At 57.8% G+C, this 57,671-nt stretch carries 46 protein-coding genes, 1 tRNA gene, 1 pseudogene and 1 riboswitch (1 of these 49 running past the window's edge); of the genes and pseudogenes, 25 read left to right on the top strand and 23 right to left on the bottom strand.

From position 1 onward, the window contains the following. Together HNQ38_RS14105 and HNQ38_RS12845 are read left to right on the top strand one after the other, a co-directional pair. A pseudogene (locus HNQ38_RS14105) lies at positions 1-268 on the top strand (VWA domain-containing protein); the annotation flags it as partial. 252 nt (positions 269-520) lie between these two features. After that, complete coding sequence (locus HNQ38_RS12845; protein WP_096152788.1) at positions 521-682, top strand: hypothetical protein; 162 nt, start codon at positions 521-523, stop codon at positions 680-682. A 440-nt stretch (positions 683-1,122) separates the two neighbouring features. On the opposite strand, the gene HNQ38_RS12850 is transcribed toward HNQ38_RS12845, so the two are convergent. Then, positions 1,123-1,199 (bottom strand) — tRNA-Arg (locus HNQ38_RS12850). Between the two features lie 224 nt (positions 1,200-1,423). On the opposite strand from HNQ38_RS12850, the gene HNQ38_RS12855 reads away from it, so the two are divergent. Together HNQ38_RS12855 and HNQ38_RS12860 are read left to right on the top strand one after the other, a co-directional pair. After that, positions 1,424-2,083, top strand: a complete 660-nt coding sequence (locus tag HNQ38_RS12855) for a UbiX family flavin prenyltransferase (RefSeq protein WP_183721813.1) — start codon at positions 1,424-1,426, stop codon at positions 2,081-2,083. Positions 2,084-2,118: 35 nt separating this feature from the next. Further along, complete coding sequence (locus tag HNQ38_RS12860) at positions 2,119-2,805, top strand: metal-dependent hydrolase (RefSeq protein WP_183721816.1); 687 nt, start codon at positions 2,119-2,121, stop codon at positions 2,803-2,805. A 331-nt stretch (positions 2,806-3,136) separates the two neighbouring features. On the opposite strand, the gene HNQ38_RS12865 is transcribed toward HNQ38_RS12860, so the two are convergent. Further along, positions 3,137-4,039, bottom strand: coding sequence for a flagellin N-terminal helical domain-containing protein (locus tag HNQ38_RS12865; protein WP_183721819.1), 903 nt, complete (start codon positions 4,037-4,039; stop codon positions 3,137-3,139). A 1,240-nt stretch (positions 4,040-5,279) separates the two neighbouring features. On the opposite strand from HNQ38_RS12865, the gene HNQ38_RS12870 reads away from it, so the two are divergent. Further along, entirely contained in the window at positions 5,280-6,182 is a 903-nt protein-coding gene (locus HNQ38_RS12870) for a flagellin N-terminal helical domain-containing protein (protein WP_183721822.1), read from the top strand. A gap of 122 nt (positions 6,183-6,304) precedes the next feature. Here the strand turns inward: HNQ38_RS12870 and rimO are convergent, their stop codons facing one another. Further along, positions 6,305-7,633 carry a 30S ribosomal protein S12 methylthiotransferase RimO gene (gene rimO / locus HNQ38_RS12875; RefSeq protein ID WP_183721837.1) on the bottom strand — a complete coding sequence of 443 codons (1,329 nt, stop codon included), beginning with the start codon at positions 7,631-7,633 and terminating at the stop codon, positions 6,305-6,307. 134 nt (positions 7,634-7,767) lie between these two features. On the opposite strand from rimO, the gene HNQ38_RS12880 reads away from it, so the two are divergent. Beyond that, complete coding sequence (locus tag HNQ38_RS12880; RefSeq protein WP_183721841.1) at positions 7,768-10,020, top strand: sensor domain-containing protein; 2,253 nt, start codon at positions 7,768-7,770, stop codon at positions 10,018-10,020. A 440-nt stretch (positions 10,021-10,460) separates the two neighbouring features. On the opposite strand, the gene HNQ38_RS12885 is transcribed toward HNQ38_RS12880, so the two are convergent. Beyond that, complete coding sequence (locus HNQ38_RS12885) at positions 10,461-11,030, bottom strand: hypothetical protein (RefSeq protein WP_183721845.1); 570 nt, start codon at positions 11,028-11,030, stop codon at positions 10,461-10,463. Here HNQ38_RS12885 and HNQ38_RS12890 point away from each other — a divergent pair. The 6 genes from HNQ38_RS12890 (at position 11,029) to recD2 (ending at position 18,112) form a co-directional block, all read left to right on the top strand. Continuing rightward, the gene (locus HNQ38_RS12890; RefSeq protein WP_183721848.1) at positions 11,029-11,184 is read left to right on the top strand and encodes a hypothetical protein; all 156 of its coding nucleotides are present in this window, start codon (positions 11,029-11,031) and stop codon (positions 11,182-11,184) included. The genes HNQ38_RS12885 and HNQ38_RS12890 overlap by 2 nt on opposite strands. A 31-nt stretch (positions 11,185-11,215) precedes the next feature. After that, positions 11,216-12,061 carry a pantoate--beta-alanine ligase gene (panC, locus tag HNQ38_RS12895; protein WP_183721851.1) on the top strand — a complete coding sequence of 282 codons (846 nt, stop codon included), beginning with the start codon at positions 11,216-11,218 and terminating at the stop codon, positions 12,059-12,061. A 195-nt stretch (positions 12,062-12,256) separates the two neighbouring features. Further along, positions 12,257-13,429 carry a methionine adenosyltransferase gene (gene metK, locus HNQ38_RS12900; protein ID WP_183721854.1) on the top strand — a complete coding sequence of 391 codons (1,173 nt, stop codon included), beginning with the start codon at positions 12,257-12,259 and terminating at the stop codon, positions 13,427-13,429. A gap of 1,031 nt (positions 13,430-14,460) precedes the next feature. Further along, the gene (gene aroC / locus HNQ38_RS12905) at positions 14,461-15,555 is read left to right on the top strand and encodes a chorismate synthase (RefSeq protein ID WP_183722020.1); all 1,095 of its coding nucleotides are present in this window, start codon (positions 14,461-14,463) and stop codon (positions 15,553-15,555) included. After that, on the top strand, positions 15,552-15,857 hold the full coding sequence (locus HNQ38_RS12910; RefSeq protein WP_183721857.1) for a helix-hairpin-helix domain-containing protein: 306 nt from the start codon (positions 15,552-15,554) through the stop codon (positions 15,855-15,857). Before aroC ends, HNQ38_RS12910 begins: the two co-directional genes overlap by 4 nt. Further along, a complete protein-coding gene (gene recD2 / locus HNQ38_RS12915) occupies positions 15,854-18,112 on the top strand; it encodes an SF1B family DNA helicase RecD2 (RefSeq protein ID WP_183721859.1) in 2,259 nt (752 codons plus the stop codon). Before HNQ38_RS12910 ends, recD2 begins: the two co-directional genes overlap by 4 nt. 983 nt (positions 18,113-19,095) lie before the next feature. Here recD2 and ribB read toward each other — a convergent pair. The 5 genes from ribB to dsrA all read right to left on the bottom strand — a co-directional run bounded on the left by ribB (position 19,096) and on the right by dsrA (position 24,691). After that, positions 19,096-19,767: a 3,4-dihydroxy-2-butanone-4-phosphate synthase gene (gene ribB / locus HNQ38_RS12920; protein WP_183721862.1), complete on the bottom strand. Its 672-nt coding sequence runs from the start codon at positions 19,765-19,767 to the stop codon at positions 19,096-19,098. Between the two features lie 159 nt (positions 19,768-19,926). Then, positions 19,927-20,074: riboswitch (FMN riboswitch) on the bottom strand. Positions 20,075-20,407: 333 nt separating this feature from the next. Continuing rightward, complete coding sequence (gene amrA / locus HNQ38_RS12925) at positions 20,408-20,986, bottom strand: AmmeMemoRadiSam system protein A (protein WP_183721865.1); 579 nt, start codon at positions 20,984-20,986, stop codon at positions 20,408-20,410. A gap of 933 nt (positions 20,987-21,919) precedes the next feature. Next, positions 21,920-22,156: a dissimilatory sulfite reductase D family protein gene (locus HNQ38_RS14295; RefSeq protein WP_246388154.1), complete on the bottom strand. Its 237-nt coding sequence runs from the start codon at positions 22,154-22,156 to the stop codon at positions 21,920-21,922. A 57-nt stretch (positions 22,157-22,213) separates the two neighbouring features. After that, positions 22,214-23,359, bottom strand: coding sequence for a dissimilatory-type sulfite reductase subunit beta (gene dsrB / locus HNQ38_RS12930; protein WP_246388155.1), 1,146 nt, complete (start codon positions 23,357-23,359; stop codon positions 22,214-22,216). Positions 23,360-23,377: 18 nt separating this feature from the next. Next, entirely contained in the window at positions 23,378-24,691 is a 1,314-nt protein-coding gene (dsrA, locus tag HNQ38_RS12935; protein ID WP_183721868.1) for a dissimilatory-type sulfite reductase subunit alpha, read from the bottom strand. Between the two features lie 550 nt (positions 24,692-25,241). Between dsrA and HNQ38_RS12940 the strand changes: the two genes are divergently transcribed. The 4 genes from HNQ38_RS12940 (at position 25,242) to HNQ38_RS12955 (ending at position 28,258) form a co-directional block, all read left to right on the top strand. Then, positions 25,242-25,511: a hypothetical protein gene (locus tag HNQ38_RS12940; RefSeq protein ID WP_183721871.1), complete on the top strand. Its 270-nt coding sequence runs from the start codon at positions 25,242-25,244 to the stop codon at positions 25,509-25,511. Then, the gene (locus HNQ38_RS12945; RefSeq protein WP_183721874.1) at positions 25,508-26,530 is read left to right on the top strand and encodes a hypothetical protein; all 1,023 of its coding nucleotides are present in this window, start codon (positions 25,508-25,510) and stop codon (positions 26,528-26,530) included. The genes HNQ38_RS12940 and HNQ38_RS12945 overlap by 4 nt, the downstream gene beginning before the upstream one ends. Beyond that, positions 26,531-27,247, top strand: coding sequence for a septal ring lytic transglycosylase RlpA family protein (locus tag HNQ38_RS12950; RefSeq protein WP_183721877.1), 717 nt, complete (start codon positions 26,531-26,533; stop codon positions 27,245-27,247). 411 nt (positions 27,248-27,658) lie between these two features. Next, positions 27,659-28,258: a hypothetical protein gene (locus tag HNQ38_RS12955; protein WP_183721880.1), complete on the top strand. Its 600-nt coding sequence runs from the start codon at positions 27,659-27,661 to the stop codon at positions 28,256-28,258. 340 nt (positions 28,259-28,598) lie between these two features. On the opposite strand, the gene prfA is transcribed toward HNQ38_RS12955, so the two are convergent. From prfA to rpmE, 3 genes are all read right to left on the bottom strand, one after another. After that, positions 28,599-29,669 (bottom strand): peptide chain release factor 1, encoded by a 1,071-nt coding sequence (prfA, locus tag HNQ38_RS12960; protein WP_183721883.1) that lies wholly within the window; start codon positions 29,667-29,669, stop codon positions 28,599-28,601. An 80-nt stretch (positions 29,670-29,749) separates the two neighbouring features. After that, a complete protein-coding gene (locus HNQ38_RS12965; RefSeq protein WP_183722023.1) occupies positions 29,750-30,664 on the bottom strand; it encodes a DUF1385 domain-containing protein in 915 nt (304 codons plus the stop codon). A gap of 142 nt (positions 30,665-30,806) precedes the next feature. Beyond that, positions 30,807-31,019 (bottom strand): 50S ribosomal protein L31, encoded by a 213-nt coding sequence (gene rpmE / locus HNQ38_RS12970; RefSeq protein ID WP_183721897.1) that lies wholly within the window; start codon positions 31,017-31,019, stop codon positions 30,807-30,809. Between the two features lie 223 nt (positions 31,020-31,242). Between rpmE and HNQ38_RS12975 the strand changes: the two genes are divergently transcribed. Then, a complete protein-coding gene (locus HNQ38_RS12975; protein WP_183721900.1) occupies positions 31,243-32,013 on the top strand; it encodes a TlyA family RNA methyltransferase in 771 nt (256 codons plus the stop codon). Between the two features lie 226 nt (positions 32,014-32,239). Here the strand turns inward: HNQ38_RS12975 and HNQ38_RS12980 are convergent, their stop codons facing one another. From HNQ38_RS12980 to HNQ38_RS12990, 3 genes are read right to left on the bottom strand one after another with little or no spacing between them, the layout of a single operon-like run. Further along, on the bottom strand, positions 32,240-32,584 hold the full coding sequence (locus tag HNQ38_RS12980) for a hypothetical protein (RefSeq protein WP_183721903.1): 345 nt from the start codon (positions 32,582-32,584) through the stop codon (positions 32,240-32,242). Beyond that, positions 32,581-34,131, bottom strand: coding sequence for a tetratricopeptide repeat protein (locus tag HNQ38_RS12985; RefSeq protein WP_183721906.1), 1,551 nt, complete (start codon positions 34,129-34,131; stop codon positions 32,581-32,583). The genes HNQ38_RS12980 and HNQ38_RS12985 overlap by 4 nt, the downstream gene beginning before the upstream one ends. Positions 34,132-34,177: 46 nt before the next feature. Then, entirely contained in the window at positions 34,178-34,765 is a 588-nt protein-coding gene (locus tag HNQ38_RS12990; RefSeq protein WP_183721909.1) for a YajG family lipoprotein, read from the bottom strand. Between the two features lie 177 nt (positions 34,766-34,942). On the opposite strand from HNQ38_RS12990, the gene serS reads away from it, so the two are divergent. After that, a complete protein-coding gene (gene serS / locus HNQ38_RS12995) occupies positions 34,943-36,217 on the top strand; it encodes a serine--tRNA ligase (RefSeq protein WP_183721912.1) in 1,275 nt (424 codons plus the stop codon). A gap of 184 nt (positions 36,218-36,401) precedes the next feature. Here serS and HNQ38_RS13000 read toward each other — a convergent pair whose 3' ends face one another. From HNQ38_RS13000 to mtnA, 5 genes are all read right to left on the bottom strand, one after another. Further along, complete coding sequence (locus tag HNQ38_RS13000) at positions 36,402-36,692, bottom strand: putative quinol monooxygenase (RefSeq protein WP_183721915.1); 291 nt, start codon at positions 36,690-36,692, stop codon at positions 36,402-36,404. Between the two features lie 25 nt (positions 36,693-36,717). Further along, a complete protein-coding gene (locus tag HNQ38_RS13005; RefSeq protein WP_183721918.1) occupies positions 36,718-38,112 on the bottom strand; it encodes an L-serine ammonia-lyase in 1,395 nt (464 codons plus the stop codon). 138 nt (positions 38,113-38,250) lie between these two features. Then, positions 38,251-38,676, bottom strand: a complete 426-nt coding sequence (locus HNQ38_RS13010; protein WP_183721921.1) for a C-GCAxxG-C-C family protein — start codon at positions 38,674-38,676, stop codon at positions 38,251-38,253. 2 nt (positions 38,677-38,678) lie between these two features. After that, on the bottom strand, positions 38,679-40,694 hold the full coding sequence (locus HNQ38_RS13015) for a TIGR04326 family surface carbohydrate biosynthesis protein (protein ID WP_183721923.1): 2,016 nt from the start codon (positions 40,692-40,694) through the stop codon (positions 38,679-38,681). Further along, positions 40,691-41,818 carry an S-methyl-5-thioribose-1-phosphate isomerase gene (mtnA, locus tag HNQ38_RS13020; RefSeq protein WP_183721927.1) on the bottom strand — a complete coding sequence of 376 codons (1,128 nt, stop codon included), beginning with the start codon at positions 41,816-41,818 and terminating at the stop codon, positions 40,691-40,693. Before mtnA ends, HNQ38_RS13015 begins: the two co-directional genes overlap by 4 nt. A 359-nt stretch (positions 41,819-42,177) precedes the next feature. Between mtnA and HNQ38_RS13025 the strand changes: the two genes are divergently transcribed. The 6 genes from HNQ38_RS13025 to HNQ38_RS13050 all read left to right on the top strand — a co-directional run bounded on the left by HNQ38_RS13025 (position 42,178) and on the right by HNQ38_RS13050 (position 49,994). Beyond that, positions 42,178-43,359 carry an aminotransferase class I/II-fold pyridoxal phosphate-dependent enzyme gene (locus tag HNQ38_RS13025; RefSeq protein WP_183721930.1) on the top strand — a complete coding sequence of 394 codons (1,182 nt, stop codon included), beginning with the start codon at positions 42,178-42,180 and terminating at the stop codon, positions 43,357-43,359. A gap of 362 nt (positions 43,360-43,721) precedes the next feature. Then, positions 43,722-45,071 carry a homoserine dehydrogenase gene (locus HNQ38_RS13030; RefSeq protein ID WP_183721933.1) on the top strand — a complete coding sequence of 450 codons (1,350 nt, stop codon included), beginning with the start codon at positions 43,722-43,724 and terminating at the stop codon, positions 45,069-45,071. Then, entirely contained in the window at positions 45,068-46,267 is a 1,200-nt protein-coding gene (locus tag HNQ38_RS13035) for an ATP-grasp domain-containing protein (protein WP_183721936.1), read from the top strand. Before HNQ38_RS13030 ends, HNQ38_RS13035 begins: the two co-directional genes overlap by 4 nt. Before the next feature lie 15 nt (positions 46,268-46,282). After that, positions 46,283-46,699: a secondary thiamine-phosphate synthase enzyme YjbQ gene (locus HNQ38_RS13040; RefSeq protein WP_183721939.1), complete on the top strand. Its 417-nt coding sequence runs from the start codon at positions 46,283-46,285 to the stop codon at positions 46,697-46,699. Positions 46,700-46,701: 2 nt separating this feature from the next. Continuing rightward, complete coding sequence (locus HNQ38_RS13045; protein WP_183721941.1) at positions 46,702-48,390, top strand: cation:proton antiporter; 1,689 nt, start codon at positions 46,702-46,704, stop codon at positions 48,388-48,390. Positions 48,391-48,728: 338 nt separating this feature from the next. After that, a complete protein-coding gene (locus HNQ38_RS13050; protein ID WP_183721944.1) occupies positions 48,729-49,994 on the top strand; it encodes a DNA polymerase IV in 1,266 nt (421 codons plus the stop codon). Between the two features lie 787 nt (positions 49,995-50,781). On the opposite strand, the gene HNQ38_RS13055 is transcribed toward HNQ38_RS13050, so the two are convergent. Further along, entirely contained in the window at positions 50,782-51,258 is a 477-nt protein-coding gene (locus HNQ38_RS13055; RefSeq protein ID WP_183721947.1) for an EVE domain-containing protein, read from the bottom strand. Between the two features lie 242 nt (positions 51,259-51,500). Continuing rightward, a complete protein-coding gene (mutL, locus tag HNQ38_RS13060; protein WP_183722026.1) occupies positions 51,501-53,663 on the bottom strand; it encodes a DNA mismatch repair endonuclease MutL in 2,163 nt (720 codons plus the stop codon). A 192-nt stretch (positions 53,664-53,855) separates the two neighbouring features. On the opposite strand from mutL, the gene HNQ38_RS13065 reads away from it, so the two are divergent. Beyond that, positions 53,856-54,161, top strand: a complete 306-nt coding sequence (locus HNQ38_RS13065) for a hypothetical protein (RefSeq protein ID WP_183721950.1) — start codon at positions 53,856-53,858, stop codon at positions 54,159-54,161. 442 nt (positions 54,162-54,603) lie between these two features. Here HNQ38_RS13065 and HNQ38_RS13070 read toward each other — a convergent pair whose 3' ends face one another. Continuing rightward, a protein-coding gene (locus HNQ38_RS13070) for a S8 family serine peptidase (RefSeq protein WP_183721953.1) crosses the window boundary here: on the bottom strand, positions 54,604-57,671 show its 3' portion. 172 nt of this gene lie beyond the right edge of the window; only the last 3,068 of its 3,240 coding nucleotides appear in the window; its start codon lies off the right edge, out of view; it ends in the stop codon at positions 54,604-54,606.

Here is a 57,671-nt window from a genome sequence, read left to right on the forward strand (position 1 = left end):
GGTTATGCAGACGATGTTGTTCCTTAAGGAGCAAAGGAAAATCATCCTCATCATTACAGACGGAATACCTGATAGCACACACGCAGCAACCCATGCCGTGAACGTAGCGCAAAAGCTTGGCTTTGAGGTGTATGGCCTTGGCATCCGTGATGAGCATATAGCCCACCTGCTGCCACAGACCAGCCGAGTTATCAACGATCTGTCCGACCTGGCCCCCGTCATGTTTGACATGCTTCAGACCGCGCTGCTGAAAGGATGGGCATCATGATGGTACCACTGGACTATTGCCGCTGGAATCCGGCACGATCCAATCCAACATTCTTCACCCACAACCGGCTGCGTATTCCGCGCTGCTGACACTCAAGGAGGCTGTATGAACCCACTGGCATGGATACCTGTTGCTATTGCTGTGTTGCAGGTCATCAAGGAAAATTGGGACGATTAAGCTATTCAAAAACGGCAACAGTGGGCGGGAGTGATCCCGCCTTCTGCATTTACGCAACTGAAAAGGAGAATAACCATGAGCAGTAAATGGACATTTATTGGCGGCATACTGGCCGGAGTCGCAGGGGTATTCACTGCGGCTGCGATTTCTGTGGAACTGGAGGGTCGGAAAAGCGGCAGCCGCAATGCCTTGGATGAACCTGAAAAGCTGGCCTTGCCTAAAAGTGAAGGTCGGTAGAGGGCTAAAAGCTGATTGTAGGGTGGGAAGCAGGGGTTATTCCCGCTTCCCCCTTGCCGATGACAGTATTTTTTTGACTGAAAAGTGATATGTGTAATCAAGACGCTAGGGATGGTTGGTGCAACCACAGCAGGCAAATCGATAAATATCGTGGGTTCTTCCATCTGGCCTTGAGGTTTCAAGCCGAGGCATTTTTCCGCACTTGATACATGGCCGCATGGAAAAGAGGTATTCTTAGCTACCATGAACGAAAATAGCCGCTATCTGCCGTGGCAAACATCAGAGTAGTTTGCGCATGAGATATCTAAGTCTATCAAAAATGTGCTACGGAGGTACATGTAGTAATATCCATTTTCCGCACAAAGGTTGGAAATAGGGTTGGAAAATTTTTTGATCAAAAAAGGCCCTTACGATTTTTTATCGTAAGGGCTTAATTTTTATGGTGCGCCCGGCGAGATTCGAACTCACGACCTTTGGCTCCGGAGGCCAACGCTCTATCCGGCTGAGCTACGGGCGCATAAGACTTGTCTTGATATGCCGACTCGCCGCTGCTGTCAAGGGCGCGGCCAGCGTCCTGGCGTTGCCTCCCGGCATTGGTGCAGTGCCTACACGAACCAGAACAGCTCTGGCAGCATAACAGATCAGCGGCCTCCCGCTATTTGCATGGCGCATTTTTGTCAGGTATGCATAACTGAGGTAGCCCAGCGAGTTTCATCGGCTGGGCCGACAGGGAGAAGAACAATGCCAGACACCACGCCACCATCAACGCCTTCATCAACAATGCCCCCGCAGCCCTCCAATAAGCCACCCCAGGCTTCCGATTCCGCTGTGCGCGACATTCTCATAGGCGTCAGCGGTGCTAGTGGCATGCCTCTGGCGGCTTGCCTGCTGCGCTGCCTTTCGGCCATGCCCTCAGTGCAGGTTCATTGCGTAATTTCACAGGGTGCGCACGCCGTGCTGCATACAGAATGCGGAGCCGGGCCAGAACTGCTGACACCATACGCCAGCCGAGTGTATGACGCTGCCGACCTTGGAGCCGGACCGTCCAGCGGTTCATGGTGGCGGCGAAGGGGCACACCTGCAGCCATGATTTTGGTGCCTTGCTCTATGGGCACCTTGGGGGCCATAGCCTCGGGAGCCACACGCAACCTTGTGCAACGGTCCGCAGACGTGGCTCTTAAGGAACGGCTGCCTTTGGTGCTGGTCACGCGTGAAAGCCCGCTCTCGGCCATCCACTTGCGCAACATGCTCACGCTGCGTGAAGCCGGAGCCGTCATCATGCCGCTTTCGCCGGGTTTTTACCTGAATCCACAAACTCTGGAAGACATGCTGCTGCACATGTGCGGCCGCATACTTGATCAGGTGGCTCTGCCGCACAACCTGGGCCGCTGGCCCGGCTAGCGGCCGCCGCTGACCACAGCCTCGAGGAGATACACATGAGCACGATTACATGGTTTGGACACTCCGCTTTCAAAATCAGCGACAATGACGCCCATGTGGTCATTGATCCTTTTCTGGCGCCACAGTACGGCCTTACCGTGGACAATGTGGGCCATGCCGATATTGTTTTACTGACGCACGACCACGGCGATCATGTGGGTGAAGCCGTAACCATTTGCCGCAAAACCGGGGCCATGCTGGGGGCTGTGGTCGGCACCGCCCACAAGGCCGCAGCCGAACTGCCCGACAACCAGATACTCAACGGCATTGGCTTCAATATTGGCGGCACCATCACGCATAAAGGCGTCAGCGTCACTATGACCCAGGCCTTCCATACCAGCGACTCTGGTTGCCCAACGGGCTATATCGTGCGCATGTCCGACGGCCTCACGGTTTATCACTCTGGCGATACCTGTGTTTTTGGCGACATGGCGCTTTGGGGGCAATTATATCAGATTGACGTTGCCCTGCTGCCCATAGGCGGCGTTTTCACTATGGACGCGGCGCAGGCCGCTCTGGCCTGCAAACTGCTCAAATGTAAAGCTGTCGTGCCCATGCACTGGGGGACCTTTCCCGTACTGGCCCAGGACACAAAGGCTTTTGAAGCGGAACTGGCGAAGCTTGACCTGCCCTGCACCTGCGCCGTCATGGCACCCGGCCAGTCGCGTACCTTCCCGGTCTAGAGCAGATTAACTTTGAAATGCATTACATTTCAAAGTTGTCATTATGCCGAGGATCGGACTTTTCCGGCAGAATCCACGCCGTTCTGTGTTGCAAAGCGCTTACCCCCGTACGGCTTTGGTGCGTTTAAACTTTTTCGAAGCTAACATGCGCTAAGCTGGCCAGAACCAACAAGGCGTACCCTCAAGACGGCCTGGCCTCCACAAATGGACAAAATAAAACTACCGACCTGCCAATGACAGATCGGTAGTTTTTAATTTTTATTGCCGTGCAGCACTCCCCTGCCACAAGGCTATCAAGGGCATATGCCCTCCACCACCTGGTTAGCCAGCCCTAGCCAGAGATGAGCGAAAGCGCCATCCTGGGCATGCTGTTGGCCTGCGAAAGCATGGCTACAGCCGACTGGGTGAGGATCTGGTTGCGAACGAATGACGTCATTTCCGTGGCCACGTCCACGTCGGAAATGCGGGATTCGGCCGACTGCAGGTTTTCGGACTGGGTGGTGAGGTTGGAGATGGTGTTCTCCAGCCTGTTCTGCAATGCGCCAAGGTGGGCACGGATCTTGTCCTTGGAGACTACGGCATTGTTAATACCCACCAGAGCCTTCTGCGCGGCTGCCTGCGTGGAAACCGTGTAGGCGTCTGAAGAGCTTGCAGCCTGATTGCCCACACCCAGAGCAGAGGCGGTGCTCGTGCCGATCTGGATGTAGTAGTAGTCTTCCGCGGAGTCGTTCATGGTGCCGAAGTGGACCTTCAGCTTGCCAGTGGACTCAAGGCCGCTGTCGCCGCCGCCAGACCCCGTGTGTGTTTCACTGGACAGACTACCGTCCAGCAGCTTGATGCCGTTGAAGTCCGTGGCATTGGCGATTCGGGTAATTTCCGAAGCCATTGCCTGGTACTCCGACTCGATCATCAAACGCTGCGTGGAGTCATAGGTGCCAGTGGCAGCCTGTTCGGCCAGTTCCTTCATGCGGACGAGCTTTTCGTCGATAACAGCCAGAGCGCCGTCGGCGGTCTGGATGAGGGAAATGGCGTCGTTGGCGTTACGCACACCCTGCTGCAAGGCAGCGATGTCGGTACGCATCAGTTCGCGAATGGCGAGGCCAGCGGCGTCGTCAGCCGCGGAGTTGATGCGCAGACCCGTGGACAGGCGCTGTACTGAAGTTTGCAGGTTGCCGTAGTGCGAGGTCAGCGTGTTAGCCACCTGAGTGGCCATCTGGTTGTGATTGATATACATACATTCCTCCATGAATGTGCTGTACGTCCCAGGCGGCGCGAAATGCCAACGCGTCCTTGCGTATTACCGCCTCTGACTATCCTATCGGACAAAATGCACAGCACATTAGGGGAAGAGAAAAAAATTCAGTCCCAGCCATGTCTCCACCCAGGTGGCAGGCATTGCTGCATAAAAATGACCCGCCACAATGGTAACACCTTTTACAGGCCAGGAACCGAACTAGTTTTTAAACATAAAACCTAGTTTTGGGGTAAACACAAAGCACCCGCAGACGGTCTCGCTCTAAGGCTTAAAACCCGAAGTTTTTCGCTCTAAACTCCAGAGGGCTCGCCGAATCAAATTTTGGCAATCTCTATCCCTTTCACTCCAGACAGAGCTTCAGGCCTGCGTAGCATAGAAATGCCAGTCCACCGGTTTGTAGCTGGCGGCGATTCCGTTCATGCTCATTTGGTTGGCAGCTCCACGCCTTTCGGAAAAAGCCGGGCGCTCGCTCCGCCACACAGCAGCTTTCATTCTCGCCGGACGTTTCACGTTTTTTTCCGCCGCCGGTAGCAAGTTCACAGTCTTTCACGCGGACGTCCACGTTTTCGCGGTCACTCCTGCAACTCAGTATTCAAAAACATAAAAACACTCACCGCAGGCCGCGCCCATACTGGGTGTGAGGTCTCATCTCCTTTTAACTGTGTACATTCACTTTGAATACAGCCCGGGGCGTCCGCCCCCCTGAAGCAATTCTTTCAAACCGGCCAGCATCATCGGCTCTAGGGATTGTTCCCTCGCAGCGACGTAGAGCTTCGCGGCACAAGCCAACGGCAGGAACAAGGCGCAGCTTGTTACGCACCGAGTTGGTATAACTTGCGCAACACTTTATATTTACAAGATAAATATATCTATACATACACCTGCACCCTGCGGGTAAAAAATTTTCAGAATCTGAAAATTGCCATGCTGACGGAGAAATATGGCAGCAATTTGACACTTTCGAGTTTCCGATAATGGCATGATTCCTGCTGGAATGCTGCCACAGGTTTTAGGGGTAGTTTTTGCCTTGCGGCAGCCACGCAATCCGCGAGCAGCAAAAACTCATATGATTTGGGGGCTCCGCCTTGGCTTTGCCATTGCGGAGTAGCTTGACAACCATCATACGTTCGTAAAGACGAACATTGTGCGGCGGTAGCCCGCATGGAAGCGGGTGTGCGCAAGCACCGTCGGGCATGCAGAACATTCAGGGAGGAATGTCATGTATATCAATCACAACCAGATGGCCACTCAAACGGCCAACACGCTGACATCGCATTACAGCAATCTGTCAAATTCGGTGCAGCGTCTGTCCACGGGTCTGCGCATCAACTCCGCGGCTGACGACGCCGCTGGCCTCGCCATTCGCGAACTGATGCGTACCGACATCGCTGCCTTGCAGCAGGGTGTGCGTAACGCCAACGATGCAGTTTCCCTCATCCAGACCGCCGACGGCGCTCTGGCTGTTATCGACGAAAAGCTCGTCCGCATGAAGGAACTGGCCGAACAGGCTGCCACGGGCACCTATGACTCCACGCAGCGTTTGATGATCGAGTCGGAGTACCAGGCAATGGCTTCGGAAATTACCCGAATCGCCAATGCCACGGACTTCAACGGCCTCAAGCTGCTGGACGGCAGCCTGTCCGGTGCCACCCACACGGGCTCTGGCGGCGGCGACAGCGGCCTTGAGTCTACTGGTAAGATGAAGATCCACTTTGGTACCATGAACGACTCCGCGGAAGACTACTACTACATCCAGATCGGTACGAGCACCGCCTCGGCCCTGGGTGTGGGCAATCAGGCCGATACCAACGCTGCTGCCTACACGGTTTCCACGCAGGAAGCCGCGCAGAAGGCTCTGGTGGGTCTTAACGATGCCGTAGTCTCCAAGGACAAGATTCGTGCTCACCTTGGCGCACTGCAAAACAGGCTGGAGAACACCATCTCCAACCTCACCACCCAGTCCGAAAACCTGCAGGCGGCCGAATCCCGCATTTCCGACGTGGACGTGGCCACGGAAATGACGTCGTTCGTTCGCAACCAGATCCTCACTCAGTCGGCTGTAGCCATGCTTTCGCAGGCCAACAGCATGCCCAAGATGGCTATGCAGCTCATTGGTGGCTAGCAGGCCAGCCCTGGGCTGGACATGATTGAGGGCGTGCCTCGGCGCGCACACGAAATATCCCCGGAGGGTACGCCTTCCGGGGATATTTACATGCGGAACAAACCGCCAGTTTATTCAAGGGCCTAAGCCAGAGCTGTCAGATCGTATTCGGTATTTTCAACAATATCGCATTCCACCAGGGCTCCGGGCGTAACGCCCGGCCCGCTTACGTAGGTGATGCCGTCCACCTCTGGAGCTTGCAACCACACGCGGCCGCTGTGCAGCCCCGGCCATTCGGGATGCGGCGCATCCACAAGCACCTGCATGCGGGTGCCCACGTGGGCCGCAAGCAGGCGTTCGCTTATGTCGGCCTGTATGTCCATAAGAGTATCGCGCCGCCACTGCTTCACCTCATCCGGCACCTGATCGGGCAGGGTGGCCGCCACAGTGCCTTCTTCCGCGTGGTAGGCAAAAACTCCCACATGCTGGAAAGAGCTTTCTTCAACAAAGCGGCACAGACTTTCAAAATGTTCTTCCGTTTCACCGGGATACCCCACAATAAACGTGGTGCGCAAAGCCGCATGCGGCAAAATTTGCCGCACGGTGTCGAGCACTCGCCGTGGATTGCCCGCAAAGGGTCGCCCCATGCGGGAAAGAACGTCGGGATGAGCGTGCTGGAGGGGAATATCCAGGTAGGGCAACAAAGGCGGCCCGGTATCGCGGATGAGCTGCAACAGCTCCGGGGTCACTCCGGTAGGATACAGATAGAGCAGGCGCAGCCAGGCCAGCCCTTCCAGATCTGTCAGCTTTTCCAGCAGGGAGGGGAGGCCGTTTTTGAGCCCCATATCCGCACCCCAGGCGGTGAGATCCTGGGCCACCAGGGCCAGCTCGCGCACGCCCTGCCCAAGCAGGGCTTTGGCTTCATCCACAATATGTTCAGCGGTGAGAGATTTGAGCCCGCCCCGGATGGAAGGGATAGTGCAAAAAGCGCAGTTGTGCCTGCACCCTTCGCCCACCTTGAGCCATGCGTAGGACGGCCCGGTAGAGAGCAAACGGCCGCCGCCGGGCATGTGTTCCGGCGGCAATGGCAGGCCCAGCTTTTGCGTCACCAGGGCTGCCCAGCGCGGCAGGTCTGCCGTTGGCAGCCACAAATCCACTTCCGGCAGGTCCTGAGCCAGACCCTCTGCGCCGTAGCGCCCCACCATGCAGCCGCCTACAGCCAACAAGGGCTTCTTTTTACAGCTTCCAAGGCGGTTCCCTGCGTCCAGAACGGCGCGTACAGATTCACGGACGGCAGGATCAATAAATCCGCAGGTATTGATGAACACAAGGTCGGCGCGGCCCATATGCTCCACATGGCTCACGGGCACCCCCAGAGAACCCAGCAGACGTTCGCTGTCTACCCTGTTCTTGGGACACCCGAGACTCAATGACCAGACCTTGAGCTTCTTTTTACTGTTTGCGTTTGTCATGAGGCGCATCCTACAGATGAGCTCGCGCCTTGTCACCATGCCCGTCATTTGCAAAACAATAGGTCAAGTGATAAGATATACCTTTAGTAATCCTGTCACCCGTAGATCAGACCACGCAAAGAAAAACGCGTATTATGAAAACTAATTCCCTTCAACGCTCTTCCGAATTAACCGATAACGACGCTGCCATGCAGTGCCTTTCTACCGGAATGGTGGAAGCGCAGTGCTACTCCGGCGTGCTGCGCAACGTCTACGACGAAATATATCTGCTTGATTTTGAAAAAGATGAGGCTCGTGAACTGTACCGGGGCAGCGACATATTCATACCGCCCTCGGGTACCAGATCGCTGGCAAATCTCTTTTCCGAGGCTGAAAAAGATCTCGTGCATCCCGACGACACCGAGGCCATGCTGCGTTTCTGGCACCCTATGGTCCGGCACGAATTTGAAGAGCATGGCCAGCCCTTTACCACGCTTGATCTGCGCAGAAAAGGCCGCAATATGCAGTACCGCTGGGTGCGCATTACGGCTTTTCCCATCCGGCAGCCCGGCATGGATCATAGCGTGTATCTCGTCTGCGTGCAGGACGTGGATGACCTGAAACGTGCGGCCAGCATCGTGCAGGAAAATGATCTGCTCCAGCGGCAAAAGCTGGACAACCTGCGCTACAAGGCAGTGGTGGACCACACCCGAACCCTTGTATTCGAGTGGCGGGACAACGAGCTCAACTACATCAGCCCCCGCATCGGCGAACTGCTGGCTGGCAACTACGATGGCCGCATTCCCTTTGATGTCTGGCGTGAAGATAATGTGCTCTACACCGGAGACAGTGTAGCTTTTGACACCTGCCTTTCACGCCTTGCCCTGGGTATTCGCTCCGGCGAAATGACCATACGCCTGCGCCGCCGCGACGGACAATTCATCTGGTGCAAGATCACCTATACCTACCTGGCTGACGACGACCCAGGCGACCGCTACATCGGCACCATCAACGACGTGGACGCCGCTACCCGTACAGAACAGGCCCTGCGCCTGCGCGCCGAACTCGACCCCCTTACCGGCGCATACAATACGCAGACATTTTTTGAAAAGGTTGAAGCCGTCCTGCGCGACCACCCTTCCGACCCCTACGCCATAGTGCGGTTCGACGTCGCGGGCTTCAAGGCCATCAACGAGGCATTCGGCCTGGAGGAAGGCAACCGCCTGTTACGGGCCATCGCGCGCTTGGTGCGCCAACGCCTCAACACTGATAATGAAGCTTTCGCCCGCCTGAATGCCGACGTGTTCGCCGTGTGCATCACTGGCGACATGGCCAGGATACTGCACTTCATTCACTCGCTTTCACGCAGGCTTGAACATTATTCCGACACTTTCCGGGTCAAGATTTTCTTCGGCGTCTGCCAGGTGGAAAACCGCCGCACCCCGGCCCATGTGCTGTGCGACTGGGCCTACCTGGCGCAAAAGACCATCAAGGGCAGCGACCTTGCGAACTACGCATTTTATGACGATGCCCTGCGTCAGCGCCTGCACGGCGAAAGCTACATCACCGACCAGATGTACAGCGCGCTGGAGCAAAAGCAGTTCAAGCTCTACCTGCAGCCCAAGGTGGAAATGTCGAGCGGGCGCATAGTCGGAGCAGAATCCCTCGTGCGCTGGCAGCATCCCCAGGACGGTCTCATCCTTCCCGGCCGCTTTGTGCCGCTTTTCGAGCGCAACGGCTTTATCGTGAGAATGGACGAATACGTCTGGGATCTCACCTGCCAGAACCTGCGCATGTGGATCGACAAGGGCTACAAGCCCATGCCGGTTTCGGTTAACGTATCCCGCCTGCACTTCAATGACGGTACGCTGACAGAAAAACTGGTGCAGCTCACAGACAAATACCGTCTGCCCCGCCACCTGCTGGAGCTGGAACTGACCGAGAGCGCTTTTTTTGATAACGAAAAAGCCCTTATCCAGAACATGTACGGGCTTCAGGCCGAAGGCTTTATCTTCTCGATGGACGACTTCGGCACAGGCTATTCCTCACTAAGCTCCCTGCGCGACCTGCCCTTCAATATCGTCAAGCTCGACCGCACGTTCATCAGCAACGGCACAGACAATACGCGCGGGCAGATCGTGGCCCGCAACACCATTGCCCTTGCCAAAGACCTGAACATGAAAATCGTGGCCGAAGGCGTTGAAACCCTTGACCACGCTCGCTTCCTGCTATCTTGCGGCTGCAACTGCGCTCAGGGCTTCTACTATTCGCAGCCGCTGGACGAAGCCGCCTTTGAGGTCTTGTCCTTTATTCAGGAAAAAGCTTTCTGGGTTGACCCCCAGCTGGAAGAAGACGCCCGCCGCATGAACTTGCCGCTCAGCGATGAAAGCCCGTTTTACGACTTTTAAGCAGATTGCCTTTGAAGTATTATATTCTTTAAAGCTGCCAGTCAGTCGAAAATACTATTTTCTGCTGACTCCACGCTGGGTTACGCCGCGCTGCACGCTTGTGCAGTGTTAGAGCACTTAAATTCTTTCAAAGCTACAATGCTCTGAACAACCCCGGTTCCCCGCCCGGCCCGTTCCCAACCTGGCATCAGAGTAAGCAAAGAACGCGCGATGAAACGCGCCAGGCCGTTTTCTGCAATTTTCGAGCGGCCTTGTTGTTCACTCAAACCCGCCTATCGCCTGCCAGGTCAGGTTCCCTCCAATCAATGCAAGTAAGTGCAGCAGGATTACTGCACACAACGTCCGCCGTTTCAGCTGCAATGCCAGAACGTCGAGAACAAAGAACACACGCGTTTCTACTGCATGCCGTGCTGCATGCCGGTATAAAAAACGGTCTGCGGCTACATGGGCAGCCGTAGCAAACGGATGGTTTCAGGCTGTATGTAAAGCAGTTTTTCCCGGCTTACTTCCTGTGCACGGGTCACAAAACTGTCTTTACGCACATTGAGGATGGCTTCTGCCTCATGGCTGCAGTCAAAGAGGTGCAGCACGTTATCCTTGAGGCTGTCCGCAGTTGTCCAGTGGCGGTTCACAGCCGGGCCCTCGGGCGTGATGTGGCGCAAAAAACGGAACACAAGCGCCCGGTTGCTGCCGCCATTAAGCCAATTGTCGCAGCAGTCCCACACCTGCGCCGCAGAAGGGTCCTGATCCGTGCCGAACGGCTGGCGGACATCAAGAGGAAACACACGCCCCTGTGCGCGCAACATGCCGTCTACAAGGGCACAGTAGTCCGTTTCCTGTTCCAGTACGGCCCTGAACATCTCAGGCGAAGCCGCCAGAGCCATCAGGGTTTCGTTGAGAATATCGCGCGCCTTGAGCACCCGAATACTGTGAGTAAGGCGCAGGGCGTTCAGCACGGCATAAATCGCACAAAATGTGTCCAGTTTGCCCTGATAGAAAGGTTTCAGCATGAGGCCTCCCGTCCCCCTTATGCCCATTGCCGACGGGTGGGTCAAGGCCGGAGCCCTGCCTGCCCCGTGGGCAGCCGATGCAGTGCGGGAGCCCACAGGGCGCACAGAGAAGGGACTTTTTCTTTACAAGGCTTCTCAGGGCGTGTATAAATGAACTCTCTTAAACTATATCACAATACCTTGATATGCAGATATTAACAACGCCTCAGCAATTAGCGGCCCAGTGCCGCACATGGCACAAGGCCGGGGATGACATAGCCCTCGTCCCCACCATGGGCTACTACCACGCCGGGCATGAAGACCTCATGGCCCACGCTCGCTCGCTGGGCAAGCGGCTTGTGGTAAGCCTTTTTGTTAACCCCACACAGTTTGGCCCCGATGAAGACCTGGCCGCATACCCGCGTGACTCTGAACGTGACGCGGCCATTGCCGCCAGCCACGGGGCAGACGTGCTTTTCATGCCCGAACCCGGCTCCATGTATGAGCCGGACCACGCCACCTGGGTTGAAGTGCCCGATCTTGCCAAGGGTTTGTGCGGGCAGAGCCGTCCCGTGCATTTTCGCGGCGTGTGCACTGTCGTGCTCAAGCTTTTTATGTTGAGCGCGGCGGATGTTGCCGTTTTCGGCCAGAAAGACTGGCAGCAGCAGGCCATCATCCGGCGTATGGTGCGGGATCTGAACCTGCCCGTTCGCATTGAAACGCGCCCCACCGTGCGGGAAGGCGACGGCTTGGCCCTGTCCTCACGCAATGTGTACCTTACCCCCGAAGAGCGCGCCCAGGCTCCTGAAATCAGGCAGGCTCTGCTTCACGCGCAAAGTCTGGTGGAGGAAGGCGAGACCAGTGCGTCACTGCTGCGCGAGGCTGTGCTGCGCCGATGGGCGGAGCGCCTGCCTGTAGGCCGTCTTGATTACCTCAGCATCGTGCATCCCGAATCAATGGTCCCCCTCGACAAGGTGGACGGCCCGGCCCTCATGGCCTGTGCTGTCCGTATGGGCAAGGCCCGCCTTATCGACAACATTGTTTTACGTTAGGGAAACGCTGATTTATTCCGTTTGGCGGCGTTGCTTCACTTTTTTTGAAACGGTCGAGGACGGAAGAGTCCACTCTTGCTTCAAAAAAGATCGCGCCTTGCCAAACGAAATAACTGCGCGTTTCCAGAAGCTCTTTAATCAGTGCTACGTTAGCAACTCACCGCGCCTGCGGCGCGATCCATAAAGGAGAACAGCATGCAGACCAAGGGCAAATACTTCTTTACCTCCGAATCCGTCACCGAAGGGCATCCCGACAAGGTGGCAGACCAGATTTCTGACGCCGTTCTGGACACCCTGCTTGCTCAGGACGCCGACGCCCATGTGGCCTGCGAAACGCTGGTAACCACAGGTATGGCCATTATCGCTGGCGAAATCAGCACCTCCGGTTATGCCGACCTGCCCACCGTGGTGCGCAACACCATCAAAAACATCGGCTACAGCAATTCCGACATGGGCTTTGACTGGAAGACTTGCGCCGTCATTTCCACCATCGGGCACCAGTCTCCCGACATCGCCCAGGGCGTTGTGCGCTCGAAACCCGAAGATCAGGGTGCGGGCGACCAGGGCATGATGTTCGGCTTTGCCTGCGACGAAACTGCCACCCTGATGCCTGCTCCCATTTACTGGGCGCATCAGCTTTCGCAGCAGCTCACCAAGGTGCGTAAAGACGGCATGGTGGACTTTTTCCGCCCGGACGGCAAGACCCAGGTTTCTTTTGAGTATCAGGACGGCAGGCCCGTGCGCATCAACAACGTGGTGGTTTCAACCCAGCACGCGGAGAGCGCCAGCCAGGCAGATGTGGCCGAAGCCGTGAAAAAGCACGTCATTCGCCCCATTCTTGAGCCTTCCGGCTACTTCACCGAAAAAGATTGCGAGATCTTCATCAATACCACCGGACGCTTTGTTGTGGGCGGCCCCATGGGTGACTGCGGCCTGACTGGCCGCAAAATCATTCAGGACACCTACGGCGGCAGCGGCCACCACGGCGGCGGCGCTTTCTCCGGCAAGGACCCCTCCAAGGTTGACCGTTCCGGCGCATACATGGGCCGCTACATCGCCAAAAACGTTGTGGCTGCTGGCCTTGCCCCGGTGTGCGAAGTGCAGATTGCCTATTGCATCGGCGTGGCCCAGCCCGTCAGCGTGCTTGTGTCCTCGCAGGGCACCAGCGAAGTTCCTGACGAAATCCTGACCAAGGCCGTGCGCGAAGTCTTTGACCTGCGCCCCTACTTCATCAGCAAGCGCCTTGATCTCAAGCGCCCCATTTACCAGAAGACCTCCTGCTACGGCCACTTTGGCCGCGAGCTGCCCGAGTTCACCTGGGAAGCCACCGACGCTGTGGCTGATCTGCGTACCGCCGCCAAAGTGTAGTAGCGCTGCGCGCGTTAGCATATCTGGAGTGGAGAGGTGTCATGCCTCTCCACTCCTTTTTTATTCAAAAAATGGTGAAGAATGGTGTCGCTTTTATAAAACCATTTGTACCCTGCGGGTACGGCAGCTTTTCTTCTCTTTAGTTCTGCCGCCTGCGCGGCGCACGGCAAGGCGGGAATGCCTGCGGGCGCAGTAGAAGAATGGGGCCGCTTTTATAAAACCATTTGTACCCTGCGGGTACGACAGTTTTTCTTTTCTTGAGTTCTGCCGCCTGCGCGGCGCGCGGCAAGGCGGGGCCGGTTATGGGGCTTCGCCCCCTTCTCGGCCCCCCTTGCATCCCCCCCGAAGCACCCCCTGTTCTACCCTGACCACCAAGTATCTTTTTCGAGGGCGGCTACGCACGAACCTCGCCGACGTGTCGGCTTCAGTTCTTTATAACGCCGCCCCCGGCAATGACCAGTGCTTTGCCTGAAACACTGTAACATTCCAATTACATTGATTATGCAGGTGCAGTTGTTGCCTTTGAAGTATTGTGATTACGATGGGAGAGTGCTTCTCTGTTCACCGTAGCTCGACTGAAAATCATCAGAATTTCTTTTGTATCCGGCAATGGATGATGGCATTACGCGGCACAATTTTTTACATAAATGGGCTGCTCTCATTCCCGCCTCACTGACCCGCCTTAAAACAACCATTCGCCTCCGCCATATCCGTGCCTCAAAACGCACTCCCCTCACGACATATTCCGAGCTTTCGCGACTACCAAACCCTAAGCTCCAGACAGCCCCAAAGCTGACACCCAACGCAAAAGCGCCCTACGACATTCTGCGGTGGCAGGGAGATCACCGATCGAAGCGAGGAAGCCCCTGAAACACCTACTGCGTAAATCCCCCCACCTGCCGCGCAGGCACCCCACAACGCCCCAAAACCCCACGGCTTGCCAGCCGCCCCGCCCTTACCTATACTAGCAGGATTATGGCTGCCCTTGTGGCTGGCCCGAACCATATCTTCTGTCCAGCGAGAGGTGCATGATGGCCGGAAACACCTTTGGGCGCGCCTTGCGCCTGACCACTTTTGGCGAGTCCCATGGCCCCGGCCTTGGCGGCATCATTGACGGCTGCCCCGCTGGGCTGGAGCTTACCGAAGCCCAAATTCAGGCCGAACTGGACCGCCGCAAACCCGGTCAGGGGCCTACAGCCACCAAGCGTAAGGAATCTGACACCGTTCGTCTGCTCTCCGGCGTGCACGAAGGGCTTACTACGGGAACGGCCATTGCCTTCTTTATCGCCAATGAAGATCAGCGTTCCCACGACTACGGCAACCTTGCGGAAATCTTCCGCCCCGGCCATGCGGACTGGGGCTATTTTCAAAAATACAATGGCCTGCGCGATCACCGTGGCGGCGGCCGCTCGTCCGGACGCGAAACTGCGGCTCGTGTGGCAGGCGGCGTTATAGCCAAAAAAATTCTGGCCCGGCGCGGCGTAAAAATTCTTGGCGGCTGTGTGGAGCTGGGCGGCGTTGCCATTCCCCATTGGGGGCTGGATATGGAAGGAGCTGCCTTACGCCCGTATTGCGCGGCTGCGCCCTCTGTGGTCAGCCAGTGGGACACCCTTGTGGCCGAGGCCCGCAAGGCTGGCGAAACCCTTGGGGGCATCGTGCGCATTGAAGCGCGTAACGTACCCGCAGGACTTGGCGAACCCGTTTTTGACAAGCTTGAGGGCACCTTGGCCCATGCCATTATGAGCGTGGGAGCCGTTAAAGGGATAGAAATCGGTGACGGTTTTGCCGCAGCAGCCCTTCGCGGTTCGCAAAACAACGATCCTCTGCTTCCCGCCGACGAGCCCGGTCCCGGTAAGGCCCGCTTTGCCTCAAACCACGCGGGCGGCATCCTTGGCGGTATTTCCAGCGGACAGGACATCATCCTGCGGGCGGCTGTCAAACCCATTGCCTCCATTGCCATCACGCAGAACACCGTGGACAAAGAAGGCAATGCCGCTACTGTGCTTATTGGCGGACGGCACGACCTTGCCGCCATCCCGCGCGTAGTGCCAGTGCTGGAGGCCATGACGGCCCTTGCCCTCGCAGACGCTCTGCTTCTGCAACAACGCATGGGACTCGGCGCATGAAAAAGCATCCCCTGTACGGGCTGCGGTCTGTGGGGCCTGCTGCGCTGAAAGATTTTGACCTGCTGGGCGTGACCGACAAGGGCGACCTTGCCAGCCGCGACCCGCAGAAACTGTATGAAGCCTTGTGCCGCCTCAAGGGGCAGAAGGTGGATATCTGCTGCCTGGACGTCATGCACTGCGCCGTTGCGCAGGCCCGCGATCCGCATCTGCCCTCTGAACAGCGTGACTGGTTCTGGTGGTCACGCAGCCGTAAGGCATCCCCTGACGGTAAAAGCCAAGGTTCTGGAAACACGCTGTCATGAAGGAAATGTCTCTGCTGCAAGACCCGGATGCCGTCGAACTCACCGGCACCATTGAACGCGTGATTTTTCACAACGAGGAAAACGGCTATACCGTCCTGCGTCTTATGCCCGCCAGCGTCAACAGCTCCGGCGGCGATGGCGGCCTTACCCGCCCGCGAGATTCCGTGGGTTGCGTGGGGCATATGGTCAATCCGCAGGCAGGGGTGCAAATGAAGCTTGCTGGCCGCTGGGTCAACAATGCCCGGTTTGGCCGTCAGGTTGAGTTCAGCCACTCTGAAGAAATGATGCCCGCCACCAGCGAGGGCATACGTCTTTATCTTGCCTCCGGCCTTATCAAGGGCGTCGGCGATGAAATGGCCACGCGCATCGTCAAGGCATTTGGCACCGACACCATCCGCGTGCTGGACGAAGAGCCGGAACGCCTGCTCAAGGTGCGTGGTGTGGGCAAAAAGAGTCTGGACCGCATCCGCACGTCCTGGGCCGAGCACCGGGGCATACGCGATCTGCTGCTTTTTTTGCAACCCCACGGCATTACCCCGGCCTACGCCGTGCGCATCTACCGTGCCTACGGGGCAGACGCCCTGAACATCGTGCGCGAAAATCCGTACCGTCTGGCAATGGATATTCACGGCATCGGCTTTGTCACGGCTGACGCTGCGGCGCGCAAACTGGGCTTTGAGCACGACCACCCCCTGCGCATTCAGGCGGGCACCCTCTATGTGCTGCAAAAAGCTACGGACGACGGCAACGTGTACCTGCCGGAAGCAGCCCTCATGCAGGCCGTGTGCGCCCAGTTGGGTGTGGATGAAGACCTTGTGAGCGATGCCCTGACCACTCTTGAGTCTGACGAACGCATCGTGCGCGAAGATATGGATATGCCCGGCGCCGACGGAGACGCTGCGTCCTGCCAGCCGGAAACCGGCGTGTATTTGCGGCGCTATTTTCACTGCGAATCCAAGACGGCCTTTTACCTGCAACGCCTGCTGAACTCACCCAAGTCCATACGCTTTGAAAACGCCGACGCCACTGTGAACAAGGTGGTGGAACAACTGGACATCGGCCTTGCGCCCGAGCAGCTTGAAGCCGTACGCATGGCCGCCCGCAGCAAGGTTATGGTGCTCACTGGCGGGCCGGGTACGGGCAAAACCACCATTATCAATGCCATCATAAAACTGTTCGCCGAAGTGCGCGCCCGCATTCTGCTGGCGGCCCCCACGGGGCGCGCCGCCAAGCGCATGGCCGAAACCTCTGGGCGCGAGGCCTGCACTATCCACCGCCTGCTGGAATACAGCCCCAAGGAAGACGGCTTCGCCCGCAATGAAGACAGCCCCCTGGCCTGCGGTCTGCTGGTGGTGGACGAAGCGTCCATGATGGACACCCTGCTCTTCTATCATCTGCTCAAAGCCGTACCTCTGGGCGCGACCCTTGTGCTTGTGGGCGACGTGCATCAGCTGCCCTCTGTAGGGCCGGGCAACGTGCTGGGCGACGTTATTTCCTCTGGCGTGGTGCCCGTGGTGGAGCTGACAGAAATCTTCCGACAGTCTGCGGAAAGCGAAATCATCTGCAACGCCCACCTTATCAACAGGGGCGAAGTGCCCTCGCTGGAATCCAGCAAGGACCGTCTTTCAGATTTTTATTTTATCCATCAAAACGATCCTGAAAAAGCCGCCGATCTTATGGTGGACCTTGTGCGCAACCACATTCCGCGCCGCTTTGGCTTTGATGCCGTAAACGACATTCAGGTGCTCACCCCCATGCACAAAGGGGCTGTGGGTGCGGGCCAGATGAATGCCCGCCTTCAGGAAGCCCTGAATCCCAACGGTCTTGAAGTGCGGCGGGGAGACCGTGCCTTTCGCCTGCATGACAAGGTCATGCAGATTCGCAACAACTACGACAAGGACGTTTTTAACGGAGACATGGGACGCATCAGCTTTCTGGATCTTACTGACCGCACCCTCAGCGTCACCTTTGACGACCGCGTTGTGCCCTACGAATTTGACGAACTGGACGAGCTGGCCCCGGCCTATGCCATATCCATCCACAAGTCTCAGGGGTCGGAGTATCCCGCCGTGGTTATTCCCATCATGATGCAGCACTATATGCTGCTCCAGCGCAATCTCATCTATACGGGTGCTACACGCGGGAAAAAACTGGTCATTTTGGTGGGCGAATCCCGCGCTCTGCACATGGCCGTCAAGAACAACAAAACCCGCAAGCGCTATACACGGCTGGCGGAGCGCCTGCGCCCCTGCTAAACAGCATTGGTACAAGCAAAATTCGATTGAAATACTTTGTGGGGGAGGGACCCTTTTGTAAAAGGGTCTCCTCCCCCACGCCCCCACCCCCTAAAACTTCTATTCTTGTTCAGCCTGTTACAAAAATTTCCTGCCCCAAACAAAGCTTTCCAAAGTAGTCCTTCTGGGTATTACGCCAGAAGGTCCACTTGTCGCCGCACTATCATCATAAGCTACTACCGCCCCTGCATTCCTGTTGCCCCACAGTACCCAATCCTCGATGGCACTGCGCGGCGGCAGGGAGATCACCCGACCAAGGGGAGGGAAGCTCCCGAAGCAGATGCCGCGCAGGCAACCAAAATAAAAGAAATTAGAAAGCCTCCGTGCCCGCAGGGCACGACACCCTTTTCTTAGAGATCTAACCTCAATTTTAGCGGCAACCCAGCCCCCACACCCAGACGCCCCCTCCCCCATGCAACGTGAAAGCACACGATGGCATTGCGTGGCGCGCAGGGAGATCTCCCGACCAAAGGGAGGGAAGCTCCCGAAGCTAAAGCCGCGCAGCCCTCGTGAAATGACGGTATCTGAAAAGCCTTTGTGGGCTATCCCGTGGGAGTGGAGATATACGAAAACCCAGCGGGGTCGTCCGGGGGGAGTGCAGAGGGGGCCTCGGAGGGGCGGCAGCCCCTAACAGGCCCCCTCGCCGCTCGCCGCGCAGGCGGCCCAAGTAAAGGTAATCAACCCAGCCTACCAGCTAAAATGACTTGAGAAAGCAGAAGGCGGAGCCCGCTTGCAAGATGCGGCCAGTCTCCCCGTCGAAATATCTCTGCAAGCCACTACCAATAACATTACTTCTCACCGCTGATTATTTCTAATTCAAAGATGTTATAATGAGTACAAAAAGCGGCCCTTTTCATTCCGGTCGAGTATATAAGAATACTCTTCCTTCATAAAAAGGGCCGCTTGACGCAATAATCGTCAAAAACCGTAGCTAGAAACGGATATTAGGCTGATATAGCCATTTTCTCATCCGCCAGGCTCAACCGCCAGGCCACAAGATCTTCCACGCTGCACAGAGGCATGTTATGGGCCATAGCAAAGGCCGCCACCTGTGGCAGGCGGGCCATGCTGCCGTCATCCATTGTCAGCTCGCACAGTACGCCGCAGGGGGCATGCCCGGCCATACGCATAAGGTCTACGGTAGCTTCCGTATGCCCGCGCCGTTCCAATACCCCTCCGGGTTTCGCCCGTAAGGGGAACACATGGCCGGGACGGCGCAGGTCTGCGGGGCAGGCATTGTCGGCCACTGCCGCCCGTATGGTGGCAACTCGGTCAGCGGCGGAAACCCCGGTGGTCACGCCAGTGGCGGCCTCGATAGTAATGGTGAAGGCCGTCTGCTGGGTGTTGGTGTTGTTGTCTGTCATCATAGGCAGATCAAGGCGGCGCGTGTGCTCGTCAGTAAGACACAGGCAGACAATCCCGCTGCAATGGCGGATAAGCATGGCCATTTGCGGCTCGGTGATGGTCTGGGCCGGAAAAATAAGGTCCCCCTCATTCTCGCGGTCTTCGTCATCCACCACAAGAACGCCGCCGCCTGCACGCAAGGACGCCAAAGCCCTATGCACGCGTTCTTCGGAATTGCCAAAAGAATTGAGGGAAAGTGTAGACTGATGCATGCCATTCTCCATTTCCGGTTTCAGTACCGGGAGAGGGTGCATCAGGGCGCGGACGGACTGCGCAGACGGTGCGACTTCGGCATGAACCGAGTAACAAAGCCATTGCGCAGGCGACGTCAGAAATCATGCGCACGGCGCACGGAATTTCCGCGTGGCTGTAGCCGTTCTCTTCCATCCGGACTGTTACCGTCGGCTTCGGATTCTCACCGAATCTGCTGACCCCAACATGGGCGCTCGCGGGCTGGCGGAGCTTGAAAGCTGCCGCATCACCGCCGGTGGGGACTTGCACCCCGCCCTGAGAAACATGAGCACTTTACGCTCAGGCTTGCGTCAAGGCAAGTACTCATGCGCATATGGAACGAGCTTCACACCAGTGCCAGGCTAAAGCGTCAAGGCCAGTGTTTTAGATTTCGTCCGGCAATGTGCCACAGCAACAAGCGTCATCAACGTGCGCACAGCAGCATGTGCAAGGCAGGCGCGCTTTGAAACTGTCTGCAATTTCACGGTTGCAATGCCCAAATATCAACGCCTCGTCCATCTGCAATAATACCAATGAGCTGCCCGAAGGAAGTGTCCCGCGTGCATACAAAAATCGCGGAGACAGACCGGGCAGGCATTCCCTTCAAAGCGAGGGTAAGCGTTATGCCGGAAAAACCAGAGCTTCAAACCAGAACAGGCGCGCGCCGGCTTGCTGCCAGCTGCCCTTGGGCAGCCCTGTCTTGAAGCAGAGATTCTCAAGATAGGCCTCGCGGTTCCAGCCTTGCTCAACAGGAACCTGTGGCAAGAAGACACCGCTTCGATTCTGATATTGGAGCACAAGGCCATGCCGTCCCACTTCCACAGCCTCGGGGTCTGGGCAGACCGTCAACTCATCAAGCACGGAGATAGCCAGCTCTACGTTATTACGCCACTCGTCAATCGTCAGTGGCGGGAATCGCGGATCACTGAACGCGGCAGAGGCGGCCATGCGCCAGATATTCAAATACAGCGGCTCCTGCCCCACAATGCTGCCAATGCAGCCGCGCAATGCACCCTCAATTGAAATGGTTACGAAAGCTCCCAAATGCCGCCGCAGTGGACTTTGCGGCCTGACCATTGCTTCTGGCGGGGCGGGAACGACGTCCACCATCTTGCCCACAAGACCCGCCTCAATGGACATGCGAGCCAAACGGCTCAGATAATTTTTTTCTCCATCCGTGAGATTAAATGAAATTCCCATGCCAGCTCCTGTCGGATTTTGCGGCATACAGCCGTGGATAATCAGAACATGAGGACCATTGCCTGCAATGTCAGGCCATACGCAGACAAGCTGCGCTGCAATACCTGACCAGCAATTTTTTTCAGGCCAATGCACATCCCCCACAAAATGCTTTGGTCTATGGGAGAGCCAATGCCTGGTGAACCAACTTTCACATCGCATCAGCCTATGCCCGCTGGCCCGTGCCTGAACTGTGGCGAAATCGACTTAGAGCGCTTGCCTTGAACCCGCTGATTTACGGCGAGCAAAGTCCTCCTATGCCTATTGGTCTGCAAGGATTTATACGCGCCCCCTTCACAACAATTGAATCATTTCATGCGTGATTTGCTCTAGAGCTGATTACTTTTGCAATGCAGAACATTTCAACGTTGTCATCCTGCCGGAAAATATAGCCTTCGGGTGAATCCACGCTCGTTGCGGCGTGCTGCAGGCTTGTGCAGCAGGGCTGTTTCTAAATGCGTCAAAAGGCTATTTTTACTCTCGTCATGTACCGGAAAAGTACATTCCTCTCGTAAAAAAGCCTTTTTCCTTGCCCTTGGCGCAAAACTATTTATTCAGAAACAGCCCCTGGAGCATGTAAATTTTTTCAAGTTTTAAATACCCCAAGGGCAGAATAGCGGCGCCCGGATGTTCCAGAACGTGAAATGAACGTACCTGCAAGCCCGGCTAAAATGCAAGAAATGCCACAACGATTGTTGCGGCATTTCTTGCATGAGGCTTTCACGCAAAGGCTGACGAGCCCTGCGAAGGCCATAATGAGGTCAATCTCAGCGAGTGATATTTTCTAGCCGTGAACAGAAGGCTCAGTTTTCTCTTGGCTGACACGGGCAAGCCGCCCCAAACCCCGAACAAAAAAACTGATCCGCCATTGCGCCCGGCTAAAAAGAATAATCGCTAGTCTTCGCCCTCAGCGTGGGACTGCTTGCCCGCACCCTTGAGGCCGTACATGGTGGTGGAACCGGAAGACCAGAATTCCAGCACTTCTTCGTTGACCAGCTTGGTGAGGATTTTCTTCACGTCGCGGGGGCCTTTGTCGGGGAACAGGTCGGTGAAGTCCTTGAAATAGAACTTCGACTTGGAGGCGGATTTGCTGTTCAGAAATTCAACAACAATGTCTTTGTCGTCAGCCATGGTGGTTCTCCTGTCCCGGCGACGCCGAATGCGCCGCCGGGGTTAAGCAAGATAATCCTAGAACTTGAACTGCGTGCTCTGGCGCCAGGTGTAGTAGGCGGGATCACGGAAGTCGTCGATAAGGTGGTGGGTGAACTCAAGGCCGGTCAGCTTGAAGAAGCTTTCCCAACCGATGCGTTCAGCCCAGTCGCCCAGGCGTTCATACTTGTTGGCGTTGGCCGCGTACACTTCAACGATGTGCTTCACGGTCTTGGTCAGCGAAGGCCAGCGGGGCGGTTCGTTGGGGATGTAACCCACAACGACCTTGGAGAACTTGGGCATGCTGATGCGGTTGGAAACCTTGCCGCCAACCATGATGGCAACGCCGTCGCCTTCGCCGTCCGAAATGGGCAGCGCAGGGCACATGGTGTAGCAGTTACCGCAGTACATGCAGCGGTCTTCCTTGATGGCGATGGAGTTCACCTTCTGCCCGTTGAGTTCCACCTTGGTGGGACGCACGGCGGCAGTGGGGCAAGCAGACACGGCCAGGGGAATTTCGCACAGCTGGTCAGCCCATTCGTGGTCGATCATGGGGGGCTTGCGGTGGATACCCACAAGGCCGATGTCGGAGCAGTGCACGGCACCGCACATGTTGATGCAGCAAGCCAGGGCGATGCGCACAGGAGCGGGCATACGCATGGACTTGAAGTCTTCAAACACGGCGTCCATCACAGCCTTGACCGGGCCGGAGGCGTCGGTGGCGGGCGTGTGGCAGTGCACCCAACCCTGGGTGTGCACCATGTTGCTGATGCCAGCGCCGGTGCCGCCCACAGGGAACTTGAACGAACCGCCGTCAAACTTGCGGCTGTTCAGGTCGTCGCGCAGGGCTTTCATGCCTTCTTCGCTGTCGACCATGAATTCAATGTTGTTACGGGTGGTCCAGCGAAGGCTGCCTTCGCAATACTTGTCGGCGATGTCGCACAGTTCACGAATCAGCGTGATGGACATGGTACGAGTACCACCCACGCGGACGGTGTAGCACTTGTCGCCGCTTTCGGCCACGTGCATGAGCACGCCGGGCTCAAGAATTTCATGATAGAGCCACTTGCCGAAGTTCTTTTTAATAACCGAGGGGAAGTATTCATCATACTTGTGGGGGCCGATGTCAGTAATACGGCCTTCCATCGGTTTGGCGGGATTGTACCCGGAAGAAATAAAAGCCATGTTTTTCTCCCCCTTTGACTAGCGTTGATGGCGTTTGCGGTAAGCGGCGAGGTCGCGGTTCCAACCACCGGTGACTTCTTCTTCCTTGAAGAAGATGTACGGATTGGAACGGGGTTCCTTGACGTGGTAAGCGGCAGCAGGAGTGTCGGTGACTTCCAGCAGCTTCTGGAAGGACAGACGCTTCATGGTTTCGCCCACGCGTTCGCGGTTCTTGCCTTCTTCCATCCACCAGTCCCAAATCTTTTCGATGACTTCTTTGACGTCGTCGTAGGGAGCTTCACAGGAGACGAAGGGCACGAGCAGCGAACCCATCTGCGCGCCGTCAACCACGGGAGCCTTGGCGCCCACGAGGATGCTGGCGCCGCGTTCGTCACCAATGTGCAGAGCGCGGGGCATGGTGTTGATGCAGTGCATGCAGCGCACGCAGTCAGCGGTCTTGATGGAGAGCTTGGAGCCGTCCCACTTCATGCACTGGGAGGGGCAGCGGTCCACCACTTCTTTCTGCAGGTCGAACTTGCCCCAGTCACGACCGGAGTGAGCACCGGCGTTGGGAGCGAATTCACCGGCCACGTAAGCCTTCACGGCTTCCTGGTCGATTTTGATGTCGTCCTTCCAGGTACCGACAACGGCGAAGTCGGAACGCGCCATGGCGCACACGCAACCGTTGGGGCAGCCGTCGAACTTGAACTTGAACTTGTAGGGGAAGGCGGGACGGTGCAGTTCGTCCTGATAGTCCATGGTCAGCTGGTAGCACATGTCCTGCGTGTTGTAGCAGGCATATTCGCAGCGGGACTGGCCAAGACAGGCTTCAGGAGTACGCAGGTTGGAGCCGGAGCCACCAAGGTCCACGTTCATGTTGTGGGTCAGTTCGAAGAAGATTTCTTCGAGCTGGGCGGTCTGGGTGCCAAGAAGCACGATGTCGCCAGTGGAGCCGTGCATGTTGGTCAGACCGGAACCGCGCATGTCCCAAATGTCGCACAGGTCGCGCAGGAACTTGCTGTTGTAGAACTTGCCCGCAGGCTGGGCCACACGCATGGTGTGGAAGTGAGCAACGCCGGGGAACATTTCGGGCTGGTCGCAGTAACGGCCGATAACGCCGCCGCCGTAACCGAACACGCCAACGATACCGCCGTGCTTCCAGTGGGTTTCCTTATCATTATAGGAAAGTTCAAGCACACCCAGCAGGTCTTCAGGGCAATCCACAGGGATCTGATAATCGATACCCCTAGGATTCTTGGCCCTAACAGCCGCTTCCTGCTTGATGTCGGACACAAAGCTCGGCCAGGGGCCGCTTTCCAGCTGGTCCAACAGGGGGGTTGCATGTTTCGCCATTGCCATACCTCCACATGGTTTGTTTGTATCACGCAGTGCGTGATGTGCCGGTCAAGTGCGACGATCCGGGGCTGGCAAATGCCATGCTTCACCGGGCGTGCGGACAAGAACCGAAAGGTTCTTCCGCCGACGGGTATTGCCCCCCGCCGAAACGCGCCCGCCCCGTGAAATTCGGGACGCCCCAAAGGATCGCGTGAGACGGGCGAGTCAAAGCCTCGGCCCCTCAGGCCGCAACGCGGTCAAATCATTGCATACCGCATTTTCATGCCAATGACAACCGGGGCGGGAATATATGTACAAATACAGACCCCGCGCCCGCCAAGCATGTATTTGCGCCAGAATGCGCAGTCCATCAGCCATGCTTGTCCCGTCTTTATATTGGTTAGTAATACCCACTTTTTTGTCAATTGTGCAACTTTTTTTCGTATTATGTACATTTTTTCACATATCGAATGCGCGCACCCTTTGCAAACAGCCCTGTTTGACGTAGACTGATGCTGTATAGTGACTCGCCGCGCTTATCCGGCGCTACTTCCAAGGAATGCACATAATGAAAGACGAACTCGGTTTGTACTACCATCCCCAGGCAGGCAACACCCTTTCCCGTGTTTATGTTCGCCGAGGCGAACACGGCGAGGTGGAATTCCGCCTTTGGCGATCCGATATGCCTGACGTATGGGAGCGCCACCCCTGGCTCAGCATGAGCGTGGTGCAGGACGCCTCGGAACTTTACCGGCTGGAACGCAATGCCGACGCTGATCCCCTCCGGCTTTACGACCTGGCCGTGGCCAGGGCCCTTCTTAAGGAGGACGAAGCGTGAAAGGACGCTGGCTGCTGGCAAACCGCGATTTTCTTGTGCGCGACCTTGTTCGTGACTACTGCACGGTTTTTCAGTCTCTTTCGGCCCAGCGCCAGCGTTTTGAACAGGCTGGCGCTGTCTCCTACTCTGCCCTGCGCGACCTTTTGGGCGAGGCCATGCGCAAGGGCGTATTCTGGCGTCTGAAAGACACGTCCCACCTGTTGTTTCGCAATGCCCCCGCCCACAGCGACATAGCCCCGGTCGACACGCCCGGCCCCATCTCCCAGGCCGACACCCTGGGCCTGACACCGCAGGGCAACGGCGAGTATTCGCCCGCATCCGCAACAGATCCTGCGGAATCCAAGCAGATTGAAGCCCTGCTTCGTCATGCGAACAATCTGCTGCCTGGCGGCACCGCTGGGCAGCATGCGCTTGAAGCGCTTATCGACTGGAGCATCGGTTACGCTTTTCATGAATGCGTCAAACTGAGAGAAGACGCCTTTCAGAATCAGCACTACGCCAACCGCCTCGCCCAGATTGCGCGGCACGATGCTGTTACAGCAGACATGTACAATCCCCTGCGCGGGCTTGTGGGGCAAACCGCTGAAAGCTCTTCACGCGAATTGTCCCGCATAAGCCATGTGCTGTCGCACGGCCTGCGCATGCTGGCCCAGTACCTGGCTGTTGAAAAGCACAACACCCATCTCGCACGCTGGCTTGCCAGCGAGGAACATCTGGCGCGGCAGGCATTTGGCGCAAACTATGTGACTCTGCTGGACGCACTGTACGGGCCGGAACACGAACTGCTGTACCTGCTTGCTGCCCGTGATTTTCTTGAAGCAGGCCGCCGCGAACCCGCAGTGGCCTTGCTTGAAGGCGCCAACGAGCGCGGCCTGCTGCGCTGTGAAGGACACGACCTTTTGCTCCGCCTGCATGCTGAAGCCGGCGCGCAAGGCACTGGAGCCGACATCTGCGCGGCCTGCGGCAAACGCGAAGGCTTCCCCTGCCTGCCCTATCTTCATCCGCTGGAGACGCATTAAGTGACCCCCGCCCTCCGCTTGCTGCGGAACTGCCTTTTACTCGCACTCTGTACCCTGCTGCTGGTCGGGTGCGGCTCCCGAGGGGGCGGCTCATGGCGCAAAGGCGGCGTCACCGGCACCAAACCTTACACGGTACGCGGTAAAACCTACTATCCGCTCAAATCTGCCCACGGCTTTGTTGAAGTGGGCGAAGCCTCCTGGTATGGACCGGGCTTTCACGGCAAAACCACTGCCAATGGCGAACGTTACAACCAGTACGCTATGACGGCGGCCCACAAGCTGTTGCCCCTGGGCACCAAGGTACGCGTCACCCATATGAGCAACGGCCGCAGCATCATTGTGCGCATCAACGACCGAGGTCCCTTTGTGGGCGACCGCATTATCGACCTTTCACGCGCTGCCGCCACCCAGTTGAATATTATCGGGCCAGGCACGGGCCGGGTGCGCGTGCAAAGCCTCGGTGGCGTGCCACAGATGCGCAACGATGGCGACATTGCCGGGTCCTACTATGTTCAGGTAGGCGCTTTCGCCAACAAGGACAATGCCGACAGACTCGCGCGCGATCTGGACAGGGCCGGACACAAGAGCCGCATGCACTTTGGCAGCAACAATATGTGGAACGTTCAGGCGGGGCCATGGCCTGATTCCTTTGGAGCTCAAAAACAGCTTGAGATCTTCTCCATTCTTTACCCCGGAGCCTTTGTGGTGGGTGACTAGAGGCTGCCTCTAAATAAATGACTTTGCGCCAAGGGCAAGGAACAAGGCCTTTTTTACGCAAGAAGTGTACTCTCACGGTACATGACTGGAGTAAAAAGGGCCTTTTGACGCAGCCCGTTGGACAAAAGAATTATTTGGAGACAGCCCCTGGGGCATTGTAGCTTGCACTGCCCACCGGGAATCTTCGTGCCGCACCCTTCCTTCAATACTATGCCTCTTCGCTCAATGCCGGGACCTGCCCTCAATACCCTATCCTATTGCCCGGCATAATTTTCCTTCTGATCGTGGAATAAATTTTGCTACGTCTTCAACTGTGAGCACAGCAATATTCTGCTCTTTTGCAAAGTGCTATGCCAAAGCCAAAGAGGCCGCTTCTGCGGCACAGCGGCTCACAGGAAATGGAGCGAAGCAATGTCACTCATACCCACAAGTAAAAAAACGTCTTCTGTTCCTGTTACGGCCTGTATGAATGTGGTTGCCGCGTCTTCTGCTGCGCCTGCGCCCAAAACACCCCTGCGGGAAACATTTGCCCTTAAAGCACCTGCATCCACAGTATTTTTACCGCAAGCATCTGAACAGATAGAACAAAAAACCGCACAAGCGGTTATGCCCAGTGGCGCTGTGATGGTTGTGAGCACATCCGGCAAAGGGGTGGCGGGCGTGGTCAGTATTGTTCTTGCCAATGGCAGAAGCATCCTGGTCAACTCAGGCAATGTGCGCATCACGGGCATGCCCGGCGGCGGCTTCAGCGTCATAACGCCCAAGGCCACGGTCATATATGATTCCGGCGGCAACGAGCTTTCCGTAATTCCCGGCGCTACTCCCCCGGCAGATGCTGCGCAAGGAAGCGTCATTTTTTCAACAGCAACACCAGATGATGCCGATCCTGCGCCCAGTATTTCTTCTACGGCGGCGGCATTTGAACCGGATAGCCCCGCTCCCGCTCAAGAAACCAAAATTCTGTCGTCAAAAAAAATCACGTTTCCTGCCTCGCTCTTTGCCTTGCCGTAATCCTTCATGCCTTTTGACGTTAAAAAAGGATAAAGGTTCTATCGCTGCACAAGAGAGCAGCACGCTGCTACGCTGTGTGGATTTTTCGATAAAATGCACCTTCCGGTGGGATGACAACTCTGAGGTGTAAGGCATTTCAAAGAGACGCGGCTCTTGCCCCGGAGCACTTCTGTAGAGAGCAGGTTCTGCCGTGACCTCCGGTTGAAGCAGCCTGCACAAATAAAAAATCCCCGCAAGCTGATGGCTTACGGGGATTTGACATTTCTTGTCATACTTTCAAACAGTCCGGCCGTGCGGTGAACACGCGACACTGATACGAAAATACGGATATGAACGTGCGTTAGTCTGTGTTCTGCGCCCTGAGTGCTTCGGCCTGAGCGGCCGTGCCCAACGCTTCCACCAAAGACTGAATTTCGCCTTCCATAATCCTGTCCAGAGAATACAGGGTAAGGTTGATGCGATGGTCTGTGCAGCGCCCCTGCGGAAAGTTGTAGGTGCGGATGCGTTCCGAACGGTCACCTGAACCAACCTGCGCCTTGCGGTCTGCCGACAGTTCCGAGTTCTGGCGTTCACGCTCGGCGGCCAGAATACGCGAGGCAAGCACCTTCATGGCGCGGGCCTTGTTCTTGTGCTGCGAGCGTTCGTCCTGGCAGGTAACCACGGTGTTGGTGGGCAGGTGGGTAATGCGCACGGCCGATTCCGTCTTGTTGACGTGCTGGCCGCCTGCTCCCGAGGCGCGGTAAATATCTATTCGCAGGTCGTCGGGGCGGATTTCAACGTCCACTTCTTCAGCTTCGGGCATGACGGCCACAGTGGCGGCAGAGGTATGGATGCGCCCCTGCGTCTCGGTGGCGGGCACGCGCTGCACGCGGTGGGTTCCGGCCTCGTACTTGAGGTGACTGTATACGCGGTCGCCAGCGATAAGGCAGATGACTTCCTTGAAGCCCCCGGATTCCGAGAGGGATTCACTCATCAATTCCACTTTCCAGCCCTTGAGCTCGGCAAAACGCGTATACATGCGGAAGAGATCGGCGGCAAAAAGGGCAGCTTCTTCGCCGCCAGTGCCAGCCCGGATTTCCAGAATGGTGTTCTTTTCGTCAAGCGGGTCGGAAGGCAACAGCATGACCTTGAGCTCAAGCTCAAGCTCCGGCAGTTTTTCCTCGGCCTTCTGCACTTCTTCCTGTGCCATAGCGCGCATTTCGGGGTCGTCGTCATGCAGCAGCAGCTTGTTTTCGGCCAGCTCTTCACTCACGGAACGGTAACGGCGAAAAAGATCCACCACGTCGCGCAGATCGGCGTGGGCCTTGGTCAGCTTGCGGTAATGATCCTGGTCGTTGAAAACATCGGGCTGGGCGAGGGCATCCTCAAGCTCCAGATACTTTTTTTCCAGGCCTTCTAATTTGGCGAACATAGGGATCTCCGGCTGGCAGTGGACAAAAACGGAAACAGCGGACGGCGGGCCTCAGCCCAACCGTACAGAGGCAAAGGGCGTTACTGCGCGGTGTAGGGCACCGTGCGTACATTTTCTCCGGCCTCGGGCCCCAAAGCTTCACGCAGGGCCACTACCGCCACTTCAAGCTGGCTTTCGTCCGGCTCATAGGTGGTCAGCTTTTGCAGGGCCAGGCCTGGCGCGCGCAGAATGCTGGCAAGCGGCCCCTGGGGCAGGCGCGCCGCATAGCGGATAAGCTCGTAAGCCAAAGCACTGATGGGCACCATAAGCAGCAGCTTGAAAAAGATGGTCAGGGCGTGCTTTGCCACAGCGCCTTGCGGCGTGTGCAGGGCCAGCAGCGCAGGCACCAGCACCGCGTGCAAAATAATGGATATGCAGATGACAAAGAGCAAAAACGTGGTGCCGCAACGCGGATGCAGGCGGCTCATGCGCGCAGCGCTTGCCGCAGTTACCTCGTCGCCGGACTCGAAAGCGTGAATGGTCTTGTGCTCTGCCCCGTGGTACTGAAAAACCCTGCGGATGTCAGGAACATAAGAGATGGCTTTTATGTACCCCATAAAGATGCAGCACTTGAAAAAGCCGTCCCACAGATGAAAGGTCAGCCCTTCCACGTCGCCGCCCAGGTTCAGCCACAGCATACCCAGGGACAACAGGTGCGGCACCACCACGAAAAGGCCGATGGCCATAAGCAGGGCTGCCAGCATGGTTACTACCAGATGCCAGCCAGAGATTTCCTCTTCCTGCCCTTGAGCCACCACCTCTACCGAGCGGTTAAGCGCCTTGATGCCGTTGACGAGCGTTTCCAGCAGAATAGGAAAGCCCCGCAGGAAAGGCTTTTTCAGCCAGTCATAACGCAACAGAGAAAACCAGGGCAGACGACGGGCAATAATCTCCCCGTCGGCCTGGCGTACGGCAAGACCGTAGGTATCGCCGTTGCGCATCATCACGCCTTCCATAACGGCCTGACCACCCACTGTGGGGCAGGCAGACGTCAAAGCATAAAGCGCCATCATGGCCCACCGGGATTTTCCCCCTGCGGCCTTGCCTGGCGCTCCCTGCCGTGCGTCATCCTTGTGCGGCATATCCTGCCGCCCGCGACTATTTAGGCTCAAACTTGGCGTACTTTTTACGGAAGCGGTCAATACGGCCAGCCGTATCAAGGAAGCGCTGCTTGCCGGTGTAGAAAGGATGGCAAGCGGAACATACTTCCACGCTTACCTGCTCACCCTTGGTGGAGAGCACGGTTTCTTCGTTGCCGCAAGCGCAGGTGATGGTGGCATTGAACACTTTGGGATGGATATCTTTCTTCATGACAACTACCTCATGGAACGCGGCATAATCCGGCGAAATTACTGCCAGACGCCCGCGCGTTTTTCCCTTGGTGCGAAAGTATATCGCACAAGGGCAAACCATATAGCGCTTCTTTCAACTTTTGGCAAGGGGTAAGAGGCAAAGACCAGGCGGCATCATATTCTGCCCTGCCACTGCGGCCCGCCGCATTGCCAGGGCGGCCCTTCGGCGCTATATAGCCCGCATGGCAAAAAACCCACGACAACGCGCAGACCAACTTGTTTTTGAGCAAGGCCTTGCCGCGAGCCGCGAGCAGGCACGCCGCCTTATCATGGCGGGCAAAATCATTCTTGCGGAATGCGTGCCCGGCGCACCGCCCCAGCTTGTGCCCAAACCCGGGCATCCCTATCCGGCAGACACGGCCTTTGCCCTGCTGGAGCCGGAACCCTATGTGAGCCGGGGGGCCTACAAGCTGATTACCATTCTCGACCAGTTCAAACTGAACGTGACAGGCTTTGTTTGCCTGGACGCCGGCGCGTCCACTGGCGGCTTTACCGACTGCCTGCTGCAACGCGGAGCCGCCCGTGTTTATGCGGTGGACGTGGGCCGCAACCAGTTGCACGAAAAACTCCGGGCCGACACCCGCGTTGTCAACCTTGAAGGCGTCAACCTGCGCCATGCAGAAGCCGAACTTATTCCCGAACAGGTAGACATGGTGGTGGCCGACGTTTCCTTTATCTCTCTTACTCTGGTGCTGCCAGCCTGCATGACGTGGCTCAAGCCCGGCGGCATTGTGGCTACCCTCATCAAGCCCCAGTTCGAGCTGGGACCGGGCGAGACGGTCAAGGGCGTCGTGCGCGATGAAGAAGCGCGGCAAAGGGCGGTCGACAAAATACTGGCCTTTACCGAGGCAAACCTTGGCTTGAACTGCCGTGGAGTGCTGCCCGCCGCCATCAAAGGGCCCAAGGGCAATCAGGAATATATGGCACTTTTTGAACGGAACGTGGCTGGTTAGCCAGCGCGTTACAAGGGCGCAACGCGCGGTAACGCGTCCTGGATTTTGCCGTAAATTGCATGAGGGGGGCAGCACGTCACCTTTGAAAATGTAATATTTCAAAGATATGCTGCCCTAAAAAATGCCCTGCTTTTGACAGACTAAAAAAACCGCGTGAAGCGGTGACGAGCGATTGGCGATTGGCGATTGGCGATTGGCGATTGGCGATTGGCGATTTTACAGGCCATTAATGCCCTGAATAGTCCAGAACATTATTCAGCGGCGCGCTGCTGCTATTGATGCGGCCCCCTTCGAGCGCATGCCGTGTCAGACGCCAGCCGTCCATATCCAGCACATCAAGCTTGCCCTTGTGTTCCGGCTCCAGATGCCGGGCCAGGGCTTCCAGCACTTCGTCCACAGGAAAGTACATACCCTCAAAGGAAATGCGCGCCATGTCCCCGTCTTTTTCCAGCACGGGAATATCATCAGCGTCGGGCAGGGCATCGGCGCAAGCGTGCGCCAGATCGTCGTAAAACGCGCTGCTCACCGGGTATACATGCCCGTAGACTTTAAGAAGAGGGTCACGGCTCACGGCTTTAGTTCCTTAGTTCCAGCAGCTGACTTCGAAAGATCTGACGGAGAGGATTCCGCATCTGGCGCGGTGGATTTTTCCCCATCTGGCGGGGCAGGCGTGCTTTCCTGCCGCGCTTCCGGGCTGGCCTGCGGGTCAGAAGATCCAGACGGCAGACAGTACTGCTGCGCCCTGGCCAGAATCAACCCCTCACACTCGCCCAGCGCACAGGCCGCGCCAAAATCCTCACACATACCCGTCATATCGCGCCGTTGCATGCGTACGGTTCCCCGCGCCCGCAAGCGCCGCGCCCTGTCATCTCCTTGAGGCGTGAAACCGTGCCTGTCATCCAGAGACGAAGTCAGATCATTTTCCGCAAGGGCAAGCTGCTGAAGCCGCCAATGCCCGAGTGCGCGGATGTAGCGCGCCCTGCTCAGGCCGGAATCCAGAGCCAGAGCAGCATCGCACGAAACAATGCTTTGCAGCGGCAACCCGCGCCGCAACTGTGCCTCGGCCAGCAAAAGCCATGCGCCAGGGCTTTGCGGCAACCGGGCAGACACCTGCTCCAGCTGGGGCAAAAGTCCGTCAGGCACAAGCCAGCCGTCCGCATCGGACGCCAGAACGTCCTGCGCCTGCAAAAGTGCTTGTAGTTGGTGTGAGGCATTGTTCCAATGCCTTTCAGTCCACACTGCGTCGTCAAGCGAGGCATCGGAAAAATCTGTGCCGGGTGTGGCATCTGCCACCGGGGGCGCTTCTGCCCCGGCCCCCACACAACCCGAAAAAGCCTCATCCAGCGCGTTCTTGCGGGCATCTCCACCGCGTTCGCCGGGCCTGGCGGAACTTGCCGCGTCGTGCATTCCCACTGGCGCCCGGTATACATTGCCGAGGTTGCCGCTGCCGCGTATGCCAGAACGGTGGTTGCTGCCCGCGTGATTCCTTACAGCGCCATTTTCAGCCGGATCACGCGCATTCATGAGTTGCAGCAGATCTGTCGTTTCCTGCAAAAGGCGCAGCCGCAACTGCACGAGATCAGCACTCCGCAGAGCCTGCGATATATTGCTGGCAGCCCCGGGACGAGCCCGCAAGTGCACCGTTACAGCAGGCGCGCCATCTTCGTGATACCTGACTACGGAACGGTAAAGCTGCGCGGCCAGAACAAGCCGTTCATCGGCATTGATGGCCCCCATGCGAATGTCGCGCCTGTTGGGCAAAGCATCGGCAGCAGCAGCCAGAGCCGCCATACGGGCATTGCCTTCAGCCAGAATACGCGCCGCAGCGCTGTTGAGCGGGGTTCGCGCCCGCGCAAGTTCACTGTGTTCGATGTCAGCAAGAGGTGGGGCTGCGGCATCAGGGACAGAGACGGGATCAGAAGAGAAACCAGGATGGGACGGGGCAGGCAGTGCCTGATCCGCAGGCTTTTTTGCCAGCTGCCCGCCAAACGGTTCTCCCGTGGGGAATTGACCCAAGCGAAGCTGGCCCGTGCCGACTGCTTCTTCGGCATGCGCCGCCAACACAAAGCCGCCGACCACAAGGGCCGACGGCAGGGTACAATACACCAACGCGGTCACTGTCAGCGCCGCGCAGAAAAACAGGGCACGCGAAGCGCGCAGAAGCTTATTTCTTGGCCTCAATAGCCTGAACAATCTTTTGCGCCATGGGCTTGATAAGTTCACGCAGCGTGTCCAGCATAATATTGTCGGCAGCGCTGCCCATTGGCATGACCGTGCGCGACTGCGAGGCATTGAGCGTTTCGCTGTAGATGCGGCTCTGCCGGTTGGCTACGGAGTAGTTGACGCGCATGCTGGTTGCCAGGTCGGTGGCGGAGTTTTCGCGCAGCCATACCTGATCCACGTCGCCAGTCACCAGATAGTCGGGATTACCCGCACGGGCCTGATTTACGCTGTCGGCATAAGAAACCTGAAGGCCGTTACGGGCCAGTTCGTCAGCAAGGGCCTTGCTTATCCACTGGGTAACGCTGTCATTGGTGACAAAGGCGGTATTGTCACGGCGCGAACCTATGACAGTCTGGTCTTGCCGCTTGTCTTCAAATGCCACCACAGTCACTCTGGGAGCCTTGGGGCCGGGCAGCACAGCGCCTTCCATAAAAGGCGGCGGCAGCAGGCGCACACTGTTGGCGGGCCCGCAGGCTGTTGCCAGAAAAGCAAGCAAAACTAGACATAATACATTGCGCACAGGTTTCATGACAGCCTCGCGTTTTATAGAAATTTTCAAGAGTATTCTCGTGGTCTATATACGGAAAAAGCCAGCCTTGCAAGGCAGTATGCCCCCGTGATAAAGGAATAACGATGTCGCGGGCAGCTCTGGCTGCAAATTTACCGCGTATCCAGCGTAATACAGCGCAATTTTTCAGGAGCGGTCATGATTGATCTCAAACTGGTGCAGAGGCAGCCCGAAGTTTTGGCCAAGGCTCTGGCCGACCGTCATTCGGACATCAGTGTGGATGCATTTCTGGAACTGGACGGCAAACGCCGCACCCTGCTCACAGAAGTGGAAGGCCTCAAAAGCAAGCGTAATGAAGCATCTGGGCAGGTGGCGGCCCTCAAGCGCTCTGGTCAGGATGCCGGGGAACTGCTTGCAGAACTTTCCACCCTGTCTGACCGCATCAAGGAGTTGGACGTCGAAACCGCACAGGCCAAGGCCGATGTGGAAAGCTGGCTCATGCGCGTGCCAAATATCCCCGACAGCACCGTGCCGCTGGGAGCCAATGAAGACGAAAATGTTGAAGTGAACCGCTGGGGCACGCCCCGTCAGTTTGATTTCGATGTGCGCGAACACGGCGACATTGGCGTTGCCCTGGGCGGGCTGGATTTTGAACGTGCCGCGCGCCTTACGGGCAGCCGTTTTGTGGTGTCCCTGGGTTGGGGCGCACGCCTTGAACGTGCCCTGGCCGCCTTTTTTCTCGACAGGCATACCTGCCACGGCGACTACACTGAAGTAAGCCCTCCCTATATGGTCAACCGCGCCACTATGACAGGCACGGCCCAGTTGCCCAAGTTTGAGGAAGACCTGTTCAAGTTGCAGGACTGGGACTATTTTCTCATTCCCACAGCCGAAGTGCCGCTGACCAACCTGCACGCAGGCGAAGTGCTGGACGAGGCTGACCTGCCCCGCGCCTACTGCGCCGCGACCCCCTGCTTCCGTTCCGAAGCGGGCAGCGCGGGCAAGGACACACGCGGCATGATACGCATGCACCAGTTCACCAAGGTTGAAATGGTACGCTTCGCTCACCCCGAAGACAGCTTCAACCAGCTTGAACTCATGCGCGGTCACGCCTGTGAACTGCTGGAACTGCTGGAACTGCCCTACCGTTTCATCACCCTGTGCACTGGTGATATGGGCTTTTCTTCTGCCAAAACCTACGACGTTGAAGTGTGGATGCCCGCGCAGAAAACCTACCGGGAAATATCGTCCTGCTCCAACTGCACCGACTTTCAGGCGCGCCGGGCAGACATCCGCTTCAAGCCCAAGGGTGGCAAGGCGGCTTTTGTCCACACCCTCAACGGTTCCGGCTTGCCCACTGGCCGCACCACCGCCGCCATACTGGAAAATTGCCAGCAAAAGGACGGCAGCGTGATTCTGCCCAAGGTGCTGGTGCCCTACATGAATGGTCTGGAAGTTATCGAACCGCGCTAGGCCGTACTAAACATCGACGCCATTTACACAAAAAACGGGCATGCACTGCATGCCCGTTTTTTATGGTCAAACCTGTTTTGAAATCAAACGTGTTTCAAGGCGGCAATCCCCATCATCGCACGACCTGAACAAAAGATGAAGTTCGACGCAGCGATAACTGAAAAGACGCCCGTGGAGCTACAGCCTAAAAAACCTTCTTGAGCAGGGTTATGGCCAAGTGCTTGAGCTTGCCTTCGGTAAAGGCCACAAAAGCCGTAAAGTGCGGCGTGACGTTGTGCTCGTCTATGGCCTGTTGCGAAGCCCAGGCTTCAATAACGAAAAAGCGGCACACATTGGACAGGTCCTCGGTAAGCTCATAGCTTATGTTGCCTGCCTCGCCCCTGCTGCCGTCCACCAGAGCCTGCAGTACGGGCATGAGGGCCTCACGGTGCTGGGGCAGCACTTCCAGTTCAGCGACAATGCGTATTTCACTCATTGATGTTCTTCCTTGATTATCGGGATCAGGCGTTTTCGGAATTTTTCTTGCGTTCCAGCCCTTCGGCCACGGCCTGAGCCAGACCGCCCAACGAGGTTTCCTTGTAGCGGGATTGCAGATCAAGGCCCGTGCGGTACATGACCTCAATAATGGCATCCAGCGAGATCACGCGCTGCCGCCCGTCTTCCAGGCGTGAAAGCTGCGCGCAATTGACCGCGCGCTCTGCGGCAACGCCATTGCGCTCGATGCAGGGGATCTGCACAAGCCCGCCCACTGGATCGCAGGTCAGGCCCAGATTGTGCTCCATGCCAATTTCGGCAGCCACTTCCACCTGTTTCACATTGCCGCCCGTTACCGCGCAGTAGGCTCCCGCCGCCATTGAGCAGGCCACGCCCACTTCGCCCTGGCAGCCAACTTCCGCCCCTGAAATGGAGGCATTTGTTTTGAAGAAAAGGCCGATGGCTCCCGCCGTGAGCAAGAAGTCCAGAGCGCCCTCTTCCGTGGCATGGGGGTAGAAATTCTGATAGTAGGTCAGCACTGCGGGCACAACCCCAGCGGCACCGTTGGTGGGGGCTGTGACCACCCGCCCGCCGGAAGCGTTTTCCTCTGCCACGGCAAAGGCGTAAAGCGTCGGCCACAGGCTCAGATCACGGCGGCCCTGCGCCTGAAGGGCACTGACCTTGCGCAGCAGGTTGGGCGCGCGGCGGCGCACGTTGTAGCCGCCGGGCAGCACGCCGTCGGTGTAGCAACCGCGCTCTACCGAATCACGCATGACATCCATGATGGCCTGGGCGCGGCGGCGCACCTCCGTGGGCGAATGCCAGAAACTTTCGTTGGCCATGACGATCTGCGCCACGGTTTTGCCTTCGCTTTCGCAAATGGCAAACAGTTCGCTGGCGGTCTTGTAAGGATACGGAGGATTGGGCCAGGTCTCCGGCTCGCTGTCAAAGTCCGCATCTGTACGGATAAAGCCGCCGCCAATGGAGTAGTAGGTACGGGTATACAGCTCCGTGCCGTCACCGGCATGGGCCGTGAGCTTCATCGCATTGGAGTGACGGGGCAGAAACATGCCCTTGTGCAGGCGCATGTCGCGTTCGTAAACAAAAGGAATGGTTTGTGCGCAGATGAGAACAAGGTCGGCGTTATTTTTAAGTTCCGCCGTGCGCCGGGCCAGATGGGCCGTATCAACCGAGGCGGGCTCTTCACCTTCCAGGCCGCCCAAGATGGCTCCTGTGGTGCCGTGGCCCTCGCCCGTAAGGGCCAAAGAACCAAAAAGATCAACACTAACGCGCCCGACCATGGGCAAAAGCCCCAGTACCGCCAGTTCCCCCGCAAAAGCCTTGCCCGCCACCATCGGCCCCACAGTGTGCGAACTGGACGGTCCGATGCCAATCTTGAACAGGTCAAAAACGCTGAGCATGAGACCCCCTCGAGCAAAGATGCAGCGGCCCCGCACCATCTGTACAGAACCACTTATCTCTTTGTGACACAGTACGTCCTGCCACGCAACGGGCAGGGCTGTACGCAGCCTGAGGCGCTACAGCCCGCAGCGAAGAGCCTACTTCAGGCTTGTGACAAAATCGTGCAGGCAGGTCACAGCTCTCACTGTGAAGCGTTCACACAAATGGGGCGGGTCATCATCCCGAAAACCGCCGGGCCTGAGATCACGGCAGGCCAGACTGCTGAAGTTTCTTTTGAAAAGGCTGGCATAGCGCGAGCACATTTCAACAATTTCAGCATCAGTTTTGCCCAGGGTAGCGCCGTAAATCCCCAGAAAGAGCATCGCTCCTTCCATCAGGCCGCATTGGCCGCCTTTGTCTCCGGCCCCGTGGCATCCCACGGTGGCCTGAAAAAGCAGCGGATGCACAGGCTGCCCGGTCAACTGCTCAAGACAGTACAGGGTAGTCTGGGCGCAGTTGGCGTTTTTGTCCCAATAGCAGTGGTGAACCATTTCGAGAATGCGTTCTTGAGTGCCCATCGTCATACTTATACCCCCAGCAACTTTTTCCAGCGCGGCAGGGCCGGGTCCAGATCCAGATAGTTGGCCGGCAGTTGCAGGGGGGCGGCAGCGGCCAAGGCCTCAGCCACATCCTCCACGCTGCCTGTTCGGGGCAGCTGGGGCACATCCTGCAACGGACAAAGATCAAAATCATCCACAGGCAGCATGCTCATTATCGGCAGCCCCTTCAGGGCCGCCTCAAGCGCAACTGTTGTAGAGTTGGAAGACCACACCACAACCCCCGGCACAAATTCCTCGCCAATGGCGCCCTGAGCAATGCGCACTTCAGAAATGCGGCGGCCCAGCAAGGCGCGCAGGCGTTCTTCCACTGGCAGGTAGGGGTGAGGTTTCACCACAATCTGCCAACCGTCCAGAACCCCGGCATGCAGCGCGCGGGCCAGCAGAACCAGATGGGCCTCCGTTTCATCCTGAAAAAAGCTGGTAACGGCCAGAAGGCGCTTCGGCTGTGCTGATGCTGCTTCAGTTGCCCGTACTGCGGAACTTTCTTCGCCGGATGCAACGGTCGACGGCAAGGAACGCGCGCCTTCAGCAAGATAGAGATAACGCAGGGCCTCCACTTCGCCAAGCCTTTGGGGGGGCGTGCCCGCCTGTAGCCACTGTTCGCAGGCAGATTGCCCGTTGCCGCGAATCATGTCGGGCTGAAAGACATCGCAGGGGGCCTCAAAAGTGCGCGGATCGTCAAAATAGCGAAAATCCGTAGGCCGCACCGTAGAGTGCTGCGCCCCGATGACCGGGCCTGCCTCAGGGTCTGCGCAGGGCGTGGCAGCGGCCAAGGCCTCACGCATGGATACGGTGAGCATGCGCTCCCAGGGGCAGTTCTCCAGCGGGAAAAGCGTCCAGCGTTGCGGCCCGGCGGCCCCGGCGTAGACATCGAAGGCGCGTTGTTGCAAACAGCGCTCAAGACCGCGCCAGCCCCTGAAAGACTCTACCCAGTAAGTTTCCAGATAAGGCCAGAAGTTGAAGTGAGAACCGGCGAACCGGAATGCGGGCCGCACAGAGGACTCAAGGCTGTGGCTGCCCAGGCAGAGACGCAGGTACCGCCACAATGCGGCCCAAAGGTCGCGGTGGCGCAAAAATTCTTCAAGGTAATGAAAGCTGGCGCCGTCTTTTCCTTCCTTGCGAAAGCGGTCACGCAGGGCGATGCATTGCTCAAGGCTCAACTGCGGCGCAGGAAAGCGGATAAAGAGCCAGCGCACCCAGGGCGCACCTTCCTTTTTGGCAGCATCGCGCAGCGCATCGTGCAGGCTTTCCCAGTAGCGGGAGCGAAAATGCCCTTCTGCGGCGGCCTTCATGTCCACGTTGGGAAAATAGGTGGCAATGGTGGCTGCCTGCACAGGCCCGGCTTCTCCCTGCACGGGAGCAAAGGCCTTGCCCGCGTCAGGGCTTACGGGCAGTTTGCGGCGCACGGTCCACAGCCAGTGCGCGTAACGGGCCAGCGTTCGTAGTGGAGCCGGAGTCGCATTGTACAAGCGGCGCACAAAAGACACTGGCGGCTCCAGAGGCGCAGGCACACCGTGTTCTTCAGAAAAATCGCGCCCCGATGAGGCGCACATATGGGCCAGCACGCCGCGCAAGGTATCGTCCCCGCCAAAGAGATGCAGGGCCGTAACATTTTCCTCATCCATAAACCGTTCAAGGGCGCGCAGTCTGTAGACGGCGTACAAACCGGGCGTCATCTTGGGGTGACGTTCGTAAAGCAGCGAGCACCACCACATGGAAAGCGGATGCCCGGCGCGCAGCTTGTCCTGCACTTCCTTGCCGTCTTCCGTTGTCAGGCGCCCCAGGTCATACGCCCAGGCTGCGTGTTCCGCGCGGATGGTTTCAAGCTCTGCCCGCAGCCGGGCCGCAAGCGAAACGTGCCCCTTGGGGGCTTCCCAGCCTTCCCACTGCACGAAGATCCGCTTGTCTTTTCCGCCATTGGCGGCCGGGCAGGAAATCAGGTCTGGCTGGCCGGGCCCGACAACCAGGATAAGTTCCTTCATAGCTTCTGGCTCCCGGCGGATGCCGCAACGTCGTCTTCGTCTTCCGTAGCAGCGTTGGTGATACCCCCGCTGCGGCCAGTGTTCAGATCATTCAGGGCCGCCCATATGGACAGGCTGTACGGGGGATAAAGCACGCCTTTTTCCGTGATGATGCCGCTGATGTACTCTGCAGGTGTCACGTCAAAAGCAAAATTATACACAGGCACGTCCTTGGGACACAGGCGGGTTTCACCCACATGTGTCACTTCGCGATCAGGGCGCTGCTCAATGGGAATGCCTCCGCCGTCGGGCGTGACCGGATCTATGGTCGACAAGGGCGCAGCCACATAGAAGGGAATGTGAAAATGTCTGGCCAGCAAAGCCACGCCAAAGGTGCCTATTTTGTTGGCCGTGTCGCCATTGGCGGCTATGCGGTCGGCCCCCACAACCACGCGTTGCACCATGCCCTTGCTCATAAGCAGAGCACAGGCATTGTCGCAGGCCACGGTTACGGGAATGCCATCGCGCGCCAGTTCCCAGGCAGTGAGGCGCGCACCCTGAAGAAAAGGCCGAGTTTCGTCGGCAATAACGCTGATTTTTTTGCCAGCTTCGGCAGCGGCGCGTATAACGCCAAGGGCCGTGCCATAACCAGCTGTGGCCAGGGCTCCGGCATTGCAATGCGTGAGCACGCAGTCGCCGTCATCAATACAGGTCGCGCCGTGGCGGCCCAGGGTTTTGCAAATGGCCACATCTTCGTCCTGCATGGTCTGGGCCTCGTGCGTAAAGGCCGTAAGCAGGGCTGACTGATCAATATTCGCGCCGCCAAAAGATTTCCATTTATTACGCATGCGTTCCACACCCCAGCGCAGATTCACTGCCGTAGGTCTGGCGGAGGCTATGCGCTCCATACCCAGCTCAAGTCTTGCAGCCCAGTCCGGCCCTTGCGCATCCTTGAGGGCCAGCACGCAGCCCCAGGCCGCCGTAACGCCTATGGCAGGCGCGCCGCGCACGACCATGGTCTGCAAGGCGCTGATTACGTCGTCTGCAGTGCGACACACAAAGTCCGACTCCCGCTCTGGCAGAAAGCGCTGGTCCAACAGGTGCAGTTCAAGATTCTGATGGTCAAAACGGATATGGTCGTCCATGTGTTCCTCCGGGCAGCATACTGTTGCTCATCCTACACCACGACGGGCTGAAAGCAAAGAGCAACTGGCGTGTCCGCCACAACCGCAACCTCTTTATATGCAAACTAACAATGCGGTAAAAAGAACTTAATTGCCTGATGTTTCGTACATAAGCTTTACAAACCTGCTTTTCGCTGGCTATGCTGCACCACCCTTAAGAGGAACGTCTGAGGCGTCCACCGCGCTTACGCCCTTGGGGCGAAAGAGCGCGGTTTTTTTCAACCATGCGCGGCCGAGCGACATTGCTGGCCGCCCGCCGCGCCGCCGCAAGGGCGCTTGTGCCCTTGCCGGGACAATCATTATGCTCTGGGAGCAAGACAATGGAAGAGTTTTCACGCATTCGCCGCCTGCCCCCCTACGTTTTCGCTGTAGTTGGGGACCTCAAGATGCGGCTTCGTCGGCAGAATATCGACATCGTGGACTTCAGCATGGGCAATCCGGACATCCCCACGCCCGCACCCATTGTGGAAAAGCTCGCAGAGGCAGCACTCAAGCCCATCAACCACCGCTATTCCCTTTCGCGCGGCATCCCAAACCTGCGCAAAGCTGTCTGTGACCGCTACAAGCGCCACTTTGATGTGGACCTTGACCCGGAAACCGAATCTATCGTTACAATGGGCTCCAAGGAAGGCCTGGCCCATCTTTCGCTGGCCATGCTTGAGCCCGGCGATGTGGTGCTTGCGCCAGACCCCACCTATCCCATCCACAAATACGCCCCCATCATTGCGGGCGCGGACGTGCGCAGCGTGCCCATCGGCCCTGGCCGGGATTTTTTTGAAGACCTTGAAACCGCAACCCGCCAGGCATGGCCCAAGCCCAAGCTGCTTTTTCTCTGCTATCCGCACAACCCCACCACAGAAGTGACGGACCTGGCCTTTTTTGAAAAAATTGTGGAATTCGCCAAGGCAAACAACATCTGGGTTATACACGACCTGGCCTATGCCGACCTTGTTTTTGACGGCTACAAGGCCCCGAGTTTTCTGCAGGCCAAGGGAGCAAAGGACGTAGGCGTGGAATTTTACACCCTGTCCAAAAGCTACTCCATGCCCGGCTGGCGCGTGGGCTTCTGCATGGGCAACAAGCACCTCATTCACGCCCTGGCCCGCATCAAGAGCTACCTTGACTACGGCATCTTCCAGCCCGTGCAGATTGCCGCCACCGTGGCCCTTAACGGCCCCGAAGACTGTGTGAACGATATCTGCAACGTCTACAAGGAACGGCGCGACCGTCTTATCGACGGCCTCAACCGCATCGGCTGGGAAGTGCCTTCCCCCAAGGCCACAATGTTTGTGTGGGCGCGTATTCCCGAAGCCTTCCGCAAAATGGGCTCCGTGGAGTTTTCCAAGCTGTTGCTGACCGAGGCTCACGTGGCTGTTTCGCCGGGTCTTGGCTTCGGCTCTTACGGCGACGAATATGTGCGCTTTGCCCTTATTGAAAACGAACACCGCACGCGGCAGGCCATCAGCAGCATGCGCAAGCTTCTGTCGGGCACGTCTGACTAGAACCGGTCAGCGTTGCTAAGGTGCACTGTCGAAACTGAAACACCTGAAGCGTTTCAACATAAAATGCTCTCAGGCTCAGTGCATAAAAGTTCCTTTGCTTTTTGCGGCCGATAGTGAACCAGAATATGACCACCTGCGCTCCGGCGGGCGGGTTCGCACCAGGAATCGCGCATGTGCGCACCTGCGGGCGGCCCCCTGCCGGAGCACAGTGTTTTTTGCCCCCCGGCCCTTTTCGGGTATTGAGCGCTGTTGCCACATGACGTAAAAGGATAAAAACGTGCACAGACCGGGCATGCCCGATCTGCGTCAAAACCGGTGCCTTATCAGTTGCGGCTTTGCTACCGGGCACTTTCGGAGAAATCATGACCAAGAACAGTGACAAGCCACTGGTAGTAGGCCTTGCCGGATTCGGCACCGTGGGCGGCGGTCTGGTACGCCTGATCGAAGAAAACGCAGACCTCATCCGCCGTCGTTCAGGCCGTGACATCCTGATCAAGAAAGTACTGGTGCGCAACGCCAAAAAGGCGCGCAACGTGCCCCTGCCCGACGGAGCGGAGCTGGTTACCAATCCACGAGACCTTACGGACGACCCGGAAATCGACGTGCTGGTGGAACTCATAGGCGGCATCGACAACGCCCGTGATCTCATCGACCGCGCCCTCGATCAGGGCAAGCACATTGTTACGGCCAACAAGGCTCTTCTGGCAGAAGAAGGCCTTTCACTTTTTCAGAAGGCCGACCGCAAAAAGCGTATCCTGCGCTACGAAGCCAGCGTGGCCGGGGCAGTACCCATTGTGGAAGCCCTCAAGGAAAGCCTCACGGGCAACCGCATTCAGTCGCTCATGGGCATTCTCAACGGCACCAGCAACTTTATCCTGTCCGAAATGACATCCAATGGGCTGGACTTTGACGTGGCCCTCAAGCAGGCCCAGCATCTGGGTTTTGCCGAAGCTGATCCCACGCTGGACATCGACGGTCACGACGCGGCCCACAAGCTCATTCTGCTTATCCGTCTGGCCTACGGGGTGCACTATCCCTATACGGCCCTTTCGGTGCGCGGCATCCGTGGCCTTTCTGCGCTGGACATCCGCCTTGCCCGCGAATTCGGCTACCGTATCAAGCTCATCGGCCAGGTACGCCAGGTGCCCTGCCCCGAAGAAAAGGCTGACGCCAAGGAATGTGGCGAAGGCCCGGTACGCCTTGAAGCCGGGGTGTTTCCCGCGCTTGTTTTCCACAAATATCTGCTGGCCCGGGTGGGCGGTGCGTACAATGCCGTGCGCGTTGACGCCAATGCTTCCGGCCCGCTCTTTTTCCACGGACGCGGCGCGGGCGACCTGCCCACCGCCGGAGCCGTGCTGGCCGACCTGCTGGCCGTTGCCCGCGACGAACGCCCCAACAATACAGGCTTTGTGGGCAAGGAGCTGCCCAAGGCCGCCATTGTGCCGCCGGAAGAATGGCGCTCCTGCTACTATGTGCGCGTTATGGTGCAAGACACACCCGGCGTGCTGCGCGATCTTTCGGGCTGCATGGCCGCCGAGGGAATCAGTATGGCGCAGGTCATACAGAAGTCTGACGAAGGACAGGGCGTGCCGCTGGTCTTCATGACGCACGAAACCACGGCCCAGGCTATGAGCGACGCCCTCCAGCGCACGCTGGAAGCGGGCCTGCTCAAAGAACCCGCGGTATACTTCCGCGTGCTGGGCGGCGAATGATTATTCTTGACCAGCCCTATGTTTCGCCGGAGCTGCTGGCCTATGCGGCAGCCCGGCAGGAACCCGTGCTCGACAACTATATGGCCCGGGCCTGCGCAACCGGGCTTAAAGTGCAGGACAAGCAGGGGCTCAACCTTGTGCCCGAAGCCCGCTTTGCCGCCATGCTGCAAAACGGGCAACAGCAAAACAACGAAAACTCTGCCCCGCCGCGCCTGTACACCTGCTCTGAAAATTCCCTGTCATGGGTGGCGGAGCACTGCTCCCCGGCTCTGGCCGAGGCCATTGGCAAACTCAAGAACAAGGCGCTCACGCGCGAGCTGCTGCGCCCGCTGGACACGGACTATTACTACCGCCGCCTGAACATGGCAGAAATGCAGGCTCTGCCCTTCAAAGAAGTGCGTGTGCCCTGCATTCTCAAACCAGCAGTAGGGTTCTTCAGCCTTGGCGTATACCGCATCAGCAATGAGGCAGACTGGCTGGCCGCCAAAAGCGACATTGCCGCCGAAGCGCAGCGCTGGGCCGAGCAGTATCCGCAGTCTGTCGTAGACGGCAACGACTGGCTGCTGGAAGAGTACATTGAAGGTGATGAATACGCCGTTGATGTTTATTTCGATCAGGACGGTCAGGCCGTCATCTGCAACATCCTGCGGCACGAATTCACTGGCGACACCGACGTGAGCGACCGCCTCTACTATACCAGCGCGGGCATCATCCAGAACCATCTTGCGGAATTTGAGGTATGGTTCAACAAGGTCAACGCCATTCTGGGCCTGAGGAATTTTCCGGCCCATGTGGAGCTGCGGCGCTCGGCTGCGGGCCGCATTCTGCCCATCGAGTTCAACGCCCTGCGCTTTGCGGGCTGGTGCAGCACGGATGTGAGCCTTTTTGCCTGGGGCTTCCACTCCTACGGATGTTTTCTTGAAGGCCAAAAGCCCGACTGGGATGCGGTCCTCAAAGGCAAGGAAGGCAAGCTGTATACCCTCATGGCGCTGAACAAGCCCGCCAACTGCCCGCCTGTTCACAGTTTTGACTACGAAGCCCTGGGCCGGGGTTTTGCCAAGGTGCTCTGCCTGCGCCGCCACGACTACAGCCGCTATGGCCTGTTCGGCTTTCTGTTTACTGAAACTCCTGAAAACCAGCGCCAGGAACTGGACCGTATCGCCAGTTCAGACCTGCTGGAATTTGCCGTAATCTGACCCAAGGAGGCCGCCGTGCTGTGCCTGGAATTTGAGACCACAAGCCGTAGCGACATGCGTGACATTACTTCGCAGCTTCGCAGCTTTGTGCGGCGCAACGCCATTGAAAAAGGCTGGCGCAACGGCATTCTCGCTCTTTTTTGCCCGCACACCACCTGCGGGCTCACGGTCAATGAAGGGGCAGACCCCGACGTTCGCCGCGACATGCTGACCTTCTTCAACGGTCTTGCGCCGCGTCTGGGCGATTATCACCATGCCGAGGGCAACAGCGATGCCCATATCAAGGCAACCCTGCACGGCCCCTCGCTGACACTTTTTGTGGAAAACGGCGAGCTGTGTCTTGGCACATGGCAGTCTGTCTACCTGTGTGAAGGCGACGGCCCGCGCCGCCGCAGCGTTTGGCTGCAATGGCTCGCAGGACAGGAAGAATAGTCATGGAGCACCAGACAACCCTCATACTGACCCTGGCAGGCGGCCTTTCCGCCGCTATGATACTAGGCTTCATTACCCAGAAGCTGCGCCTTTCACCGCTGGTGGGCTATCTGCTGGCGGGCATTCTGGTGGGACCGTATTCTCCCGGTTTTGAAGCCGACGCCGCAACAGCGGCCCAGTGCGCTGAAATCGGCGTCATACTGCTCATGTTCGGCGTGGGTCTGCACTTTCACCTCAAGGATCTTCTGGCCGTGGGGGCTATTGCCCTTGGCGGCGCAGCCGTGCAGATTTCAGCCGCAACACTGGCCAGCATGGTCATGCTGCACTATTTCTTCGGCTTTTCGCTGATGTCTGGAGCCATCTTCGGCATGGCCATTTCTGTGGCGAGTACCGTGGTGCTCACCCGTGTGCTTACAGACAATCATCAGCTCCATACCCATACGGGGCATGTGGCCCTGGGCTGGCTGGTGGTTGAAGACATCTTTACCATTCTGCTGCTGGTGCTGCTGCCCGCAGTTCTCAGCCCCGGGGGAGAATTCTGGAGCGCACTGGGCCTCACCCTGCTCAAACTGGCTGGCCTTACGGTCTTTACCCTGGTTGTGGGTCAGAAACTCATTCCGCTTTTTCTGGGCTATGTGGCGCGCACGGGTACGCGCGATCTCTTTACCCTGGCTGTCATTGCGCTGGCCCTGGGCATTGCCGTGGCCGCAGCCTATGTTTTTGACGCCAGCATGGCCCTTGGGGCCTTTTTGGCCGGGATGGTGGTGGGGCAATCCGAGTTCAGCGCGCGCGCCGCTGCCGAGGCCCTGCCCCTGCGCGACGCCTTCGCGGTGCTGTTCTTCGTTTCCGTGGGCATGCTCTTTGACCCTGTGGCCCTGCTCACAGACTGGCCCCTCATGCTGGTGACCCTTTTCATCATTTTAATAATCAAACCTCTGGGCGCGCTGGCCATGACGACGCTCTTCCGCAAGCCGTTGCGGTTGGGGTTGGCGGTTTCGGCCTCGTTGTCGCAAATAGGGGAATTTTCCTTTATTCTCGCGGCCATGGGCATCAGCCTTGGTATTTTTGACGCCAGGGTGAACAATGCCATCATCCCGGCGGCAATGATCTCCATTACCCTGAACCCGATGATCTTCCGCAGGGTTGAGGGTCTGGCCCGCTGGATCGAGGGCAGACGCAAAAATGACCAGCCCGCCGAGGGCACGTCAACTGCCGCCCCGGACGACGGAAAGCCCCATGTGGTGGTCATCGGTTACGGCCCTGTGGGCCGCAGCTGTTGCAGCATCCTGCGTGAAAGCGGCATCACGCCTGTGGTGGTGGAGATGAATATCGACACTGTGCGCAAGGAGCGCGGCAAAGGTCTGCCCATCCTTCACGGCGACGCCGGGCAGGCAGAAGTACTGCGTGAGGCGGGACTGGAGCGGGCCGAAGCCCTGCTCTTGACCACGCCCAGCATTCCCGCCTCGGACGTGGCCGCCATTGCCCGCGCCGTCAACCCTGACATACGCATTCTTGTGCACACGTCTTTTGTGGGCGAAGCCCGTAAATTGCGCCAGGAAGGCGTTACCGCCGTATTCAGCGGCGAGCGCGAAGTGGCGCTGGGCATGTCGGAGTATCTGCTGCGCTATCTTGGCGCGCCGGAAGCCCTTGTGCAGACGGAGCTTGAGCGGGTACGTCAGAAGCTGGACTAGGGAAACGCGCTTTGCCAAACGAAATAACTGCGCGTTTCCCGGAGACCCTTTAATCGGTGCTTCCTTAGGTACAGACCTCATTGTATTTTTGGATACTTTGTGGGAAAGGACCCTTTCGCGAAAGGGTCCTTCCCCACACCTCCTTCTTCTAATATTCTTTATATATTTGGCATAGTACGAAGATCCTTCTGAACTGAAGCGGGAACTGCAACCTGCTGCGCACGACACCCCTTGCCCGGCGTTTGCCCTGTCAGGCCGCCCCGTGCTATCCTCAAGTATCCCACAAGCAGTCAGCAATTCGCTCATTTCATCCGTAAACAGCCCCTAGGGCCGCCGCCATGATTATTCATCTTGATATGGATGCTTTTTTTGCTTCCGTGGAGCAAATGGACAACCCCGACCTGCGCGGCAGGCCCGTCATTGTTGGCGGCAGCAGCGACCGTGGCGTGGTTTCTACCTGTTCCTATGAGGCACGGGCCTTTGGCGTGCATTCGGCCATGCCAATGGTTTTGGCGCGGCGTCTGTGCCCGCAGGCGGCCATTGTGCGCGGAAATTACCGGCGCTATGGCGAACTTTCCAACGCCATCATGACGTCTCTTTGCGACTTTTCGCCTCTTGTGGAACCTGCCAGTGTGGACGAGGCCTATATGGACGCCACGGGCCTTGAACGCCTTTTCGGCCCTCTGGATGAGCTTATGGCGGCCATCAAAGCGCGCGTCTTTGAAGTGACGGGCGGCCTGACCTGCTCGGTGGGGGCCGCTCCGGTCAAGTTTCTGGCCAAGATATGCTCGGACGTGAACAAGCCCAACGGTGTGTTCATACTGCATCCCGAGAAAGTGGACGCCTTTTTATGCGCCTTGCCCGTGGGCAAAATTCCCGGCGTGGGCAAGCGTATGGTGCAAAATCTGCAAGATATGGGCATCAGAACAGTGGGCCAACTGCGCCACTTCAGCCCCGAAGCTATGGAGCGCCGCTTTGGCAAGTGGGGTGCCGTGCTGTATGAGCGCGTGCACGGCCGCGACAACCGTAAAATTGAGACGGGCCGCGCCGCCAAGAGTGAAAGCGCGGAATGCACCTTTGCAGAAGACACGCGCGACAGGGACTTTCTGCAGCGCATGCTCATGGCCCATGCCGAGCGCGTGGGAACCTCACTGCGCAAGCATGGCTACAAGGGCCGCACAGTCACCCTCAAGGTGAAATTTTGTGACTTCAAACAGGTTACGCGTTCGCGCACACTGGAAGAGCCAATTAACGCGACGGAAACCATATTTCAGATCGGCTGCCAGTTGCTGGCAGAGCTGTCTTTTCCGCAGCCTGTGCGCCTCATCGGGCTTGGTGTGTCTGGTTTTGATGCCCCTGCGAACCAGCTTTTTCTGCCGGGCACAGGCAAGGCAGCCGGGCAAAATCTTGACCCGCATGTTGAGGCCAAAAGGCAAAAACTGGATGCCGCCCTGGATAGCCTGCGCCAGAAGTTCGGCGGGCAAGCCGTGCAACGTGGCCGTCTGTTCACTCTTGCCCAGCAGGAGAACACGCCGGAACGCGTGAACAACGGCAAGGGTGACGGAGTGGATAAAAAGCCTGGCGGCGGGCGGCGGGCGCAATAGAAGAATGGCGTCACTTTTATGAAACCATTTGTACCCTGCGGGTACGGCAACTTTTCTTCTCTTTATTTCTGCCGCCTGCGCGGCGCGCGGCAAGGCGGGGCCGGTTATGGGGCTTCGCCCCCTTCTCGGCCCCCCTTGCATCCCCCCCGAAGCACCCCCTGTTCTACCCCGACCACCAAATATCTTTTTCGGAGGCGGCTACGCACGAACCTCGCCGACGTGTCGGCTTCGGTTCTTTATGACGCCGCCCCCGACAATGGTCTGCACTTCGCCTGATAAGCTGCAAAACCCCAATCAAATTACTTATGTACGGCAACCGTTGCCTTTGAAAGCATTGTGATTCCGATGGGAGTACTTTTATTCCGAGGTCGACAAGCGAATCTTAGCAACCAGACGCCCTAGCCCCTCATTCAACGCGAAAGCACACGATGGCATTGCGCGGCGCGCAGGGAGATCACCCGACCAGAGGGAGGGAAGCTCCCGGAGCAAAAGACGCGCAGCCCTCGCGTAATGATGGAATTGGGAAAGCCCTTGAGGGCTATCCCGTGGGAGTGGATATATATGGAAAACCAGCGGGGTCGTCCGGGGGGAGTGCAGAGGGGGCCTCGGAGGGGCGGCAGCCCCTAACAGGCCCCCTTCTGCCGCTCGCCGCGCAGGCGGCCAAAATGAAAAAAATCAGACTAGCTTGATATCCGTGGCACGTTTTGCCAAACCAGATAAACTCTGAAAATGTGATTGTCAGCAGAAGCCTCGCCACCACGTAAACAACCCCAGCGAACTACCCGCTCTACCTGCCTTCCGGGTCTCCCATTCTGCAAACAATCTCAAATTCATTTTTACTCACGGGCATTACTGAAAGTCTGGACCCTTTGCGCAGCAGCTCCATACCCGCCAAGGCGGGATCCATACGCATGGCCTTGAGCGGCACGGCATTAGCAAATTTTTTGACAAAGCACACGTCCACCGCATACCAAAGTGGCCTTTCGGGCGTCGATTTGGGGTCAAAGTGCTCGTCTTCCGGCTCCCAGGCTGTCGCGTCGGGATACCCGGCCTTGACCACACGGGCCACGCCAACCGCTGAAGGCGCGGTGACACTGTGGTAGAAGATGACCATATCACCTACAGATATCTGATCTCGCAGGAAGTTGCGTGCCTGAAAGTTCCGCACGCCGCTCCAGCTGGTGATCTGCTCCGGTTCAGCGGCGAGGTCGTCGATTGAGTAGCATCCTGGCTCCGACTTCAAAAGCCAATATTTCTTTTCCATAGATGGTCTCCAGACTACAGACTTCAAATGAAAAGCCAGCTTGGCAAATACCGTCAGTTCCCGGCGTTGACGCCTCGGTGTTACCACTTCCGAGTACTTCTGCTCCGATACTTCTGGTCCAGCGCTCCAGACCTGACATTCTGGCCCAATGTTTCAGCCTCTCCCGCATCAATTACCAACGCATCCTCATGTCAGGGCACCTTACCTTTGGGGCAGGCCACTCGCAAAGCGAACACACAACATCACGATTGCCGCCGCTTGAAAAGCTTCTCCAGCTCCACGCCATCCCAGCGCAGGATGCAGGGACGGCCATGCGGGCAGTACTCCCTGTCGTCAGTAGCCAGCCACTGACGCAGAAGCCCAGCGGCTTCGTCATCCGTGAGGCGCTGTCCGGCCTTGATGGCGGCCTTGCACGACATGGATATGAACATGCCCGCCAGATCGTCCTTGCGGCCCGCCAGAGCCTCACGCAAAAAATCCCTGGCCTCTGCCCGTGAAAGTACGGGAGGCATGCCCCTGACCTCAAGCCCGCTGGCCGAGGTTTCCATTACAAAGCCAAGGGATTCCAGCGTGCCGCGCAATTCAAACAAGCGCTCGCGCTCTGCCGGATGCAGGGGCATTTCCAGCGGCAGGGCCAGCAACTGCCCTGACCCCGCAAAACCGCCCCGGCGCATGCGGGCGTAGAGTATGCGCTCATGGGCGGCGTGCTGGTCCAGCAAAAGCAGGGCCCCGGCTCTGTCGCGCAAAACCAGATAAGTGTCTGCCACCTGACCCAGATATTCCACATTCTCCACTCGCAGGGGCTGGCGGTCCCTCACGGCTTGGTCGTCAGGCGAGGGGGCAGCTCCGTGGGCGGCGGCATTGTGGTCAAAATTTGCGGTGCCAGAATCTGTAGCGTACGTCGCAGTGTACGCGGCGCTGTCTTCTGCCATGCGCCCATAGCCATCAGCATCCGCCCCATCGGGCTGCACGAAACGTCCGTCCGGCAAAGGCTGCCCCTGAACTTCCGCACCTGCATGCGCCGCTGCGGCATACCCTGCGGCCTCTCGTACTGCACCTGAAAGCAGCGTCTGGCCATGCGGCTGTTCCCAGCCGGGGCTGCTGGCGTCTCCATGCGGAACTGCGTACGCCTGGGTAAAGCCTGAGGCATAACCCTGCCCCAAATTCTGCACATCACCTTGACCAGAGCCCTGAACCTGACCAGAGAACGGCACGCTGACGCGCCATTCGCCTTCATCTGCGCTATTTTCCGGTTCAGGCCGCTGCATGAGCGGGGGATTGTCCAGCCGCCCCCAGAAGCCTTGCGGGCGCGGAGCAGCGCCTGCCGATTCCGCCGCTGCGTTGTCAGCGCCGCCAGTAGAAGCAGCGTCGTGCCAGGCGGCGTCGGCCACGTCAAAGGACGTGACAAGCGCGCCCTGAACAGCGTGCAGCACAGCTGAAAAAATTGCGGATTCGTCCCTGAAGCGCACCTCGCTCTTGGCCGGGTGCACGTTAACATCCACTTCCGCCGGGTCCATTTCCACAAAGAGCACTATTTGCGGGTAATCCCGGCTGGTCATGCGCCCCTTGTAAGCTTCGCGCACAGCGGCCAGCAGGCGTTTATCCGTAACGGAGCGCCCGTTGACGTACAGCAAAATCCGGTCGCCGCGCGGCTGGCTCACGTTGGGCAGCGCCGCCAGACCGTGGGCGCGTATGCCGTGCCTCTGCCCGTCAAAGGGGCGCAGGGCGTCCACAATAAGCCGCGGCCACAAAATGCCAAGGCGTCCCGCCAGTGTTTGCCCCGGCAGAAACCGCAAGGCTTCACGCTCGCCAGAATGCAGGCTGAAGCCAACCTCCGGCCGGGTGAGCGCCAGACGGGCCATCCAGTCCTGAGCACGTTTGAACTCGGTGGAGGGGGTCTTTAAAAACTTTAAGCGGGCTGGTATGTTGGAAAAAAGGTCGCGCACTTCCACCAGCGTACCCCTATGCAAGGCCGCCGGGCCGGAGTTTTTAAGCAGGCCGTGTTCCACGTCCACGCGGTGTGCCGTGACGCGCCCGTCCTCACCTTCGTGGGCGGACGTGATGGAAAAACGCGATACTGAAGCTATGCTTGGCAAGGCTTCACCACGGAAGCCGTAGGAGAGAATACGCTCCAGATCATCAAGGCAGGTTATCTTGCTGGTGGCGTGACGGGTGACGGCCAGTTCCAGATCATCCGCGGGAATGCCGCTGCCGTCATCCTGCACGCTGATAAGGCTTTGACCGCCGTTTTCGAGGCGAACATCAATCTGGCCAGCCTGGGCATCCAGGCTGTTTTCCACCAGTTCCTTCAACACGCTGGCGGGCCGTTCAACCACTTCGCCCGCGGCGATCTGGTTGCGCAGCTCAGGCGGTAGCAGACGTATATGACGATTTTTTTCAGACATGGTTTCAGTGTAAGCGCCCGTGTGCTGCATGGCAAGTCGCCGCGCCGTACGGGAAAATACCGGATTCGGACACGGCATGGGGCTTGCCTTGCCTCCAGGGGTGCTTATCTATGGAAGGCAAGGCTCAGAGAGCGCGCCGCTGCCGCGAACAAGCGAACAGCCAGGATGCGCCGGGGCCTTAGGGAGGAAATAATGCATGACAACACACTCAAGGCCATAGCCGAGCCCTTGCGCGGCCCCCTTGTTGGCAAGGGCTACGACCCTGAACTCCTCTATGTGGAATGCGGACGATGCGGTTCGCCCGTCATGTGGGAACAGGGCAAGGCCACACATATTCTCGGAATGGCAGGTATTGACCCGCTGGAACTGGATTCGTCCTGCCTGCTGGTTACAGACGCTTGCCCCACATGCGGCGGCAAGGGCCACTACACTGTCCAGATTTTCCGCATCAGCGGCGATGCGCAGACACGCCGCCCACCCTATTTCGGCAATGCGTAGACAAGGGCAGGAACTACCCCGCCTGCCCTGAACCAGGGCCGCCGGTTCATGTGCCCGGCGGCCCTTTTATTTACACCGCGCGGCAACACCCTATCCGGCATGGCGGAGGGATTAAGCGCATTGGCAAACGTTTCAGGCGCAAGTTCCCAATGGCCGTTTATCATGAATCCGCTTGAGAGGATGCTTCGCATAAGGGCGCAGCCTCAACAACAAGAAAAGCGGCTCCTTTCATTCCAGCCGGGTACGCAAGGGTACACTGCCTTCATAAAAAGAGCCGCTTGGCGTGGTGGTCGGAAAAAGACGGGCCTGCTATCTTCCTGAACTTTTTACATCTTAAATAGTTGCTGTAAGGCGCACACAGGCTCGCCTACGCCTGTGTTGTGGCAAAAATTTGCGTGCAAATCCTTACAGCACAGCTGACCCATTTCATCCGAGAATTGCTTTAGAATTCCAGCCCAAAACTGATACCCCCGGAACAAGAGGAACTGTGCGAGCGGAAAAATTCCGCGCCAAGCTCCACCTGTGCAAAAAATCCGCTGGCGTGGGTTGCCCGCAAACCGGTTTGAACCAGCATAGCGTCGCGGCCCGGAATGTCTGACTGGCTTTCAAAACTCGCATCATATCCTTTAAAACTGGCATCACTGTGAAAAGATCCGTCAAGCCAGTCATGCCGCCAACCAGCCAGAGTGTCCCACGAAAGCGTGGTGCCGTTCTCCAGCGTGCGGGAAAGCTTCGCATGCGCGCCAAGCACAGAAGAAAGGCTGTCGTCGGTGGCGGCGTCCAGCTTGAGGGCCGAAGCGCCTGCCCCGCCTTCAGTAAATCCGGGCCTTGAACTCAGGCTGTATTCAAACCAGCCCAGCGGCCCGGCTTCCACGCCGCCCCAGGAAGGAGTCCAGCTCCAGTTTTTGCCGCCGCCTGCCAGCAAATCGGTGGTAAGCCCGGTCCAGCGGCTGTCATGTTTGCGCAGGTATCCATTAAAATTTACCGCGCGCTTCATATTGACGTCTTCAAAGCCCACACGGGCCATGCCCATAACATACCCGCCGTCCCACCAGAGCGGCTTGAAGTGAGCGTGGCCGCCCACGGAAGCGGCAAGGGTTTCAGCCTTGGCTTCACCCGCGTAATGCATGTAGGTGCGGCGGCCAGAAAGCGCCACATCCAACCCTGCTGTAAGGCCGCTGTCCCACTGGCGGTCGACGCCAAGAGCCAGCCCTGCGCCAGACGACGTAAAACCTGCCGAACCACCGTTGGCGTTCACGTTGCTGTAGCTGCCAAAAGGCAGTGCCCATGCCTGCCAGCCGCCAAAAGCCGCGTCTCCGCTGGACAGGCCCGTACCGCTTGCAGTGGCCACTGGCGCGCTGCCGCCCAGAAAGCGCTTCACCAGAAGCAGATTGAGCTGGCGTTGCGCGTCCAGACCTGCCCGCGCTACAGCGTCATAACTGTTGGGGCTCAGTTGCTCCATTGCCGGAGCAACTCCGCTGCCGGAAACATCGGTCCAGTCCAGCGCCTGAAACAGGTTTTGCATGTCGCCCGAGGCGGACCCGGCTGCCAGATACAGGGCATCGCCAACGTTGGCGGTAGTGGAGCTGTCAGCATAGCGGCTGTAGGCGTTGCGCATGCGCTGCTGCCCCAAAGCAGCCGATCCAGTGCCATTACTTGAAGCAACACTGAAGCTGAGTGTGGGAGAAGAAGAAACCATACCCACGCTGTCAAACATACCGCTGGAGCTGACCGCCTGTACGCTGTTGACACTTATGGCATAGCCATCTGAATAAAACCCTGGCGCGGGTGAGAAGCGCAATGCCCCGTCGAGGGTGGCAGTTGTTGCACTGAGGACGGAATACTGCTTGTCGGCAGTAATACCAATATGCAGGGCCCCATCAGCGTCTTGGGTATAGCTGTTCACCTTGAGAATCAGCCCGCGATAGCCCGGAGCCACAGTACCTTTGTTAAGTACACTCCTCTGGATTTCACCGTCACCCATCAGAATACCGTTCTGACGCACCAGAACGTCGCTATTTTGCAGTACTCCGCCCGTGCCATCGGCTCGTTGACTTACAGCCAGGGCGCCACCTTCCACAACGGTTAATCCACTGTAGTCATTGGTACCGCTGAGCACTAACAGTCCATCACCAGCCTTGCGCAGGCCCACATTCAGGCCCCTCAAGGCAGTAGCGTCGGCACCAGCCAGAAAATCGGCATGGTGATAACTATCTTCCCACATACGCTGCGTAATATCATTGCTGAATTCAGCAACATAGCCCTGCGTGTCGAATGTTTCCAGCGCGTGCTTGCCCCCCAATTCGGACAGCGTTATCACATCGTCCGCTGTCATGCGGTTGGCGTCCAGCCTGGCAATGCCGCGCACTGCCTTGCCCGCGTCAAGCAGGCCTTGACCGAAGACTTCCTCCCTGGACAGGTACTGGATACTTTGCTGGCCCTGATCAATCAGGTCTTTCAGTGTGTCCCTTATCCAGGTTTCCAATGGGTAGGCATCATCTATCCATTGCTTGACTGTTGCACCGGTAGGAGAAGGCACGGCGTTATCCACAATGGTAATAACAACCTTGTCAATGTAGCCATTGCCATCAAGGGAATATTGCACAAGGTGCGTGGGCGCTACAAAGCTGTTGTCAGCCGTTGTCAGCACGGCGTCAGCCAGTTGCTTGCCCGTCATCCACGGAAAAGCCTGCTGTACCAGCCCCAGCGTCCCGCTCACATAGGGCGCGGCCATGCTGGTTCCGCTCATAAGCGTGTAACCGTTATTGGTAGCGTTGAGAGAATTGATGTCACTGCCTGGCGCGGACACGCTCCAGAGCTGGGCTTTGTGCCCCAGATTACTGAACCAGCTGATCCCGGTGGGGCTGATTGTGCGTGTACCGTCAGCCGCTGTTGTAATGTTGCCAATATCCAGAGAGATAACGCTGAGCCAGGCTTTCAGGTCCGGGAGATAACGCGGCAGTGAACTCTGAAAGGCGGGGGCCATAAATGTGTCATTTCCGGCGGCGAAGACGATAACCTTGTTATAATCCGTTGCAAGTTCAGCCAGTTGCCTGTCAACAGCCAGATCCTCATCATTTTCTACAAGATTCTGGATTATTGAGGGAACATCCATTCCTGGTTCAAGAATGGGAGCATAACTCAAGCCCCAGCTGTTGTTGATGACGCGCACATCGGGACGTGCGCCAAACAGGCTTAAAAGATCGGGGGGAGTAAGCCCTGTAGTTGAACCTGTTTCATGCCCCAGTATGGCCGCCGAGATAAGCTTGGCGTCAAAGGCCACGCCGTGCATGCCTGTACCGTTGCGCGAGGCCGCCATAATGCCCGCCACATGACTGCCGTGCCTGTCATATTTCCAGTTGGGTATATAGGGCAGGCCAGTAAGATCGTCGATGGGCATGTCCACGCTTCCAATTTTTCCTGCAAGCTCCGGATGACTTGTGCGCACAGAGGTGTCAACAATGCCCAATGTTATGCCAGCGCCAGTATAGCCCAGAGCATAGGCATCCG

The organism is Desulfovibrio intestinalis, assembly GCF_014202345.1.
Taxonomy (GTDB): domain Bacteria; phylum Desulfobacterota; class Desulfovibrionia; order Desulfovibrionales; family Desulfovibrionaceae; genus Desulfovibrio; species Desulfovibrio intestinalis.

What these genes read in the sequence shown, in the direction of transcription:
- HNQ38_RS13055 (WP_183721947.1), bottom strand. Translation starts at nt 51,258, where the DNA reads ATGGAAAAGAAATATTGGCTTTTGAAGTCGGAGCCAGGATGCTACTCA.
- serS (WP_183721912.1), top strand. Translation starts at nt 34,943, where the DNA reads ATGATTGATCTCAAACTGGTGCAGAGGCAGCCCGAAGTTTTGGCCAAG.
- ribB (WP_183721862.1), bottom strand. Translation starts at nt 19,767, where the DNA reads ATGCATCAGTCTACACTTTCCCTCAATTCTTTTGGCAATTCCGAAGAA.
- metK (WP_183721854.1), top strand. Translation starts at nt 12,257, where the DNA reads ATGCAGACCAAGGGCAAATACTTCTTTACCTCCGAATCCGTCACCGAA.
- dsrA (WP_183721868.1), bottom strand. Translation starts at nt 24,691, where the DNA reads ATGGCGAAACATGCAACCCCCCTGTTGGACCAGCTGGAAAGCGGCCCC.
- HNQ38_RS12880 (WP_183721841.1), top strand. Translation starts at nt 7,768, where the DNA reads ATGAAAACTAATTCCCTTCAACGCTCTTCCGAATTAACCGATAACGAC.
- HNQ38_RS13010 (WP_183721921.1), bottom strand. Translation starts at nt 38,676, where the DNA reads ATGACGATGGGCACTCAAGAACGCATTCTCGAAATGGTTCACCACTGC.
- HNQ38_RS12885 (WP_183721845.1), bottom strand. Translation starts at nt 11,030, where the DNA reads ATGCTGAAACCTTTCTATCAGGGCAAACTGGACACATTTTGTGCGATT.
- prfA (WP_183721883.1), bottom strand. Translation starts at nt 29,669, where the DNA reads ATGTTCGCCAAATTAGAAGGCCTGGAAAAAAAGTATCTGGAGCTTGAG.
- HNQ38_RS13005 (WP_183721918.1), bottom strand. Translation starts at nt 38,112, where the DNA reads ATGCTCAGCGTTTTTGACCTGTTCAAGATTGGCATCGGACCGTCCAGT.
- HNQ38_RS12990 (WP_183721909.1), bottom strand. Translation starts at nt 34,765, where the DNA reads ATGAAACCTGTGCGCAATGTATTATGTCTAGTTTTGCTTGCTTTTCTG.
- HNQ38_RS12910 (WP_183721857.1), top strand. Translation starts at nt 15,552, where the DNA reads ATGAAAAAGCATCCCCTGTACGGGCTGCGGTCTGTGGGGCCTGCTGCG.
- recD2 (WP_183721859.1), top strand. Translation starts at nt 15,854, where the DNA reads ATGAAGGAAATGTCTCTGCTGCAAGACCCGGATGCCGTCGAACTCACC.
- amrA (WP_183721865.1), bottom strand. Translation starts at nt 20,986, where the DNA reads ATGGGAATTTCATTTAATCTCACGGATGGAGAAAAAAATTATCTGAGC.
- HNQ38_RS13065 (WP_183721950.1), top strand. Translation starts at nt 53,856, where the DNA reads ATGCATGACAACACACTCAAGGCCATAGCCGAGCCCTTGCGCGGCCCC.
- dsrB (WP_246388155.1), bottom strand. Translation starts at nt 23,359, where the DNA reads ATGGCTTTTATTTCTTCCGGGTACAATCCCGCCAAACCGATGGAAGGC.
- mutL (WP_183722026.1), bottom strand. Translation starts at nt 53,663, where the DNA reads ATGTCTGAAAAAAATCGTCATATACGTCTGCTACCGCCTGAGCTGCGC.
- HNQ38_RS13050 (WP_183721944.1), top strand. Translation starts at nt 48,729, where the DNA reads ATGATTATTCATCTTGATATGGATGCTTTTTTTGCTTCCGTGGAGCAA.
- HNQ38_RS12975 (WP_183721900.1), top strand. Translation starts at nt 31,243, where the DNA reads ATGGCAAAAAACCCACGACAACGCGCAGACCAACTTGTTTTTGAGCAA.
- HNQ38_RS12845 (WP_096152788.1), top strand. Translation starts at nt 521, where the DNA reads ATGAGCAGTAAATGGACATTTATTGGCGGCATACTGGCCGGAGTCGCA.
- HNQ38_RS12940 (WP_183721871.1), top strand. Translation starts at nt 25,242, where the DNA reads ATGAAAGACGAACTCGGTTTGTACTACCATCCCCAGGCAGGCAACACC.
- HNQ38_RS12865 (WP_183721819.1), bottom strand. Translation starts at nt 4,039, where the DNA reads ATGTATATCAATCACAACCAGATGGCCACTCAGGTGGCTAACACGCTG.
- HNQ38_RS12955 (WP_183721880.1), top strand. Translation starts at nt 27,659, where the DNA reads ATGTCACTCATACCCACAAGTAAAAAAACGTCTTCTGTTCCTGTTACG.
- HNQ38_RS12965 (WP_183722023.1), bottom strand. Translation starts at nt 30,664, where the DNA reads ATGGAAGGCGTGATGATGCGCAACGGCGATACCTACGGTCTTGCCGTA.
- HNQ38_RS12860 (WP_183721816.1), top strand. Translation starts at nt 2,119, where the DNA reads ATGAGCACGATTACATGGTTTGGACACTCCGCTTTCAAAATCAGCGAC.
- panC (WP_183721851.1), top strand. Translation starts at nt 11,216, where the DNA reads ATGCAGATATTAACAACGCCTCAGCAATTAGCGGCCCAGTGCCGCACA.
- rpmE (WP_183721897.1), bottom strand. Translation starts at nt 31,019, where the DNA reads ATGAAGAAAGATATCCATCCCAAAGTGTTCAATGCCACCATCACCTGC.
- HNQ38_RS13035 (WP_183721936.1), top strand. Translation starts at nt 45,068, where the DNA reads ATGATTATTCTTGACCAGCCCTATGTTTCGCCGGAGCTGCTGGCCTAT.
- aroC (WP_183722020.1), top strand. Translation starts at nt 14,461, where the DNA reads ATGGCCGGAAACACCTTTGGGCGCGCCTTGCGCCTGACCACTTTTGGC.
- HNQ38_RS14295 (WP_246388154.1), bottom strand. Translation starts at nt 22,156, where the DNA reads ATGGCTGACGACAAAGACATTGTTGTTGAATTTCTGAACAGCAAATCC.
- HNQ38_RS12890 (WP_183721848.1), top strand. Translation starts at nt 11,029, where the DNA reads ATGAGGCCTCCCGTCCCCCTTATGCCCATTGCCGACGGGTGGGTCAAG.
- HNQ38_RS13025 (WP_183721930.1), top strand. Translation starts at nt 42,178, where the DNA reads ATGGAAGAGTTTTCACGCATTCGCCGCCTGCCCCCCTACGTTTTCGCT.
- HNQ38_RS12870 (WP_183721822.1), top strand. Translation starts at nt 5,280, where the DNA reads ATGTATATCAATCACAACCAGATGGCCACTCAAACGGCCAACACGCTG.
- HNQ38_RS13045 (WP_183721941.1), top strand. Translation starts at nt 46,702, where the DNA reads ATGGAGCACCAGACAACCCTCATACTGACCCTGGCAGGCGGCCTTTCC.
- HNQ38_RS13000 (WP_183721915.1), bottom strand. Translation starts at nt 36,692, where the DNA reads ATGAGTGAAATACGCATTGTCGCTGAACTGGAAGTGCTGCCCCAGCAC.
- HNQ38_RS12855 (WP_183721813.1), top strand. Translation starts at nt 1,424, where the DNA reads ATGCCAGACACCACGCCACCATCAACGCCTTCATCAACAATGCCCCCG.
- rimO (WP_183721837.1), bottom strand. Translation starts at nt 7,633, where the DNA reads ATGACAAACGCAAACAGTAAAAAGAAGCTCAAGGTCTGGTCATTGAGT.
- HNQ38_RS13030 (WP_183721933.1), top strand. Translation starts at nt 43,722, where the DNA reads ATGACCAAGAACAGTGACAAGCCACTGGTAGTAGGCCTTGCCGGATTC.
- HNQ38_RS13015 (WP_183721923.1), bottom strand. Translation starts at nt 40,694, where the DNA reads ATGAAGGAACTTATCCTGGTTGTCGGGCCCGGCCAGCCAGACCTGATT.
- mtnA (WP_183721927.1), bottom strand. Translation starts at nt 41,818, where the DNA reads ATGGACGACCATATCCGTTTTGACCATCAGAATCTTGAACTGCACCTG.